Below are 56,925 nucleotides of genomic sequence, written 5' to 3' on the forward strand. Positions count from 1 at the left end.
GGTGACCTTGATGTCAAGCCCATATCGCTTAGCCGGTGAAGCTGATGATTTAATTCATTATCAAGGCTTATTTTGGCGCCGACCGGTATTAACTGCTGTCATGACCATTATGATGCTGTCATTAGCCGGCGTTCCGCTAACCGCAGGATTTATCACCAAGTTATTTGCAATTTTAGCAGCGGTTCAAGGGACCAACTGGTTTTTAGCGGCGATGATTATCTTGGGAAGTGCGATTGGTCTATTTTACTACCTTCGCGTGATGCTCACCTTGTTTAAACGTCCAAAAGAGTTTATTGAGTTTGACGTTGCAGGTCAGTGGGGCATTAAGACCGGTGGGATTATGGTCATTGCGGTTATGGTGGCAATTATCTTCTTTGGGGTGTTGCCAAATACCTTGATTGAATGGTCGAGCCTTGCCCGCATTTGGTAAATAAGGCTAAGCTGACGGATGCACCAAGTTATGCTAAGCTTGGTGCATCTTTTTTTTGGGCGAAAAATAAGGGCAAATCATGAGTGAGTCAAACATTGCGATGGTTAACGTGTTAAGTAAAACGACGTGGACGCCCAATTTGTTCAGCTTCACGGTCAGCCGTCCTGACAGCTTTAAATTTACCGCCGGTCAATTTGTTCGCCTTGGAGTTAACCCAAGTAAGCTTGGTTATCATATTGAAACCGGAAACGCCGCGCCGGATGAGGATATTTTTCGGGCGTACTCGATTGTGTCATCACCTTTTGATGAGGTTCTTGAGTTCTTTTCCATCGTCATTCCTGATGGCGCGTTTACCTCCGAGCTGCAGCATTTACAAGTTGGCGATACGCTACTTTTAAACACCACGCCATTTGGGTTTTTAACGTTGGCGCGCTATCAAGCGCCGACGCCAAAAGATTTATGGCTACTGGCTACCGGAACAGGGCTTGCGCCATTTTTATCCATGCTGCAAGACCTGCAAACTTGGCAAGATTACGAGCATATTATTTTAGCTTACAGCGCCAGAACCCAAGATGAGCTGGCTTATTTAGATAAAATTAAATCACTTCAAGATGACTTTGGCAGTTTGGTTGATAACCCTGCCAAGCTGATTTTTATTCCCATTGTCACTCGTGAAAAAATGGCAGGGGCGCTCAATGCAAGACTACCAGAACTATTATTAAACGGTAGCCTTGCTAAAGCTGCGGGTGTTGATTTAGAGACTGATTCTGCGCATATCATGCTTTGCGGTAATCCTGATATGGTTGAGGATACCAAAGAAACCCTTAAATCGATGGGGTTTGTCATGAATCGGCGCGGCGAGGGCAATATTGCCGTTGAAAACTATTGGTAGCGGGCTTTACTCTTAGTTTTTACTCTTCGGCAGGTTCAGTGGCATCAGCAAGCGGATTGATAGGACCTTGCATCAATTCAGGGTCTGGCTCGTCTTTATCACTAATGATGTCCTCGCCGGTGCTGCCGCCAAGTAGGTCGCGATAATTGACCTGCGTTTTTAAAATTAGCTGGTCTTCAGCGACCTCGCCATCATTAACTTGAACCTTATGCAGCGCACTCATAATCTTATCGTTCTTTTTCAGCCAGCGGTGAATGTCAAGATAAATGATGTCCTGCTTGGCGCGGGCAATGTTGATATAGCTTAAAATCACCCCAAGCGGGTCTTTTTTCAAAACGCTATGATAAAACCAAATGGCAAGCTTAATGCCTTGACGTTTGACGAACGACTCGCAGCGCAAATTTAGTACGTCCGTATAAGTCAGCTGACCAAAGACAAAGCGCTGAACATTGCGGTCTACTTGAACGTGAACAAGGCGAAAATTACTGGCAACTTCGGTGTAAATCCCTGCCACATTGATGGTGGCAAACAGCCGAAACCAATCATCGTGAAGCTCAACGCGCAATTCCAAAATTGATTTGACATTGTCGGTGACATATTTTTGCAAAGCGTCATTGACGTACTTTTGGGCAACCGGCAAGTGCAGCTCATCGTCCATTTTGTCCGCCGTTTTTTGATAAAGCTGCCTTAAATGCAGGCTTAAACTGTCAAAGCTGTCCGTCAGGGCGTCGCTGATGCGCTGACCAATCGTCTCAAGGGTGTCCTCAACGTTTTCAAAATCGCTCAAAGTGTGGTCCTTATTATTCAATCTAACTTGTGGCAAGGATTTTTAGGTTTTATAAACTATAAAAAAGAGTATATAACAAAATCGGCAGCCGACAACCATCCGCGCTGCTTTGTAGCAAATCTCCTAAAGAAGATAACGCGATTGGTGGTAGACTTAACCTCGCTATTTTTTATAAAAATGGTTAAGGTAATAATCACGAAATTAATGGGAAATAAACCAAAGAGTGGGTATGAAAGTTTTAGGATTTGATTGGGATTTGGCGGTTCTTGCCGACAACGCTGTGATGATTGGTATAAAAATCATCGTCGCCTTGCTTATCTTCTTTATCGGTCGCTGGCTTGCCAAAAAAGTGGTTGGCTTTGCTAATAAAGTTATGACGCGAAGCAAAATGGAAGATACGGTGGCAAGCTTTTTAAGTCGTCTGCTTTATGGCGTATTGCTTGTTGTGGTGGTTTTATCGGCGCTCAATCATGTTGGCATTCATACCACCTCGGTTGCGGCGATTTTAGGCGGCGCGGCAGTTGCCATTGGCTTGTCATTAAAAGACCAGTTGTCAAACTTTGCCGCGGGCATCATGATTATCACCTTTAGACCATTTGTTTGCGGGGATTATGTTCAAATTAACAGCTTTACCGGAACGATTTCACAAATTACCCTGATTAATACCCATTTAACGACGATTAACAATCATGATGTCATCATTCCAAACGGCACGATTACCACCAACGCGGTAACCAATTTTACCGCGCTTCCCAATCGCCGCGTCGATATCACCATAAAAGTGGGCTTTGATAAAAACCTAAAAGCCGCCAAAGCCATTATGCTCAAGCTTGCAAATGATAATGATAAAGCCCTTAAAACGCCTGAGCCTACGGTTCAAGTCACCAGTTTAGGCGACAGCTCGGTGGAGCTGACCTTAAATGTCTGGTCAACCAATAAGGATTGGTGGGAAATGCAATGTGAGCTGCTTGAAGCGTTGACATATGCGCTCAAAGAACCTACTTAAATGTATGGCTATTGATAAGGGTTGGCAATGCCAAGTCGCGCTAAAATAGCAATTTCAAAGCTTTCCATTTCCTCTTGCTCGGCATTGCCTAATTCATGGTCAAAGCCAAGTAGATGCAAAATACCGTGAACCAGTAAATGCTGAATATGGTCATGGGTCTTTTTGCCTTGCTCGGCAGCTTCGCGCGTCATGACGTCATGGCAAATGATTAACTCACCCAATGGCAGCGCCGGTAAAAGCGCCAGCATGCTTTCGGACAAATCGCTTGGGTACGATAAAATATTGGTCGCGTAATCTTTGCCGCGAGCCTCCAGATTTAACTGCTGACCTTCCTTAAGATCGGTGATATAAATATCAAGCAGTTTGGGCGCTGCTAACCAATCCTCACTATCTGCAAAATAGGGCAGCGTTAATTCGTCTTTTAGCCGCGTGGATATGTCATCAAGGGCGGTTTTTACGACTATTGCTAACTTATCTTCGTTATAATAATTTTCTAAAACTGCCTCATCAATATTATCATTAGCGCTTATGGTTAATTCGCAAGAATCATTATTCATAATTGTCCTAAAATTCAAATGTTAAATGAATCACAATCAGTAAAAAACCGGAAAAGCCTTTGCCCTCCGGTTTTTGTTCGACTTAGCTAATAAAGCCGTTTATGCTTCCAAGTTCGCCAATCGCGATTGTTCTTGTTCAGCCAAGCGCTCTTGTTTGCGTTTTTCTTTGATGCGCTCTTGCTCGTCGTCAAACTCGTCATAAGCTTCAACGATTTTTTGAACTAAATGATGGCGAACCACGTCTTTTGAGTCAAATTTGGTGATATGAATCTCATCGATATCGCTTAAGATCTCCATCGCTTGCGCCAATCCCGATTTGGTGCCACGCGGTAAATCCACTTGCGAGATGTCACCAGTAATCACCGCCCGCGAGCCAAATCCCAACCGCGTTAGAAACATTTTCATCTGCTCAGGGGTGGTGTTTTGCGCTTCATCCAAAATCACAAACGAGTTGTTCAGCGTCCGACCGCGCATATAGGCAAGCGGGGCAATTTCAATTTCTTGGCGCTCAATCATTTTACCGACTTTTTCAAAGCCAATCATTTCATAAAGCGCGTCATAAAGTGGTCGTAAATACGGGTCGATTTTTTGAGTTAAATCGCCGGGTAAAAAGCCTAATTTTTCACCAGCTTCTACCGCAGGTCGAACCAGCAAAATACGCTCAATTTCGTTGCGCTCAATCATATCAACGGCGCAGGCAACGGCAAGATACGTTTTGCCCGTTCCGGCAGGACCAATACCAAAGCTGATATCCGAGGTTAAAATGTTTTTGACATAGCGCTGCTGATTGCCGCCGCGCGGGATGATTTTGCCTTTTCGCGTCCGCAAGGTAATTGGCGTAAAGTCCTTTGGGTCGTCAAAGTCAGCGCTGTTATTGTCATCGTTTTTTGCGGTTGGGGTATTGTCAATCACCTCGTCCTCATCGCGGGCAAGGCTTGATTGAATGATTAAGTGCAGCTCTTGCGGGCTGATGTCTTTTGAATTTTGCGCTTCATCGGCAAGCTTATATAAAATGCGCTCACCAAGCTCAACGCCGCCTAAATCGCCACTTAAGGTAAAATCGCCATTGCGCTGGCTGATTTTAATATCAAGGCGCTCTTGAAGGTATTTTAAATGGTTGTTAAATTCGCCCAAGATGGTTTTTAGATGCTCTTGGGTCAAATGCTCAAAGGTGACATGGCGGCTTATGGTATCAGTCAAGCGATTATCCTTCTAATGGTCAAAAATTATAAAAAGCCCTGACTTCATTATGGTTGATAGAATTTAAAATTCAAGCCAAATCCCACGCCAAAGTACGCCGTTTTTGTATGTTGATTGCAACCGCGCGGCGCAGATTTTTGCTTAGTTTTAGCCGTTTGGATAAAAACGAATTTGATAGATTGCGCCTGAGGAGTTAAGCAATCACGACACAGGTAAACGCAAAATATTATAAGATAGTCAAAGTTTGATTGCCCTTTTTTTGATGGGGTTTTGCCACTTTTTATTAAATAATGAATTGAATAATGATAAGGATAACTTTATGCCAAATGTCAAAAGCTCAACCGCAGCCATTACTGATGAGCACGTGTTAATCGTTGGCGGCGGTCATGTGGGGTTGTCGTTTGCGTTAATGCTTGCTCATCAAGGGATTAAAAGCACCTTGCTTGAAAAAAACCGCTTTCCAAAATTAAGTCCTAATGATGACGGCTTTCAAACGCATTATTTGGACAGCCGAAACACGGCGCTATCACGGCGAACGGTGCAAATTTATCAAGAAATTAACCTTTGGGACAGCTTGCAAAGCCACGCTTGCCGGATTGATGGCGTTGAAATCAGCGAGCAGGGCAGTTTTGGCAAGGCGGCGCTTGATAAAGAAGAAGAGCACGTCGAATCGTTTGGTCAGGTGATGGAAAACGCTTGGCTTGGTCGAAAGTTGCTTTTGGCAGCACAAGATAATCCGCTGATTACCTTAATTGATAACGCTCAAGTGACCGATGTGACGCAAGATAGCGACAGTGTAAGCTTAACTTTTAGCTATTTTGAGGAAACTAACGAGCAGCAGTTGCAAGGCAGTATTTTGGTGGCTTGTGATGGTCGCGATTCTACCGTTCGTAATATTTTAGGCATTGATACGACGACATATGATTACGGTCAAACGGCGATTGTTGGCGTGGTCGAAACCGATAAGCCTCATAATCATATCGCCATTGAGCGCTTTAGTCCGGCAGGACCTTTGGCAGTATTGCCGCTGACGGACGCCGACGGCGACGGCAATAATGAGCTGCAAACCGGACATCGGCGCTCGGTGGTTTGGGTTTGCCCAAAAGGTGAAGAAGGCGACTATCTCACCGATGAGGCACATTTTTTACAAACTTTGCAAGAAGCGTTTGGCAATCGCGCCGGCAAGTTTTTAAAAGCCGGTCGCCGCGGCGCTTATCCGCTCACGCGAGTGCTTGCAACAAGCCAAGTTTTGGGGCGCTGCGTGATTATGGGAAATGCCGCTCACACCTTGCATCCGGTGGCAGGTCAGGGCTTTAACTTATGCATGCGTGATGCTCACGTTCTTGCAAAAATGTTAGCAAGACAAGTGCTAAAAGGCGAGGACATCGGCGACAATGCCATGCTCAAACGCTATGAGCGCGCCCGCCTTGTCGATCAAAAGCGCGTCATTCGCTTTTGTGATGCCGTCGTTTATGGCTTTACCCACCCAAACCCTGCGGTGAAATTGGCGCGAAATGTGGCGCTGATAGCCTTTGATAAATTGCCTCGCGTTAAACCATTGGTTGCCAATTACGCAATGGGGCTTAAATCTTAATGGCTCATTTTTTAAAATTTTAAAGCGTCATTTTAAAGTCTAATTTTTAATTCCCAAGATCAATAGCATCGATTTTTATAAGGATAACCCAGTGAGCAAATCATCCAGCCAAACTCTCATCATCGGCGGCGGTATCGTTGGTGCAACCTTAGCGTTAAAGCTTGCGCAACATCAGCATCCAGTCACCTTGATTGATGCGCGACCAAAGTTAAGCGTTGAAGACTGGGATGCCAAACTTGCCCATCGCGATGCAAGAGTTTATGCGCTTAGCCTTGCCAGTATCGAGCTGTTAAAAGCCGTTGGCGCTTGGGACTATATCGTCACATCTGACCGCAAAGCCGATTATACTCAGATGCAAGTTTGGCAACTCAACGGCATGGGCGAGCTGTTATTTAACGATGAGGCGGCAAGCAGTTTACTTGGCAGTATGGTCGAGCCGTTTGTAATTGAGTTTGCACTTTGGCAGCGGCTGCAAGAGGTCGCCGACAGCGGTGATTTAACCTTAATTTCAGGTCAAAAAGTACAGGCGCTTGATTGGCTCGGGGAAAATACTGGTTATCAGGTAACGCTTGATGATCGTCAGCAATTTAGCGCGCCGCTGCTCGTTGGTGCCGATGGTCGCGGCTCGTTTGTGCGCAGGCAAGCTGCCATTAACCTTGATACTTTAGATTATCAGCAAACCGCGATTTGCTGCGCCATTCAAACCCAAAAACCGCACAACGCAACGGCGCGTCAAGCCATGCTTCCTACCGGAACGCTTGCGCTGTTGCCGCTTGCCGATATTACCGATAGCGACAAAGCAAATCCGCAGCATTGGCAATCCATCGTTTGGAGTTTGCCGCGAAATCGGGCGCTTGAACTGCTTGCTGAGCCGCCGCGCGTCCTTGCCGATAAGCTTGCCGCCGCTTGCAACTATGAACTTGGCGCGATTGAGACCATTGAGTCCATCGCCAGCTTTGATTTGACCGCTCAGCACGCCAAAAGCTATATCGCGCCCAATTTGGCATTGATTGGCGATGCCGCCCACGGCGTCCATCCGCTGGCAGGTCAAGGGCTAAATCTAGGAATGCTTGATGTGATCGCTTTGGCAAATCAGCTTGAGCGCGACTTTCAAAGAAGCGGCGGCAACGCTTGGGGCAAATGGCAAACGCTCAGCCGTTATGAGCGCGAGCGCCGACCGCATAACAGTATGATGATGCACAGCTTTTCGGCGATTAATTGGCTGTTTGCCGGTGATTTGGCGCAGCTTCGACCCGTTCAGCAGCTTCGCAATGAAGGTATGTATCGCGTTGGCAAAATCAAACCGTTGATGCGACTGTTTGCGAAAAAGGCGAGTGGGGTTTAACTTAAAAGGAACTTGCTATGAAAAAGGATTTTTATTTGGCAATTATCATTTCTAGCAGCGCTTTGGCGTTGCCCGCGTGTCAAACCGCGCCCCAATCAATAATGGTTAGTCAGCAAACAAATACCGTTGCGACTCCCATTTTGGACTCAGATGGCGATGGCGTTCCAGATAGCATCGACCAATGTCCTGCTACGCCTTGGAATATAGTCATCGATGAAAGAGGCTGTCCTTTAGCGCCTGTAGGGGTAGGTCTAAGAATGGAATACCGTGCCTTTTTTGACAAAGATAGTAGTGAGCTTTTGCCAAAGTATCAAGACGAGCTTAATAAGGTCGGCTTAAAAATGCAAGAGTACAAAGACGCTAACCTATGGATTGAAGGTCATAATTCAAGAACAGAAGTGGTTAGTGCTGACTTGAGCAAACCTAATCCGTTAGCACAAGCTCGAGCCGATAACGTTAAAGATTATTTGATATCAAAGTTTAACATTGCTCCTGATCGTATCAAAGCAATTGAATACGGCGCAAATCGACCGATTGCGCCATCCGATACTGAAGAAGGGAATATGCTTAATCGGCGGGTTTATGCGCTTGCGTTTGAGCCTGACGAATATAGAAAAGGCTTTAATTAAAAAGATTTAGGATAAAAAAAGGGCAAAATAAGTATTAAAAAGGACTTTATCATGACATCAAAAGTTTATTTAGCTATGGGTATTTTTAGCAGCGCTTTAGCCTTACCCGCGTGTCAAACCGCAAAACTAACAGCTGATAGTAAAGTCGCATTGCCAACCGTGAGCGTAAATCTTGATTCTGATGGTGATGGCGTTCCGGATAACATTGACCGTTGTCCAAATACACCAAAAAATGTCATAACGGATGACTATGGTTGTGAAGTTGCTATAAGCATGGACAGAGGACTGAAAATAGAATACCGCGCCTTTTTTGACAAAGACAGCAGCGAGCTTTCGCCAAAATATCAAGCCGAACTTGAAAGGGTAGGTTTGAGAATGCAAGAGCATAAAACCGCAATCATACGGATAGAAGGTCACAGTGCCAAAAGTGAGGTTTATAGCACCGATTTAAACAAACCCAATGCACTGGCGCAAGCTCGAGCCGATAAGGTTAAAAATTATTTAGTTTCGAAGTTCAATATTGCCCCTGAGCGCATCACGACGACTGAGTACGGCGCAAATAGACCGATTGCCCCTTTCGATAGTGAAGAAGGTGATATGTTTAATCGGCGAGTTTATGCGCTTGTGACCGAACCTGAAAAGCAAAAAAGTCATTAACATGAGAGTGATTTAAGGCATAAAATAGCGTCGAGCTGATATATCTAACCCCAATTTTAAAACGCCGAAAACACCACCATCAGCACCGGCGCGACGATATTAATAATAAAGCCAAAGCTAATTGCAAGCGGCACGACCGTCAGACCGCCGGACTGCTGAATGATGGGCAAGGTAAAATCAAGGCTTGTCGCCCCGCCAAGACCTACCGACGCCGACGGGTAATGGCGCATAAACACCGGAATAAAAATCAGCGCAAAAAACTCGCGGATTAAGTCATTAAACAGCGCCACGCTGCCCCAAATCGCGCCGTAAGCATCGGTCATTACAATCGCCGACAGCGAATACCAACCAAATCCTGACGCCAGCGCCAAGCCTTTTGTCCATGATACGTCACTGAAAATCGCCGCAAACATCAAACCGCCAACCAACACCGACAGCGTAAAAATGACGCTCATTTCTACGCCGCGGCGATTGAGTAGCACTTCTTTTAAAGTAATTCCTGAGCCTTTTAGTCCAATGCCAACGAGTAAAATCAAAATCATCAGCAAAACGGTCATGGTTTTTTCAGGCGGCATCAGCGCTTCAGGCAATATAAGCCCAAGCCCAAAGCCGACCACCACGCAAATCACTTGAATGAGGCTGCCGCGAATGCTGACGCGGTGCTGATTGGTTTTTGCAGTTGTTGTTTTGGCATGCCACGGCTTGATGGTATCAAATATTTTGAGCCCAAAAAGCCCCGTGCCGATAGTCAAAACAGAAAGCGCGGTCACATAAAGCGCAATCTCGCCAATCTGACTGCCAAGACCGTGAACTTGCGACAGCTCAATGCCAATGAGCGTTAGGATAATAAATACCAAATACGACAAGCATTTATCAGTAATTAAAGTCAGCTTGGGATTAGAGGGGATGGCAAAGCCAATAAATAGCGGCGTTAATACCAAAATAAGGGTAATGAGGCTTTCCATCGTCCGGCTCGTCAAACGCGTTTCAAACTGGCGATTGTAGCACGATTTACCTTATTCGATAGCTTTTAAAATGACGCGACCGTTAAGCGGCTTTGGGATTAAGCCGCTAGCATTTAAGTAACATTAAGCCGCGCCAACATGAGCAAACAAGTCGCGGTCTTTGACAATATCGCCGCTTGCGGTCACTCGCGATTTTTGCGCTTCGGCAAAATCAAGCATCCGCTGTAAGGGCTTTCTGGCAGCTGCCGCTAGGTCGTCATCAAGCAATACTTCACCGCTAAAATGGGTCAAGCAATTTTCAATCCCTTGCAAGCCGTTCATTGCCATCCACGGACAAAACGCACAGCTTTTGCAGCTTGCGCTTTCACCGGCGGTTGGTGCGGCTAAAAAGCGTTTGGTCGGCGATTTTTTTTGCATTTCATGTAAAATGCCAAGGTCGGTCGCGACAATAAAGGTGTCATCATCCATCTCAAACGTTGCGTTTAACAGCTTACTGGTTGAGCCAACCACATCGGCAAGCGCGACTACACTGTCCGGTGATTCAGGGTGAACGAGGACTTTTGCCGTTGGGTTTTCTGCTTTTAATTGTTCAAGTTCGGTGGCTTTAAACTCATTATGAACCAAGCACGAGCCTTGCCAAAGTAGCATATCCGCGCCGGTTTCGCGAGCGATATAGCTTCCTAAATGGCGGTCAGGACCCCAAATGATTTTTTCGCCGCTTTCATGCAAATGACGGACGATATCAATACCAACCGATGAGGTCACCACCCAATCGGCGCGAGCTTTCACCGCCGCACTGGTATTGGCGTAAACCACCACGGTTCGGTCGGGGTGGGCGTCACAAAATGCGCTAAAATCGGCGCTTGGACAACCCAAATCAAGCGAACATTCGGCTTCTAAATCTGGCATTAACACCGTTTTTTCCATGCTTAAAATCTTTGCCGACTCGCCCATAAAGCGAACGCCAGCGACCACCAAGGTTTTTGCCGGATGCGCTTGCCCAAATCGCGCCATCTCAAGCGAATCGCCAACGCAGCCGCCAGTTGCCAATGCTAAATCCTGAATAAAGGGGTCAACGTAATAATGCGCCACCAAAACGGCATCTTTTTCAATCAAAAGCTGCTTGATTTTCGCCTCAACTTGTTTGCGCTTGTCACGCGGTAAATCCGCCGGAATTTTGGCGCGGGCGTAATCAATGTTTAATTTTTTGGCAAGACTATTGTCAGCGTTCAAAACGGGAGCATCAAAAGGAAATGAGGTAATCATAAGGCAAACCTTTGAGTATCAAGCGATGGCAGATGAGGTTTTTGAATTGAATAAAAGAAAAAGTCATTTTGCTTAATTATGCTCATTTTGAGCATTAATACAAGTGGTTTTTATTAAATATTGATAACAAAAATTTGGTAATGGTAAGCCATTTGGTTTTAGATGATTTTAAACGCTTTCAAAATGCCTATTTATTAGGATTCAAGCTATACTCAATCAATACTAAAGTTACGATAAAAATTAAACAAGGATAATAGTAAAGCAATGACATTGTCTTATTCTCACGCTCACAAATCGGGAAGCGGTACGACCGAAGTGGTGGCGGTTTTGGTTGCCATTATTGAAGGCGTTGCCAAAGTGCTGACGGTCGATGACGGCAAATTATTGCCCAATGGTCCGCTGATGCCGCTGCATCGCTCGTTGCAGGCAGGCGTTCGCCAGTGGGTCGAGGAGCAAACGCAGCAGCCACTTGGCTACATGGAGCAGCTTTATACCTTTGTTGATACCAACCGGCGCAACATTGACGGTCATGCGCTCGTTTACGTCAGCTATTTGGGACTGGTTCAGGAAATGCAAACCATTCGCCGCCAAAGCCAAGCGGTTTGGCGTGATTGGTTTGATTATTTTCCGTGGGAGAACCATTTAAATGGCGCGCCTAACGTGATTACCGAGGTTATCATTCCAGAATTATTTGCTTGGGCGGATGCGGCGGACACAGCTACAGCGCGTCGCCGTCGTCAGCGCATTTGCTTATGTTGGGGCGTAAATGGCTTTGAGGATTTAAAAAACTTAGAAAACGGCGACAGCTATTTGCAAAATATCGGCGTCAATTGGGTTGCCGAACACGTGCTTTTGCGCTATGAGATGCTTTATGAAGCAGGTCTCATTCCAGAATCGCCGGATTATCAACCCAATAAACTGCCAAGTGATTGGGCGTTAATTATTGGCGCGCCGATGTATTATGACCACCGCCGCGTCATTGCGACCGCCATTTCACGGATTCGCGCCAAGATTGAATATCAACCGCTGATTTTTGGTTTAATGCCAAATGAGTTTACCTTATCACAGTTGCAGCAAAGCGTTGAGGCATTATCAGGCGTGCCACTTCATAAGCAAAACTTTCGCCGCTTGCTTGAGTCGCAAAATTTGGTGATGCCTACGGGAAAAAGCAGCACCCATCAGCGTGGTCGCCCTGCCAAGCTTTACCGCTTTTGCCATGACATTGAATTGCAAAGCTTACTCATGGACAGCAAATTACCCAAACGCAAATAAAGTTACGGCTTTTTTATTGCCATTAAAATTATTTTCCGCTATATTTATGCTCATTTTGAGATTAATTCAAGATATTAATTTAGATTTAAGCCAATATAAGATAAGGATATCCCATGAGCCAATTGCCAAATTCTGTCACCGAATCCGCCCTTGCCAATCTGGTTATCAAGCCTTGGGTCGAGGCGGCGCTTGTTGAAGATTTGGGTAGGCGCGGCGATGTGACTTCGCAAGCGACGATTCCGGCTGGCATGCAGGCAAAGCTTGAAATTCGCGCTCGCCAATCCGGCGTGATTTGTGGGATGGATTTGGCAAAAATGGCGTTTGCGTTGGTGGATGATGACATTGATTTTGTTGCCAATATTACCGATGGCGAAAAAGTTGCCGCAGGAAGCGTTCTGGCAACCGTTCAAGGTAACGCCCGCAATTTATTAACCGCTGAGCGAACGGCGCTGAATTTTTTGACCCATTTAAGCGGCATTGCTACCGCCACCCGCCAAATCGTCGATAGCGTTGCTGAGTTTCCGGCGCAAATTACCTGTACGCGCAAAACCATTCCGGGGCTGCGGGTATTGCAAAAATATGCCGTTCGCTGCGGCGGCGGTCGCAATCACCGCTTGGGGCTTGATGATGCCATTTTAATTAAAGACAATCATATCGCCATTTCAGGCGATATCACCACCGCAATTGCGCAGGCAAAAACGCTAGCCGGTCATCTCATTCCGATTGAAGTTGAAGTCGATAATTTGGAGCAATTAGCAGAAGCGCTTGATGCGGGTGTGAATTTGGTGCTGCTGGATAATATGTCGCCATCAATGCTGACCAAAGCTGTTGCCATGTGCCAAGGTCGCGCGCAAACTGAGGCATCAGGCGGCATCACGCCGGACTCCGTCGTTGCCGTTGCCAAAACCGGCGTTGATTTTATCGCCATGGGCTATTTAACGCACAGCACCACCGCGCTTGATATTGGTCTTGATTTTAGCAGCGAAGCATAAAGCCTTTATTATTAACAAGCATTAATCGCTAAAACTAAAAAAGCCCTTATATTAGATAAGGGCTTTTTTTATGCGTTTTATAAAATATGCTTTTTGAAAAACGATAAAAACTAACGCAAAACTACTTTAAGCGCCATGCTTTTCTTTATAAGCATCAAACGGCTCTTTGCTGCTGGCGTCAGGGCAGTTAACGACTTCGATACCTTGCTGACCTAAGTCTTTTTTCAATTTGTCATATAGCGGCTGAGTTCCCCAACCGTAAGCGTCGCCAAGCTCTTCATCAGCGCCATAAACCACGCGGTCAATGCCAACTTGAAGCATCGCTGCCATACACATTCCGCAAGGTTTGCCGCTTGCATAAACGGTGATGCCTTCGTGCGGCTGACGCAGCGTTTTGCCGGCTTGGCGCAGCGCTTGCATTTCAGCATGAGCGGTTGGGTCGTCGTGGAGATAGGCTTCGTTGACCGCTTCGGTTAGCACGTCTTCACCGCGAGTGAGCACCGCGCCAAACGGTTCGCCGCCTTTAGCGACGTTTTCGGTAGCAAGCTCGATGGAGCGCTTAATCATTTTTTTATCAAAATCGGTCAGTTGGTCTGCCATAACATCATCCTTTATCATTATGATTGGGGTTAAAAAAGCCCGTTAAAGCTGCGCGCCTGATTTTAGCTAGCCCATAACAAGGCAACACGTCTTGCGCGCAGGATTTGAAAAATAGCCAAAAAGCGTAAATAAAAAAGGTAAAAAGAAGGGTAGCCGTGAGAGTTGATATTGCAATGCAATAATCAAATCCTGAGCAGAGTATCGCCACCGCCGCTATTAAAGTCAAGCTTAAAGCCGCTAAAAGCATTTTTACTGATTTTGAAGAAATTTTTATCTTGATGACCCATAACCAAAGTTTTCATCACAAATAACAATATGTTAGAATAACGAATATTGCCCATGCCATCGTAATAACCTTGCGATGGCTTTGTTTTTTGCAGCAACCCCAAATGCGAGCTTGCGGCTATGAATACCGAAATTATCAAAATTATCCTTGCGTTTATGGTGCTCATCAACCCTTTTGGCGCATTGACCCTGTTTTTAGATTTGACCCGCGGTTATACCATGGCAAACCGCCGCAAAGTGGCGCGGATTGCTTGCTTGACCATTTTTATTACCATTGCATTTTTCACTTTGGCAGGGGAGTCGCTGCTCAAGGGGCTTGGGATTTCGATTGGCTCATTTCAGATGGCAGGTGGGATTTTGGTGTTTTTAATCGCCATCAATATGATGAATGGGGAAGGCAATCCGGTCAAGCCCGATCAAGACAATTTTGATATTGATCACGTTCAAGATACGCTGCCATCAACTGCCTCAGCCGTTGTGCCGCTTGCAATCCCAATGATGATAGGTCCTGGGGGGATTTCAACCGTCATTATTTATTCCTCGCAGATTTCAGGATTACTGCAAATGTCAGCGGTGATAATTGCCGGACTTTTTATCAGTATTTTTTGTTATTTGGCATTGATGGCAGCAGGACGCATTAGCCGAGTTTTAGGCGATGCTGGACTTAATATTATGAGCCGAATCATGGGGATGCTGCTAGCGGCAGTTGCCATTGAAATTATTGTTAATGGTTTGCGAACGCTGTTTCCAGATTTATTATAAAAAAATGGCATTTTAATTCAAAGCTTCACTCAAAAATAGCTAACTTTTGATGACTAAGCAAGCATTATCAAGATATGTTATGATGGTGCTTCATTTCAGTGAACAGGAGTAAGTTTTGAGTAAGGCAAAGATTGCTATTTTGGGGGCAGGGCCTAGTGGGCTTGCGCAACTGCGAGCGTTTGAAACGGCTCGTTTAGCCGGAGCAACTGACCTCCCTGAGATAGTTTGTTATGAAAAACAAAACGATATTGGCGGGATGTGGAACTACAATTGGCGAACTGGTCTTGATAAACACGGTGAGCCGGTTCATGGCAGTATGTACCGTTATCTATGGTCAAATGGTCCAAAAGAGTGCTTAGAGTTTGCTGATTATTCCTTTGAAGCGCATTTTGGCGAGCCGATTCCCTCTTATCCGCCGCGCGAAGTGTTAAAAGATTACATCATGGGGCGAATTGATAAGCACGATATCAAAAAATATATCCGCTTTGAATGTCCGGTGCGCTGGGTGACCTTTGATGACGACACGCAAAAATTTACCGTGACCGTCATGAACCATAAAACTGGCGAGCAAGAAACCGACGAGTTTGATTTTGTTGTCGTAGCCACCGGTCATTTTTCGACACCAAACATGCCTTATTTTGAAGGTCTTGAGCAGTTTCCCGGGCGTGTACTTCATGCTCACGATTTCCGCGATGCCCTTGAATTTAAAGACAAAGAGGTGCTACTCGTTGGTAGCAGCTATTCTGCTGAAGACATTGGCACTCAGTGCTACAAGTACGGCACAAAATCGGTCACTATCAGTTATCGTAGTCAGCCATTAGGCTATGAGTGGCCCGAAGGCATTAGCGAAGTGCCCTTATTAACTCATTTTGAAGATGATATTGCGCACTTTGCCGATGGCACAAGTCAGCGCTTTGATGCGGTCATTATGTGCACAGGCTATTTGTTTCATTTCCGCTTTTTACCTGATGAGCTGCGACTGCAAACGCATAACTGCTTGTATCCGGCAAACCTTTATAAAGGTATTTTTTGGCAGCCAAACCCAAAGCTTATCTACCTTGGTATGCAAGACCAATACTTTACCTTTAACATGTTTGATGCCCAAGCTTGGTTTGCGCGCGATGTGATGCTTGGCAAGATTGAGTTACCAGAGCTTGAAGCTCGTCAAAAGGACGAAGCCGATTGGCTTGAGCGTCATGATGCTTTAAACGGCTGCAACGAGTCGATCGACTTTCAAGCAAGCTACATTCGCGATTTGACCAATGCCACGGATTATCCTGAGTTTGCGGTCGAAGAGCAGGGCGAGATTTTTAAACAGTGGCAACAAGATAAAGCCGCTGACATCATGGGATTTCGCGAAAAAGCCTATCGCTCAACTTTGACCGGAACGCTTGCGCCCAAGCTTCCTGAGCCTTGGCTTGAGGTGCTTGATGACTCGCTTGAGCACTTTTTGGACTTGGTTGGCGTGACTGAAGGCATGACTGAAAGTAGCGAAAATGACAGCGCACCCACTGTAAAATCTCAGACGGTAAATAAAGTCACGGAAAATAAAACCGCTTCTAAAAAATCAGCCAATGAAGCCGAAGCTAAAGCATCGTAATTTTAGATTGGATTGAATTAAATTTGCCAAACTTGAACGTCAGGTTTGGCTTTTTGTTTTTAAAATTAAAAAGTTAATTAAATGCTAATTGCCAAGCCAAATACAGCATCAACAAACCAACCAAACCATCAAGAATATTCCAAGCTTTGGGTTTGGCAAATATCGGTGCTAGCAACCGCGCGCCAAAGCCTAAACTAAAGAAAAATAAAAACGATGCCGTTACCGCGCCCATGGCAAATAGTTTGGCATTTTCCGCGCCCGTTGACACCATGCCAACCAACACCAAAGTGTCCAAATAAACGTGTGGATTAAGCCAAGTAAAGCCAAAACAAAGCAGCAGCGCTTTTTTAAGACTTGTGGTCAAATGCGCGCTGGCATGAAGGGCAGATTGATTGGTGATGCTTGCGCGTAGATTTTGCAGTCCATAAGCCAATAAAAACAGCGCCCCGAGCCATTTAGCTATGGTCACCACTTGCGGAAACTTTGCGGTGACCGTCCCAAATCCGGCAACCCCCGCGACGATTAATAACGCATCGCTTACCGCGCAAAACAGGCAAACCCAAAACACATGCTCGCGCTTGATGCCTTGCTTTAAAATAAACGCATTTTGTGAGCCAATCGCCACAATAAGCGACAGCCCAAGCAGCAATCCTGAACTAAAATCTGCATTAATTAGCGCTGTCATTTGCTAAAATTCATCATAAAACCTGCTACACTACCTAAAGTACGAGGAGTAAAAATAAAAAAATTGCCCAAAATAAAATGATCCTGAACGAGGTAATAACAAAGGAATCAAGCAAATTATGGTCGTAAGCTTAACACGAATGCTAAAATCCTTTGGTCAGCCATCAACTGAGACGGCGCAAAAAAACGCATCTGAAACACCAGCGCCAAAAAGTGCCGATTATAGCAGCCCTAATCAATCAGCGACTCAAAATAATAGTGAAAACAATAAAATCAGTAATAAAGATTTGTCAAATAATAGTACCCTTACCGAGCGCTACCTTGCCAATAAATTGCGTTATCAGCGATGTGGTCGACCACCGTTTGATATGGCGTCGCGATGGCAGCTGCGCCATGGACATTGCCCGATGATGACTGAACTGATAGACGTGGTTGACCCTGATACTTTAAACGCCATGCCGATTGAAGCGGTTGCTGTTCTTGATCGGATTAACGGTAAGCTTTCGCGCTACCGTGAGTGGAGCGCCCAAATTGATGACAATCATCGTCATGATGAGCGCAAATTTGTCATTGATAAACTCATTCAAGAAAGCATCCCTGAAGCCATTCATCATTATCAGCAGTTGCAGCGCTTTAGCCCGCATCGAACCAAAAATAGCGTCGTTCAAAGTAACATGACCGCAGGTGACTTACTGACCGATTTGTTTTTGCAAATTGATTACGAACTTGATGAGCTTCTTGATGAATTGCACCAAACCGTGGTCAATCGCTTGGCGTCCACCCACCGCTACGTCAAAAACCGAACCAAGCATTCATGAATTGTGACGCCATCAATGTAACCCGCGTTAGCGACCATTAACGATAAAGATATGGTCACAGGTCACAATGTTTTGTTTAATAGACCTCTTGCAAAAGTTAAAGCGCATTCTCAAAGTTGACAATGCCTGTGAATAACTTCATCCGAAGATCATAGCGTCGTCTTCGGTTGCGATAGCGTTCAGCGACCATCTTGAATAACTTAACCAATCCTATTTTGTGCTCAACTAAAATACGACACTTAGCAAGGTACTGATTGGCGTGTTTGGCCTCACTAATCAAACTGCCCCCTTTAGGCTTTTTGAACGGGGTGAACGTATTGTCATGCAATTTAGCAAGACCTTGATAACCGCCATCTGCCATGATATATGCCGTATCCGGCAGCCAATCTGGTCGAGTGTCTTTGTAGAGCTTGAAGTCGTGAACTGAGCCTTTGCAGGTTTGAACGTCTAATATCGTCCCCGTTTGCCAATGAATGATGAGCTGTGCCTTTAGGGTGTGTCGTTTCTTTTTGCCGCTGTAGTATTGTTTTTGGTTTTTTTTGGACGCTCAATCGGGGTTTCTGTGGCATCGACAATGACCGCTGACCAGTTAATGTCATCGTCTGTTCTGCTTGGCAGTTTTTTCGGTAAGTCAAATTGACCTGACGTGATAAGAATATCTTCAACTTTACGAACGATGCGACATGCTGAAGATTCGTGAACCCCAAAGTCCATGCCAATATGATAAAGTGTTCGATACTCCCGCCAGTAGGTTAGCGCCAGTAAAATTTGTTCTTCCAGACTGAGCTCACTTGGTCTGCCAGATTTTGTCTTCTGAGTCTCATGCGCCTGCATGGCTTTAAGCATGTGCTCAAAGGTCGCTTTTTCTATACCGGTGTAGCGTTTGAAGTTAGCATTGCTTTGGCTAAGGAGTTTGGCGGTATCGGGCATAATATGGTCATTCTTTGTGAGTCAGTTACGGATATCCTAGCAAGTTGGGATACTTTTGCAAGAGGTCTAATAGAGAAAAAGCAATTAAAGGATGCTCAAATGACCCAAGCAACTGCCTTATTTCTTATGTTTTTATTATACGGCGTCTTACCGGCAGCAGGCGTGTATTTGGGTTATCGCGGCTTTAAAAAAATCACTGCGCCTAAAATGCTTGGCTATAAATCAATTCCAAAGCTTGGTTATATTCCTGAAAAAAGCCTTCCTGAACCGGTCAAAGTTGCCCTTAATGAGATTAACCAAAAAGGTGAAAAGTTGCGGCTGATTTATGGCGACAGCAATAACGATGGCAAAATTGATGATTCCGACAGCGTGAATGAAACTTATGTCATGATTCAAAATTTAATGGACAACCACATTCCGCAAGCGGTTCGCGATTATCAAAGGCTTTATGATTTAGAAGGCGCGCGCGCTGATTCGACCAAAATTAAAAATTCCAACGTCACCGCTCAAGGGGCATTATTAGAAGTGTTAAGCACCATTAATAAGCAATTTGATGAGCTTCTTGACGCGTCCTATCATCAAGATGGTCAAAAATTGCTTGCGACCAATCGTTATTTGCAGCAGCGTTTTGATGGCGTAGAAGATACGTTAAGCCTACCAAATGACGATAGGGTATAAGTAGGGCTCTATGATACTAATCGGCGTCGGCGCGGTCACCGCAATCACGATTTATTATTTGGGTAAAAAAAGCTGGCACGCCCTGCACCGTATCGCCGGAATTACGCCAGGTGTTATGGTTTATCAAAACCCAAAAGCGCCGCTAATAATTAATAAACTGCAATGGCAAAAGCTTGAATTAAACCCTGCGCATTTGCAAGGGTTAAATAACGATTTGCTGCGGCAATTGCAAAATATTGACCAAAAATTAGCTCATTTTGAAAGTTATCAGCAGTCGTTAAATGAAAATAATCAAGCGCTTAGCGAAGAAGAATTTATCGCCCATAAATTTATTTATTTCAGACTTCCTGAAATGCTGGCAAGCTATTATCATTTACGGCAGTCCTATCAACAAAAAAACATCAACGCTGAAAAAATGAGTGACGCTGAGCAATTATTAAAAGAATTACTCGATGGTATTGAAGAACGGTTAGATGGGGTATTAAGTAAAATAGAAGCCCAACATTGGCAAGAATTAAAAGTAATGAAGCGTTATTTAGACACTCAGCGCTAATATTACAAAAATTGAAAAATAAAAAAGCAGTAATTAAAGTTACTGCTTTTTTATTATCAAAACGATTTTAAGTTAACAATTACTTTGAACGGCGATTGCGATTGTCTGTTGGGCGCTCGCTACGTTGGCGATTGCCTTTATCATTAGCATTTCTTCGCGAACTTTCTTTATTGTCATTACGTTTACTGTCACGCTGATAATCGCGGCGAGCTTTAAGCGGTTTGTCTTTAATTCGCTCTTGCTTACGTTTTGCCGCACCTTGAAGTCCGGTATCTTGGCGCGGTCGTAAGCTGACCAAATCGGTTAAGCTGTTGATGTCTTTTTTATCAAGCTCTAAAAAGCGACCGGTTCGCAGCTCTTTTGGCAGGCTGATGCTGCCATAGCGCGTTCGAAGCAGGCGGCTAACCTTAAGCCCTTGCGATTCAAACAGTCGGCGAACCTCACGGTTGCGACCTTCTTTTAGTTTAACGTGATACCATTTGTTGACACCTTCACCGCCACCTTCTTTAATATCTTCAAATTGCGCCATGCCATCGTCAAGCATGACACCGGCGGTTAGGTTTTTAGCAATCTCCGGCGTCACTTCGCCCAACACGCGAACGGCGTACTCACGGGTAATCTCGTTTGAGGGGTGCATCAAGCGATGCGCAAGCTCGCCATCGTTCGTGAATAGCAACAGTCCCGTTGAGTTGATATCCAAGCGACCAACCATCACCCAGCGGTCGTGAGTCAGCTTTGGCAAGCGCTCAAATACGGTAGGGCGACCTTCAGGGTCGGTTGCTGAGCAAATCTCCCCTTCCGGCTTATAATAGGCTAACACGCGGCGGCGCTTTTCATTTTCGGCTTTGTAGCGGATTAAGCGACCATCAACTCGGATTTCATCACCGATATTGACCCGATCGCCAATCGTAGCAGGGGCGCTATTGATGGATACGCGACCTGATCTAATGACGTCTTCCATTTGCCGGCGTGAGCCAAGCCCCATTCGGGCAAGCGCTTTTTGCAGTTTTTCGTCTTTCATGATGAATTCCTTGATTCGGTGGCTACATTTCGCAATGTAGAGTTCTATTAAAAGCATTTTAAAGTAAGCTGCTATAACTGCAAGAACTTATTTTAAAATTCCAAAAAATAGTTTTTCTAACTTTTGAAAGACAAAGTGCAAAATTTTGTAACATTAGTTAGTAGATATTAGCTAATTTCAATTTTCTTATGGTATCATGCCGCTTAAATTTGCTACATTAGTTAAGTTTTGTAAATTAATGATGGGTTACGGTTTATTAAGTAAAGAAGTGGAGCGGCTATGAAGCGATTAACCAAAATATCTGGGATTTCAGCGCTTTTAAGCATAAGCCTTTTAGCGGGGTGCGCCACTCACAGTACGATTACTTCAGGGTTTAAGTCTGGTGATTTACCGCCTTATGGCGCGTTTAAAGCTGAAAATGGCATTGAGTTTGTCGTTCAACCATTGACTTTGGCGACCTTGCCGCTAAAGCAAATTGCGACTCCTAATGCCAGCCTTGCTCAATTAATTCGATCTTCAGGACGAGTAGATTATAAGATCACGTCAGGGGATATCTTAAGTATTGTGTTATCAGGATATCCTGATATTGCACCGCCGACCGCATTAAATAGTAGTAATCCCTACGCTGCAGGATTTCCAGTGGATCAACAAGGCTTTGTCCAGTTTCCTTTAATTGGGCGAATTAAAGCAGCTGGTCTTAGTGTTCCGCAATTTACCGCTAATCTGCAGCGACAGCTGCAGCGCTATTTAAAGTACTCAGATCCACAAGTTAAAATCATTGATTATCGTGGTAATAAGTTTTTTATTGATGGTGAGGTTAAGCAGCCGGGTGAATTTAATATGACTGATGCGCCTGTAACGCTTTATGGCGCAATATCAATGGCAGGCGGGGCAATGCCGACAGGGGATTCGGATAACATTGTCCTCAACCGCAATGGCGTTAATTATAATTTAGGGCTGCAGTCACTTCGCCAAATGGGATCATCTGCCAATCAAATTTATATTAAAAATGGCGATTCTATTCATGTGAACAGCCAAAGCCGAAACAAAGTTTATGTGTTAGGTGAGTTTGGTAAAGTTGAGCCCGTTCCAATTTTAGAGCAGGGATTAAGTTTAGCTCATGTCCTAGGAGAATCAAGCGGTCTTAATTCTAATACTGCTAATGCTGCAAAAATTTATGTGGTTCGTGATAATCCAAATTATCCTCAGACCAATATCTACTATGTTGATATGCAAAATATCACAAGCTTTGCGTTAGCGAACCGTTTTGAGATGCAGCCTAATGATATCGTTTATGTTGATCCGACAGGGCTCACTCGTTGGAACCGTGTGATCAGTGCTCTGCTGCCATCAACATCAGCTATTTCTATTTTATCAAGATTATAGTAGGCGATATCATGAGCTTTAATAATATTTTAGTCGTTTGTGTCGGCAATATCTGCCGAAGTCCTATTGCCGAGGCGTTATTAAAGAAACAATTTCCCAATAAACATATCGATTCTGCAGGGCTGTCAGCAGTAGTAGGTCATGGCGCAGATGATCAAGCTATGGCAGTAATGAGCGCTGACGCTAATATTGATATGAGTGATCATATCGCTAAGCAAATTAATGAAGATTTGGTTAAACAAGCTGATTTGATTTTTACGATGTCAGAAAATCAAGTCCGCTGGATTGAGTCGCAGTGGCCGCATTGTCGGGGTAAGACATATCGGCTTGGACACTGGATTGATAAAGACATTGCTGATCCTTATGGTCACGATGATAATGCATTTATTACAGCCAAAAAAGACATTATAAAAAGTCTAGATTCCTGGTTTGATAAGATTTAAGTGGCAATGAGTTATGAGTACAACTGCAAAAAGCACGCCTGCGCAAGCTAAAGCAATGGACGATGATGAAATTGATTTGGTAGCGCTGCTATTAAGCCTGCTTCGAGGTTGGAAGACGTTACTGCTGTGCGCCATTCTTGGACTGATAATTGGTGTTTTATACAGTCGCTATGTTGCACCAACTTTTAAATCCGAAGCTTTGCTTCAAATCGATGATAAATCATCGGGGATTTCAGCTTTAGGTGCTAATATCTCTGAATTGGTATCGCCTGATGTCAGTCCTGCGCAGACTGAAGCTGAGTTGATCAAATCGCGAATGATTTTAGAACCAGTAATTAATGCGCTACATCTACGCATTCGTTTAAGCGACCCTGAAATTAGCGTTATTAAAAAAATAAAAAATAATCGCAATCATACGCAGGTTAACTCCTCTGAAGGTGTCTCGTTAGTCACTGAAGATGGTCGTGTTCAAATCAGCCAGTTAAACGTCTCACAAGGCTACTTAAATCAGCCAATGACGCTTACCCGCCGCGGTGATAGTTTTTTATTAACCAATGGTTTTGATGACTTTAAAGGTCAGCTTGGTCAACCTCATCAGTTTCAAGGGTCGGATGGCGTCATTCAGATTACGGTCAATGACTTACCGATAAATGAACACCCTATTACGGTTATTAAGCAATCACTTCAAACGGCAACGAATAACATTAATAGCGCGCTGTCGGTCGTTGAACGTGGCAAGCAAACCGGAATCATTCAGTTGTCAATGACGGGGAATAATCAGCAGCAAGTCAGCTTAATTTTAAAAGAAATTGTTTTGTCATATATTGATCAAAACCAATCACGTGGTACGGAAGAAACGACTAAAACGCTTGATTTTATGGAAACGCAGATTCCAAAGCTTAAGCAAAAATTGGAAGAATCCGAGTCTGCGTTTAATAATTTTCGTGAAAAATACGGCACCATTGATGTCAGTAAAGAAGCCGAGTTATTAATCACAGAAAATGGTCAAATTGACTCACAAATCAATGAGTTAAATCTCAAAAAAGCCGATTTAACCACCTATTATACGGATGAGCATCCTTTAGTTGTTCAAATCAATGATCAGTTAAAAGTACTCAACGATAGAAAACAAGAAATTAAAGGAACGGTAAGTAAGCTTCCTGAGATTCAGCGCGAGTTTTTAAAGTTGTCAGAAGATGTTGGTATTAACCGCGAAATTTATCTGACCATGCTCAAAAACTATGAGCAGCTAAAAATCGTAAAAGCTGGTCAGATTGGCTTTGCGCGTATTATTGATTTGCCAATCAGCACCTTTAAAGCGATTGCCCCAAAAAAAGCGTTAATCATGCTACTGGCTACACTTTTAGGTCTGATGCTTGGAACGGTGCTGGTCTTAATTAAAAATATGCTCAGAAGCCCTGTAAAAGATCCTGAGCGATTGGAAGCAAAAACAGGCGTTCCTGTTATTGCTACGGTTCCTCATTCAAATACATTAGCCAAACTTGCAAAAAATAAGAAAATTAATAATAGCCTATTGACCAATATTGATTCTGATAGCTTAAGTTACGAAGCGATCAAAAGCTTAAGAACGCATTTAATGTTTGGTATGCCCAATCAAAGTAAATCCAACCAGCGTGCCCGAATCATTCTAGTGACTGGCGAAAGCCCAGCCATTGGTAAATCTTTTATCTCCGCCAACCTAACGGAAGTTTTTGGTCAGCTAGATAAAAAGGTATTGATTATCGATGCGGATATGCGCCTTGGTCGACTTCATGAAATGTTTAATATGACTCCGGACAATGGTCTTTCCGACTACTTTGCTCAAGACAATAGTGAGTTGTCAGAAATCGTTCATCCGACCATGCTTGAGCATGTTGATTTCATACCTAGAGGTAGAATGCCCAAAAATCCGACCTCTTTACTTGCCAGTGATCGTTTTGAAAAGCTCATGCAACAGCTAGGTGAGTATTATGACTATATTGTTATTGACTCAGCGCCGGTTTTAGCAGCGTCAGACGCTATCATTTTAGCGCGTTATGCTGATAAAGTGCTCATGGTCACCCGCTATAATAAATCTATTGAAGGTCAGGTTGTCTATGCTGTTAAGCAAATGGAAAAAGCCAATGTCCAAGTTGATGGTCTAGTACTTAATGACATGCAGCAAGGATTACTAAGCAAATACAGCTATCACTATAATTATGCCTACGGCAAAAATAAATAATGACTCAGGTATTGGTAACGGTTGGAAGTTTTTAACATGGCAGTGGATTTTAATTCCTATTCTAGTCAAGCAAAAGGTGCTAATGACGGTTGGCTAAATAAGCTTTCTAATCAATTATTGAAGCTGCCAAGACCTATCAAACGAGGCGTATTAATCTTCGCTGATTTTGTTATGGCAGCGGTCTGTCTATTTTTAGCCATTTCTTTGCGTTACGGCAAGCTTGACAATCACATTGGTATGCTTGCTTTGTGTTTATATGCTGCCATTCCTATTTTAGGACTTTATCTTATTGGTTTTTATAAAGGCGTCGCTCGCGCCTTTTTTGAAGGGCTGATGGGGCGTGTGCTACAACTATTTCTTGTGCTCATTATTATTTATAAAGGGCTGTTATCGCTTGATTATATGCCTGATATGCCAAGATCGGCGCCAATTATATTTTTGTTCTTGTTTTTTATCTGGCTTTGGAATAGCCGGCTGACCATCAAAGAGCTGCTTATGCGCGGTCAAGGCAAAAGCTTAAAGTTAGGTAAAGACTATTCTGGCTACGATAATGTCTTGATTTATGGTGCCGGCGAGGCAGGTCGTGAATTGCTAGAGGGTCTTAAAAACTCGCATAAATACTATGTCAGCGCCTTTATTGATGATGACCCTCAGTTAACTGGAGCTTACGTTTTTGGTAAGCGTATTTATGCGGCTCGTGAGCTTATTGATGTGGTCAATAAGCTTGAAATTGCCCAAATCTTTTTAGCCATGCCTTCTATCAGCCGCAACCGCCGCCGTGAAATTATTGATAGCTTAGCAGATATCTCAATTAAAATTAAAGCGCTGCCAAGCTTGCAAGAAATTGCTGATGATCAAGTAACGGTCAGTACAATGCGCAAAATTGACATCTTAGACGTGCTAGATCGGCAAACGGTTGAACCCGTCCAATCACTCTTACAAAAAAATATCACAGGTAAATCTGTCTTAGTTACCGGCGCCGGCGGCTCTATTGGTAGCGAGCTTTGCCGCCAAATATTAAAAAATAAGCCTAAAGCTTTGGTACTTTATGAATTGTCTGAATTTGCGCTTTATAGCATTCACCAAGAGCTATTATTAAAACAAAGTAATAACCCTAACTATAAAGATATTGAGATTACTGCAATTTTGGGTAATGTGGTCAACGAAGAGCACTTAATTAAGATTTTCAAGCAGCATCAAATCCAAACCGTTTACCATGCCGCCGCCTATAAGCATGTCCCTATTGTTGAACACAATCCTTTTGAAGGTGCTATTAATAATAGCAAGGGTACCTATCACTGTGCTCGTGCCGCAATTAAAGCAGGTGTTGCCACTTTTGTGCTTATCTCAACCGATAAAGCCGTTCGCCCAACCAATATTATGGGCGCATCAAAGCGCTTGGCTGAGCTTGTCTGTCAGGGCTTGAGCCAATCACAATCTACCACCTGTATTAGCATGGTGCGCTTTGGTAATGTTTTGGGCTCCTCTGGTTCTGTCGTTCCGGTATTCACTAAGCAAATTGAACAAGGTCGACCAATTACTGTCACTCACCCTGATGTTACCCGTTATTTTATGACCATTCCGGAAGCTGCGAACCTTGTCATTCAAGCAGGAGCTATGGCAAAGGGCGGAGAGGTTTTCGTTCTTAACATGGGCGAGCCCGTCAAGATTGTTGATTTAGCGCGGCGGATGATTTTCTTAAGTGGCTGTATTCCAAAAGATGCTGCCCATCCAGATGGTGATATTGAGATTAAGTTTACCGGACTGCGACCTGGCGAAAAGCTTTATGAAGAGCTGATCATCGGTGATGATAATGTTGAAGCAACGCATCATCCGCTGATCATGCAAGCGATGGAACACAGTTTTGCGCTGAGCGAAGTTGAAGAAACGCTTGCCGACTTGCCACAAAAAGCACGCGATGAAGATATCGACTGGCTCAAGCAGCGCTTTGAGTATTTTGTAGATGGCTATAAAGCGCAGTCTGCCGCTTAAAATAAATTTAACATAGTAAAACTGAGGATAATAGATGCTAACACTCAATGATATAAAAATCGCCGTTATCGGTCTTGGCTATGTCGGATTGCCACTAGCGGTTGAATTTGGCAAACATCGCCCCGTTGTAGGCTTTGATATCAATACTCAGCGTATTGATGAGCTTAAATCTGGAACTGATCATACCTTAGAGGTCAGCGATGACGAGCTTAAACAAGCAGCCCAGCTTAGCTTTAGCTCAGATTTAGCGGATCTTAAAGACTGTAACTTTTTTATTGTTACGGTACCCACACCTATTGATGATTTTAAACAGCCTGATTTAACGCCGCTGATTAAAGCTTCGCAAGCACTTGGTAGTATCTTGAAACAAGATGATATCGTCGTCTATGAGTCCACCGTCTACCCTGGGGCTACTGAAGAGGTCTGCGTTCCTGAATTAGAAAAGGCATCTCATCTTAAATTTAATACTGATTTTTATGTTGGCTATAGTCCAGAGCGAATCAATCCAGGCGATAAAGAGCACCGAGTTACTAATATTTTAAAGGTAACTGCCGGATCTACGCCTGAGATTGCAAATCTTGTTGATGATGTTTATAACTTGGTAATTACTGCTGGAACTCACAAAGCAGCTTCTATTAAAGTTGCTGAAGCGGCAAAGGTGATTGAAAATACCCAAAGAGATGTCAACATTGCTCTTATTAATGAGCTTGCTGTTATCTTTAATAAAATGGGTATTGATACCGAAGCTGTGCTCAAAGCTGCCGGAACAAAATGGAACTTTTTACCATTTCGCCCAGGTCTTGTCGGCGGTCACTGTATTGGCGTTGATCCGTACTATTTAACTCATAAAGCCCAAGCCATCGGCTATAATCCTGAAATCATTTTGGCAGGTCGCCGCCTAAATGACGGCATGGGTGAATATGTTGCCACCCAGCTAGTCAAAACCATGATTAAAAAGCGCATTCAGGTAGAAGGCGCAAAGGTTCTTGTTTTAGGATTTAGCTTTAAAGAAAACTGTCCTGATGTTCGCAATACAAAGGTTATCGATATTATTAAAGAGCTTCGCGATTATAATATTGACGTTGATGTCTATGATCCTTGGATTGATGCTAGTGAAGCTGAGCACGAATATCAAATTATGCCTATTAATGCGCCAAAATCTAACTACTATGATGGGGTTATATTAGCGGTTGCCCATCAACAGTTTGTTGATATGGGCACTGATACTATTCGTGATTTTGGTAAAGATCAGCATGTGCTTTATGATCTTAAATATCTATTTGATAAAAATTCGTCAGATATTCGTTTATAATTATTAAAAAAGAGCAGCTATTATGTCGCAGTACGAAGCTATACAAAAAAGCCTAATTGATACTCCTAAAGTTTGGTTAGTCACGGGGGTTGCCGGATTTATCGGCTCAAACTTGCTTGAGACGTTATTAAAGCTTAATCAAGCTGTGGTTGGGCTTGATAACTTTGCTACAGGGTTTCAGCATAACCTTGATGAAGTCCAAAGCTTAGTGAGCCCTGAGCAGTGGGCGCGATTTCGCTTTATTGAAGGTGATATCCGTAATCTTGAGGATTGCCAAAAAGCTTGTCTCGGTATTGACTATGTGCTGCACCAAGCTGCCCTTGGGTCAGTACCACGATCGATAGCAGACCCGATCAATACCAATAGCACTAATATCGATGGCTTTTTAAATATGCTGGTGGCAGCGCGTGATGCGAAAGTTAGCAGCTTTACTTATGCTGCCAGTAGCTCAACCTATGGCGACCACCCGGCACTGCCTAAAGTTGAAGATACCATCGGCAATCCGTTGTCGCCTTACGCAGTCACCAAATATGTCAATGAGCTGTATGCCGATGTGTTTGCGCGAACATATGGCTTTCATACTATTGGGCTGCGCTATTTCAACATTTTTGGTAAGCGCCAAACGCCTGATGGTGCTTATGCTGCCGTCATTCCAAAATGGACAGCAGCTATGATTAAAGGCGAGGATGTTTATATCAATGGTGATGGCGATACCAGTCGCGACTTTAACTTTATTGAAAACGCCGTTCAAGCCAATATCCTAGCCGCCACTGCCAATGACGAGTCTAAAAACCAAGTGTATAACGTCGCTGTCGGTGGTCGAACGACACTCAAAACGCTGTTTGACGCGTTAAAGGAGCATTTGGCAAATAATGGCATTGAGTATGCCAAAGCGCCTGTCTATCGCGACTTTAGAGCAGGAGATGTACGCCACAGTCAGGCTGATATTAGCAAAATTAAAAATAAGCTGGGCTATGAGCCAAAGTTTAATATTATTCAAGGTATTGAAAAAGCGATGCCTTGGTATGTGAAGTTTTTAGCTTAGTATGATAAATAAGATAAAGACCTCTTTTAAGCGAGTTAGCAAAAGTAAAGATGGAAAGGTAGTGGCGAGCAATTTTGGCTATTTGATGCTTTTACAAATTGCTGGCTACATATTTCCGTTGATTACGATTCCATATCTAGCTCGTGTCATAGGTGTAGACGGTTTTGGCAAAATTGCATTTGCTGGCGGGGTAGTAATTTGGCTAAAAACTATATCTGATTGGGGGTTTAATTATACAGCTACGAGAGATGTGGCTTTAAATAAGGATAACTTAGAGAGGGTGTCAGAGATATTCAGCAATGTTCTGTGGGCAAGAATATTTTTAATGCTTATCTCATTTTTGATATTATTGGGAGCTATAGCAATAATTCCTTACTTTAAAGAGAACCAAGCTATACTGCTAGTAAGCTTTTTATTAGTACCAGGAGGGATATTTTTTCCAGACTGGTTCTTCCAAGCTATGGAGCGCATGAAGTTTATCACTATTTTTAGCTTGCTAAGTAAGACGATATTTACTTTGTTGATATTTTTATTTGTTAAGAGTAAAGAAGACTATATTCTTCAGCCATTATTTATAAGTTTAGGGTTCGTAGTATGCGGCATTTTTGCTATGTATGTGATATTGTTCAGATGGAAAATAAAGCTTTATGCTCCTAATCCTAGTCAAATAATGTTAACCATAAAAAGAAGCTCTGACGTTTTCATAAACAATATTGTTCCAAACTTATATAATAGCTTTTCTATTGTGCTTTTAGGTTTCTTCTCAGGAAGCGTTGCTAATGGGCTACTAGATGCTGGAAGTAAGTTTACAAATATAATTCAGCAGTTTTTGTCTATCGTTTCAAGAGTTTTTTTTCCTTTACTGTCTAGAAAAATAGATTCTCACCAACTTTATGCTAAGCTAAATATAATATTATCAATTATTGCTTCGGTAGTATTATTTTTATCTGCGCCTTATATTATAAAACTATTTTATACAGAAGAATTTTCGCCTGCTATCTTAGTATTAAGGATAATGTCACTTTCTATTGTCTTTTCTGCTTTAATAAGTACTTTCGGCACTAACTTTATGATAATAAAGGGCTATGAAAAAAGCTTAAGAAATACAACGATAGTCTGTTCTGTCATCGGTTTCTTGATTTCATTTCCTTTAATTTACATTTATTCCTTTATTGGTGCCGCAATTACTATAACGCTGACAAGAGCTATTTTGGGCATGAGCATTATGTACAAAGCAAAAATCATCAAAAATAAAGAGTTAGCCATATGAAAATAGCCATTCATCATCGTAAAGGTAGTTTTTCTGAGCGCTGGATTACCTATTGTGAAAAAAACGCCATAGACTACAAAATAGTTAACGCTTTTGACAGTGATATTATCCAACAAGTTAAAGGTTGCGATGCTTTTATGTGGCATCATCATCACGGTCATTTCAAGGACGTAATCGCTGCTAAGAAAATTCTATTTTCGTTAGAGCAAGCAGGTATCAAAGTTTTCCCTGATTTTAATACTGGTTGGCATTTTGATGATAAAGTAGCCCAAAAGTATTTATTGGAAGCAATTGATGCGCCTTTAGTTCCGAGCTATGTTTTTTATGATAAAAAGGAAGCAATGACTTGGGCTCAACAAACTTCTTATCCAAAGGTTTTTAAGCTTAAGGGTGGAGCAGGAGCGACAAACGTTAAGCTTGTCAAAAATAAAAAGGATGCTGAAAAATTAATTAATCAAGCCTTTGGAAAAGGCTTTAGCCAGTTTGACCGCTTAAATAATTTAAAAGAGAAATGTTCTAAATACAAAAATGGCAAAGAGTCGTTGTTAGGAGTCGCCAAAGGCGTAGGTCGTTTAGTCGTTTCATCAGACTTTGATAGACAACAAGCACCGGAACGAGGCTATATTTATTTTCAAGACTTTATACCGAATGAAGGTTTTGATATAAGAGTTGTAGTCATTGAAAATAAAGCAGTAGCATTAAAAAGAGTAACAAGAAAGAACGATTTTAGGGCCTCTGGAAGTGGAAATTTGGTATTTGAAAACGAGCATATAGATAAAAGGTATATTAAGATAGCTTTCGATTTGAGTAAAAAACTGAAAACTTCTTCATTAGCTATAGATTTAATCCATAGTAAGCAAGATGCGATATACGTTGTTGAGATTAGCTATGGTTTTCCTATGCTAAATTTCTTAGATTGTGCGTCAGGCTATTGGGATAATATGTTAAATTGGCATCAAAGTTATTTTAACCTTCAAGAGTGGATAATAGGTTCATCTTTAAAGGATATAAAAGATAGAGATTAATCTATGTCTATATTACATGATTTAAGCTATTTTATTCTAGCTTTTATATCTATTGTTGCAGTAATAATTACTTTAAGAAGAACCTTTATAGGTTACATCTCTGCCTATACTTTTGTCATCCCTGTATTAATTGTCTTTTATATCATGCCGCCTTATTTAGATATTATAATGGATGATAAGTTTACAGGCCCTTTATATAGTTTTACTATTTATTATGCGCTTCAGGATAATGTTACAGCGACGATATATAATTATTATTTATCATGTTTGATGCTACTATTTACTTATTCTTCGACTAGATATAATAAAACAAAGACTTTAAGTTATAATATTAGTGTGCAACAGTTTTTGGATTATTTTTATAAATGGCGGTGGATAGGATATTTAGCTTTGGTTGCACCGATTATTGTAGCCGTGTTGTCTAATGACCCATCGTTTTATATGAAGTATGCAGATAGACCAAGGCTAGAGTCTAATGCACTGCAGATTCTAGCTTCAAAACTAGTTTCGATATTTTTACCTATTTTCGTTTTGCTGATTGTTACTCAGATTCGAAAACTCAAAAACAGTAATTATAATATCTCATACTTATTGATGATAATCATTACATTATTGCTAGTTGCTATTGATATATATATCCATGGTAAGCGAAGCGTTGTCCTTTTATTTACAGTTTTATTGTTATTGGTACTGTTGTTAACAAATGTAGTGGGTAAAAAGACCATAGCTTACTTAGGGCTGTTACTATTTACTCTGTTTTATTTCTACCTTCAGTTCTATGGTAAAAATATAGAAGAGGCAGAGGGGTTTTTCTCCGTCTATAAAGGTCTTAGAATCGATTTTAGCAGAGATTATAGTTTAAAGTTTGTTATCTTTCATGAAATTCTTAATGATAGTTATGTTCTTCCCTATAAAGGTGCCTCTTATCTATTCTTAGCAAGCTTTTTTATACCAAGAAGCTTATGGCCAGATAAGCCATATCCATACGCTGTATACTTTACAAACTCAGCTTTCGGTGATTTCGGTGGTAGTTATCTTTACGGTTGGGGATTGACAACTTCATTTGTAATGGAGGCCATCTCGAATTTTGGAGTTTTTGGTTTAGTATTCTTTCCTGTTTTTTATATTATTATTATTCATAGGGTTGAAAAGTTAGAAAATATGTTTTTGAAAATAATAGCTTATTTAATCTTAATGCTGCTGTTAGTTTTACATCCAATGTCTTCAGTACTACTAATAATTATATTTTTTACATATAAGCTTTTAATAAGGATTAAAGTTCCTAAATTTAGGTCTTATAAGTTTTAATTTATTGCTAAACTTCGATTCTCTTTTATATCTATAGTTTTTATATGTAATAATAAGAAGTTTTTCAGAATCTCGTTAAGTGATTTATTGTTTATAATACAACGAAGAAAATTTAAAAAATTATGGATTTTGTACATTAGAGTTAATGCTTTATAGAGATTGTATTCAATATGCTGAGTAAAAAAACTATATGTTTAATAATTCCTTCTTTAGAAAGAGGGGGGATGGAAAGGGTGGTCTCACTAATTTCTAATTATTGTGCGGAAGAAAAGCACAATGTTTATATTATCTGTCTATTAAGAGATAATAGAGCTTATAGAATTAATGACGATATAGTTGTGATAGCGCCTAAGCAGCTTTATAGGGGAGGGGTCATTGCAAAGCTAAAGATTGCAATTAAGCTAATTAGTGATTTGAAACAAATAAATCCTGCAGCAGTAATTGCTTTTAGTGAAGTCTTCAACCCTCTATCTATAGTCTGTTGTAAGATAGCAAACGTTCCTGTATATATATCGGATAGAAGCAATCCAAAGGCTAAATTTAGTTTTTTAACAGAAAAGCTCCGTAAGTTAACTTACCCCATAGCTGATGGAATTGTTGCTCAGACAGAAATTTCAAAAGAAATAGCTTTAAAAAAGAAATTTAATAACAATATTACAGTAATAGCAAACCCATTAAAAGATTTTTCAGAAAAATCAAATAAAGAAAAAGAAAAGATAATTGTTTCTGTAGGGAGATTGATTAAAAGTAAAAATTTTAGCGAATTAATAGATATCTTTCTAAAGGCTGATTCTGAAAAAGAATGGAAATTATTGATTTTAGGTGAAGGTCCAGAGAGGGAGTTTCTGCAACAGAAAATCAATAGTAATAAGGCCACAAATCGTATAGAGCTGATGGGAGCAGTAGAAAATGTCGATGATTATCTGTCTAAAGCATCAATTTTCGCATTTACTTCTACTTCTGAAGGTTTTCCCAATGCTCTGAGTGAAGCTATTGGTTATCCCCTTCCTTGCATAGCCTATGACTGTTACGCTGGTCCGTCTGATTTAATAAAAGATAATGAGAATGGTTTTTTAATACCCCTAAATAATAGTGATATTTTTGAAAAGAAATTAAAAAAGTTAATGATAAACCCTTCATTACGTCACAGTTTAACAAAGGATTATAAAGACCATCGCAAGAAATATCATTGCAATACAATATCTAAAAATTATTTATCCTTTGTTTTGTCTGAAGATTAGAAATATTCCTATTTGAAATCTAAATAGTATTAGCATGAATATAAAGTTTTCTTCATGATGTTTACATAGTTGAAAATTCTGAGAGGTTTAAATGGAAGATAGCTGCCCTGTAAGTATTTGTATTCCATTCTATAATGCTGAATCTACATTGCTAAATGCAATTCGTTCTGTATTTGCTCAAACTCACAAAAATTGGGAACTTATCCTTATCGATGATGGCTCAAATGATAAGTCCCTTGAGATTGCAAACTCTATTAAAGATTCAAGGGTTACTGTTTATTCTGATGGTCAAAATCGCCGTTTAGCAGCCAGACTGAATGAATTAACTAAACTGGCTAAGTATGATTTTATAGCTCGTATGGATGCCGATGATATGATGTCGCCTACGAGGATAGAAAAACAGATTGAAATATTAAAACATAATCCAAGCGTCGATTTGGTATCGACAGGACTTTGTTCATTGAGCGATAAAAATGAAATAAAGTCAGTTCGGTGTGTCAGTGATAATCATTTAATAACTAATAAGAAGCTACTATCTGGAGGCTCAGGCATAGTTCATGCTTCTTTATTAGGGCGACGTGCATGGTTTGAGCGCAATCCTTATAAAGAGTCTATGATTAAATCACAAGATACAAACTTATGGGTACGGTCATTCTCTAAAAACGATTTAAATATAGTCTTTATTTCAGAACCGCTTTACTTCTATCGTGAAGATAGCAATGTTACACAAAAACAGTTATTACTTGCTTATGCAATGGGACGCCATACTATACTTACCGATGCAAAAAGTAATTTTGGACTAAGAATTAAGTCAAAAGCTTTAGCTAATAATATAGCAAAGACACTGTTAGTAAGACTCTTTCCTAGCTTAGGTGTTAAGGCCGCTCGTAATCGCCGTAATGCTACATCGGCTTCTGCGTTGGAGAAAAAGCATATTGAAGATGAAATTAATCATATATTAAGCACTGAGCTGCCTATGGTTAGTTTTAAGGGAGATAGTAAAATTGACTAAAAAAATATGCTTCATAGTGACTGATGCCATTTCATTCAATGTGCTATGTCGTGGTCAGCTTGAGTTTATTAGAGATAATTCAGATTTTGATATTACGCTGATTTGTGGAGGTGACCAAACTCAGTTTGATATACTGAGGAAGCGCAATGTGGGTAGAGTAATTAACGCTGGGTTTATGCGTAACCCGTCCTTATTAAAAGATATGAAGTCTCTAGCTTTTTTAATAAAGTATTTGACGCTCAATCGTTTTGATATTGTGGTTTACTCGACTCCAAAAGCATTATTACTAGGAAGTGTGTCTTCATTTCTTACTTTGCATGAACACCGAGTTGCTATAGTGCGTGGTCGTGTCTATGAGAATTTCTTTGGAAAGAAGCGACTATTTTTTCATATGTTGGATAAAATAGCATTATCGACCTCGACCAAAGTAGTTTTTATCTCTGATTCGCTACGTCAAGCCTACCTCGATGATGGCTTGCTCAAGCTTAGCAAAGGAACAGTGCTAGGAAGCGGGTCTTCAAATGGAGTTGATACGGTAAAGTATAACCCTGCTACTATAAACGCTGACCAAGATAGAACAACGGAGAATAATATCTTTACGGTTCTAAGCGTTGGGAGGATTTGTGATGATAAAGGACTTCGTGATCTAGCAGAGGTCATTGACGAGACCAAAAGCGCTAATTTAAGGTTTCTTTTAGTAGGTAAGATTGAAGATAATAAATCGGAAATTTTCCTGAATGAATTGCTCAGTACTCACCCAAATGTTAAGCATGTGCCTCATACGGACAATGACAATGTTGCTTCATACTTTCAAGATGCAGATATTCATCTATTTTTGAGCCACCGTGAAGGTTTTGGTAATGTAGCTATTGAAGCAGCAAGTTGTGGTGTTCCAACTTTTGCTTATGATGTGGTTGGTATCAAAGATAGTGTAAAAGACGGTGTTAGTGGACAGCGCTTTAAGTTTAAAGACACTAAAGCTATTGCTAAAGCTATTGATTTAGCAGCAGAGGATAAAAATTTTACCAGTAAATATTCTGATGCGAGAAATTGGGCAGTAGAAAATTTTGAACAGAAAAAGGTCTGGCAAAACTATTTAGACTTTTATGTAAATCAAATACAAGATGAGAAATAAATGATCAAACGCCTTTTTGACATCACCGCCGCAACAGCAGCTTTAGTAGCGTTGGCTCCTGTTTATGCAATTACCGCTCATAAGGTCAAAAAAAACCTTGGCTCGCCAGTGTTATTTCGGCAGACTCGTCCTGGGATGAATGGTAAGCCGTTTGAGATGATTAAGTTTCGAACGATGCGTGACGCAGTAGATAGTGAAGGCAATCCACTTCCTGACAGTGAGCGCTTGACGCCGTTTGGGCAGATGCTGCGTAGCTCAAGCTTGGATGAGTTGCCAGAGCTTATTAACGTTATCAAAGGTGACATGAGCCTTGTAGGACCACGGCCTCTATTGATGGAATATCTGCCGCTGTATAATACCGAGCAGGCGCGCCGCCATGAGGTCAGACCCGGCATTACCGGCTGGGCGCAAGTTAATGGTCGCAATGCTATTAGCTGGGATGAAAAGTTTGCATTGGACACGTGGTATGTGGACAATCAATCGCTTTGGCTCGATATTAAGATATTATTAAAAACGGTTAAAAAAGTGGTGATTAAAGACGGCATTAGCGCCGATGGTGAGGCAACGATGAGTAAGTTTGCAGGAAATAATCCTCAAGCTTTGCAAGATGTGGTAGCATCATGACTGCCTTATTTGCCGTCTATGGCGCGTCCGGCTGTGGTCGCAGCCTAATGCCAATTGCCGCAAGCCAAGTAAAGCGAACTGCGCCTGACGCAAAACTGGTATTTATCGATGATGCGCTGACGTCAGAGTCGGAAGTCAACGGCTACCAAGCGATGAATTACGAGCGTTTTAAAAGTTTGCCAGCATCGCAAAAATCGGTGCTCATTGCGATTGCTAATAGCAGCATCCGGCAGAAAATTGCTGAAAAACTAATTACTGACAATATAAAGCTTTGGCACGTTCAAGCTGCCTCGACCATTATTATGGATGGTGTGGCGATTGCTGAAGGTGCTGCATTAAGTCCGTTCGTGACCATCGGTGCAAACGTAACCATTGGGAAATGCTTTCATGCCAATCTTTATAGTTACGTTGAGCATGACTGCATGATTGGCAATTTTGTCACCTTTGCCCCGCGAGTGAGCTGTAATGGCAACATCCATATTGAAGATCATGCTTATATTGGCGCGGGTGCTGTGATTAAACAAGGCACGCCGGATAAGCCATTAGTGATTGGCAAGGGCGCGATTGTTGGCATGGGCGCAGTAGTTACTAAAGATGTTCCGGCAGGAGCAGTGGTGGTGGGTAATCCAGCAAGACCACTGATAAAGCCATAACATTGTAAATTTAAGGCAAGCAATGGCATTTACCATATCACATTTGGCAGCCGCCATTCCTTTTTACCGCTCAAAATGGCTTAATTTTGAAGCGTTAATGATAGGGACGATGCTGCCTGATTTGCCTTATGTGTTAGGAAGCTACTCTAAGCTGTCGCAAAAATCGCATGATTGGTCAGGGATTATCAGTTATTGTTTGCCAAGCGGTCTCGTTGTTTTTTCAGTTTGGCACTGGCTAGTACGGCCGGCAGTTAAAGCGTTGATTGTACCTTGGCTTATTAGGGGTGACTATAAAGCTTTAGAAGAACATAAAGCTTATCTTGTTAAAGACAGGCTTGTATTTTGGCTAAAGGTTTCACTTGGGCTTATGTTAGGTGCGGCGACGCATTTGGTTTGGGATGGTACGACGCATAGTGATGGCTTTATTGCCAAACAGTTTGTATGGTTGCAGTCAGAGGTTAAGCCGCCTTATTTGGAAGCCATGAGCGGCGCTAGAGTGCTGCAATACTTAACTTCCATTATTGCGCTGGCGTGGCTGGCTCGATTTGGTTTTCAGCGTTTACAAGAATTTAAGCGCACTTTAAACTTACATTCTTTAATCAAAGACAGCGATAAAAAGTCAAAGCGGTATTTAAGTTTGCTGGTCGTGTCAGCAGTTGCATCAAGCAGCATTGCAGGTGGTACTTTTGCAGGACTTGGTTCTGGTCAGCTATATGCAAGTGATAGTTACGGCTTTATGGCAAAAGTCTTGGTAGGAACTATGCAAGGTGCTATGCTGAGCGTGCTAGGTTACGCTATAATTTTTCAGTTTTGTTCGCGATTGAAGCGATTATAATCTCTTTTAATTATCCTTTTAAAATTAACTACTGTTAAGGCGGCAATATGCTCAACACCAAGTTTTCACCGTGGCCAAGTTTCACTCAAGCTGAAGCCGACGCCGTAAGCCAAGTGCTTCTGTCTAATAAAGTTAACTATTGGACAGGAGAGGAGTGCCGAAAGTTTGAAAAAGAGTTTGCCGATTGGGCAGACAGCCGCTTTGCCATTGCGCTTGGTAACGGTACGCTTGCTCTTGATGTCGCCTTGCAAGCTTTGAACATCGGCGAAGATGATGAGGTCATCGTGACGCCGCGAACTTTCATTGCCAGTATTTCTTGCGTGGTGAATGCTGGAGCAACGCCTGTTTTTGCTGAGATTGATGAAAATACGGGCAATATTACCCCTGATACCATTCGCGCGGTAATGACTGATAAAACGCGCGCTATTATTTGTGTTCATTTAGCCGGTTGGCCGTGTGATATGGATAGCATTATGGCGCTAGCTGATGAGCATGATTTATTTGTCATTGAAGATTGCGCTCAAGCTCATGGTGCGCGCTATAAAGGCAAAAGCGTTGGTAGCATTGGTCATATTGGCGCTTGGAGCTTTTGTCAGGACAAAATCATGACCACAGGCGGTGAGGGCGGTATGGTCACCACCAATGATGAGGCGCTTTGGCGCAAAATGTGGGCGTTTAAAGACCACGGCAAAAGCTACAAGGCGGTTTATGAGACCGAGCACCCACCAGGCTACCGCTGGCTTCATGAAAGCTTTGGCACCAACTGGCGCATGATGGAAATGCAAGCGGTCATTGGACGAATTCAGCTTGATCGAATGAGCGATTGGACAGCAAAACGTACCAAGAACGCGCAAGCTATTTTGAGCGCTTGCAAAACTTGGGAAGACAAAGGTTATTTATCTGTACCAACGCTTGAGACGTCGGCGGAGTTTGCCGATTGCACTCATGCTTATTATAAGCTTTATATTTATGTCAATCCGAATAACCTACCTGCCAAGTGGTCACGCGACCGAATTATCAATGAAATCAACGCGATTGGCGTTCCGTGTTATTCAGGGTCAGCGTCTGAAGTCTATTTAGAAAAAGCCTTTGATGATACAGGTTTGCGACCAAAGTCGCGCTTGCCAGTAGCCAAGCAGTTAGGAGAAACGAGCCTGATGTTTTTGGTGCATCCAACGCTGACTGACAGCGAGATTGCAGCAACCGTTCAAGCAATAAATACCGTATTTAGCCAAATTGAAGCCGATTCAGCAGCGTAAAACTGTCTGCTTTTATTAACTGATTCAAAAGTGATGACTATGTATAAACAAATCAGCTTATTGCTTGGCGCAGGATTGCTTTCAACCTTAGTATCTGCGCAAAACTTGTATATGAATGATATGAAACTTAAGTCTGATTTAGACTGGCTCAACGCTCAAGGCGTCATTCAAATCAGCACCAGTACGTGGCCGCTCACAAGTAACGAAATAAAACGTGCTCTGGCGACCGCAACTATTGCTAATCAAACTCAGCAGCAAGTCGTGGCGTCGGTTCAATCAACACTAAATGATTACGGTAGAGATGGCGTTACAGCCACGGTTGATGCTTATGTGCAAACCGACCGTGAAGCCCTGCCGCAAAATTTTGCTGATGATAAAATGGCAGGTCAAGAGGTGATATTAGGACTCGGACTGAGTGAGCAAGATTGGGAGTTTAATCTTAAAGCTCGCGTTAAAAATGATGATTTGATTGATGACAGCACCGTTGATTTTGATGGCTCATACCTAGCAGGGACAGCGTTTAATCAGTGGTTGATCGCTGGCAAAATCCCTGCTTGGTGGGGACCAGGTCACGAAGGCAGCTTGATTCGTGGCGATGCTACCCGTCCGGTAACCGGCTTTACCATGCAGCGTGATGAGCAAACCGCGCCAACCTCAAAATATTTGTCTTGGGTCGGACCTTGGCAGTATCAGCTGTTTGCAGGTCAACTTGAGGATTACACCTCAGCACCTGATGCCAACCTTTTTGGCATGCGCTTAACCGCCAATCCTTGGCCTTGGCTTGAAGCCAGCGCGTCGCGAACTTTTATTTGGGGCGGTGAGGGTCAGCCAAGAAGTCTAGATTCATTTGTTGATGCGCTTACTGGACTTCGGGATAATGGCGATACCGGCAAAGAAGACCCCGCCAACCAACTTGCTGGTTTTGATTTAAAAGCTAATCTGGCATCGCTTATCAATAAACCTATCGGAGTTTATGCTACCTATGTCGGAGAAGATGAAGCGGGCGGACTGCCATCCAAAAAAATGTATTTGGCGGGCGCAGATTATGCCTCACAAATTAATAATATGCCGTATCAGCTGTATGCTGAATATGCCGATACACGAACTAATGGCCGTGTTCGCAATATTTCTTACAACCACTCAATTTATAAAGATGGCTATTATCAGCAAGGTTATCCGTTAGGTCACCCGCTTGGCGGGGATGCTGAAAGCGTTTCCGTTGGTGGTAAGCTTTGGGTGAGTCCTGAAGATTTTGTGACTGCAAAATTGCAATACGCTAAAGTAAACCAAGCCGACAACGATATTAACCAAGCCTTTCCAACGACGGATAAGCTTAAAGTCGTTGATGTGACGTGGTCGCACCAATGGCAGCCGCAAGCGTTGATTAACACACGACTTTGGGCGGTGGATTCTGATGTAAACTCGACCGATATCGGTGCCGGTGTTGGACTTGAATTGACTTACCGTTAACACTAAATTTAAAATTGCTGTTTCAAACAAGGCGCATTAATAAAAACTGCGCCTTTTTTAATGATTAAACTCTGCTAAAGCTTGAACATCAGGAAGCTCTGGCAACTCATCTAAATGGCTCAGCCCAAAGGCATCTAAAAATAACGGCGTGGTATGCAGTAGGGCGGGTCTGCCAAGCGTGTCTTTAAATCCTGACTCTTTAATCCAGCCTTTATCAAACAGTTGCCGCAAGATTTGACTTGAAAGGCTTACGCCGCGAATTTGCTCAATATCACCGCGAGTCACCGGCTGCTTATAAGCAATGATGCTTAAGGTTTCAAGAAACGCTTGGCTTAAGCGTTCTTGACGCTGCGGGAATACGCGCTGAATAAGTGGGCTAAAGTGGTCGGCAATTTGTAATCGGTAGCCGCTTGCCGTTTTATTTAGCGTTAAGCTGCCTTGGCTTAAGCGCTCCTGCAAGATGCTCAGCGCTTGCTCAAGTTGTAAAGCCGTTATTGAGAGTTGCTTTTTAAAAAAAGCTTCTGCTAACGGCGCATCCGAAGCATGAAGTAGCGCTTCAATTTGCCGGCTCGTAAGTTGAAGGTTTTGTTGATTTTGTAAAAATGCCGAGGTCGATTTGGGCGGGTTGTTAGGATTTTCAGTCATAGTTTAAAACAGTAATTATGATTTATAGTGCCATTCAAGGCACAGTTTGGACAGCGGCATATCAGAATCTGGTAAAACTTGAGGCGTTATTAACGAAACAGCTTGGCGCTTGATCAACTCCAAAACCGCAACAAAACTGACCACTACGCCCATGCTGCCTTGAGATTTATCAAGAAGCTCAAAAAATGATGTGCTGCCGGCGTGTTGTAATTGACGGCTGATGCTCCTAATACGTTCAGCAAGCGGAACGGCATCGACTTTGACCGAATGCAACTGATAATCAGGGCGCTGCTGCATTAAAAGCAGGCTTGCCGTTAACAAATCAGGGGAAAGTTTTGGCAGACAAGCATTAATTGCCTCTTGGTTTGGTGGGCTTGCAAGCGCTAAGAACACATCGCGCTCAAGTCGAGCTAAATTATCAAGGCGGCTACTTGCAGTTTTAATCTGCGCGTAAGCTTCTAGCCGTTCAATCAATTCCGCTTTTGGGTCATGGTCATCATTGGCAACTTGTGGTTTGGGCAACAGTAGCGCCGTTTTTATCGCTATCAGTGTTGATGCCATTAATAAATAATCGCCTGCCAATTCAAAATGATGGGTATCAAGCTTATTAATATAAGCCAAATACTGCTCGGTAATTGGCAAAATCGCCATCGTGGTGACATCCATGTTATTTTTTTTGACTAAATACAATAAAAAATCTAATGGTCCTTCAAACTGCTCAAGCCAAATCGCAAAGGCTTGTGGCGGAATGTATAAATCCTCCGGCAGCTTATTGATCGGCGTTTGGTAAATGCGCAGCGCCAAATCAGAATCCGGCTGATTTGGCGCTTTGACGGTTAAATTGGTCATTGGTATTAGCTATTTAAATTTAGCAAGCGGTTTAATGCCAATCGCTCGGCGCGCTTTATCTAGCTGTTTTTTACTATGACGGCGTGCTTTTGCCGCCCCCATTTGCAAGATTTCCTCAAGCTCTTTTGGGTGACTCATAAGGTGCTCATAGCGCTCGCGGTAAGGGGCAATTTCATCATTAATTTTGTTAAATAGCGCCTCTTTAGCATCGCCCCAACCGATTCCAGCTTCAAATTGCGCTCGCATTGCTTTGATTTCATCAGGGGTGGCAAAGGCTTTATAAATCTCAAAAATAGACGAGTCGTCCGGATTTTTAGGCTCATTTGGCAATTGCGAGTTGGTAACAATGCGCATGATGGCTTTTTGCATTTGCTTTTCAGAGCTGACTTGCGGATTAATCTCGCCAAATAACGGAATGGTATTGTGATAACTTTTGCTCATTTTGCGACCATCAAGTCCTGTAAGCAGCGGAATATCATCGTCAACGACCGCGCTTGGCAAGGTAAATAGCGACTTGTATTTATGGTTAAACGTTCCTGCAATGTCGCGTGCCATTTCAATATGCTGAATTTGGTCGCGACCCACCGGAACGTGGGTGGCATTAAACATCAAGATGTCAGCCGCCATCAATACTGGATAGCTAAACAGCCCCATGGTAACGCCGTGGTCGGCATCGACGTCGGTTTTTTCTAAGTTTAAATCAACCGCCGCTTTATAAGCATGGGCGCGATTCATCAGCCCTTTGGCACACGAGCAATTTAAAATCCAAGCAAGCTCCAAGATTTCAGGGATGTCGGATTGGCGATAAAAGGTCACGCGCTCAGGGTCAAGACCGCAAGCAAGCCAAGTGGCAGCAATGGCTTTGGTGGACTCATGAATGATGGCAGGGTCATGACATTTAATAATAGCATGGTAATCTGACAAAAAGAAAAACGCATCGTCATTGCTATTTTTAATGGCGTCAATGGCAGGGCGAATGGCGCCCACATAGTTGCCAAGATGCGGGATTCCGCTTGGCGTAATTCCAGTTAAAATGCGTTTTGGGGCAGCGGTTTTATCGTTGATATTTTGCGCAGATTTTGATTCTAAAGTCATCGGGTGTTCCATCATTATTATTGCAAGATTATGTCGCAAGAGAGGTATTGCAAATCAGTGCTGCAAACGGTTCAATTAAGCTTAAAAAGTCATGCCACAGTATAGCAAAAATTGGCGGTATTGAGCGCCGCCGTTTTGATTATTGATAAATGTCGCTGCGACCATTTTCATTATTTTTAAAGCGCCGATGAAACCACATCCATTGGGTGGGGTCAATGCGAATCAGACTTTCAAGGATTTCATTCACGCGAGTGGCATCAGTCACTTCATCATTACTTGGATAATTATCAAGTGCTTCGGTGATGGTAATATGGTAATGCGGTCGTTTGCCACTTGGAATGTTATCAGGGGTTTGCCGGTAGGTATGCAGCGCCATAACGGCAGGTGGGTTTGCTTTACTGCCGAGTTTTGCAAGGCGTCTTGGCATGGTGATGGTGGCTGCCGGAATGCCAAAAAACGGCGCCATCACCCCTTGCTTTAAGCCGTAATCTTGGTCAGGAGAATACCAAATGACATGACCGTCATTAATAGATTGAACCAAACTTTTCATATCGCGGCTTGAGATTTGCTTACCAAAAATCTTCGTTCGACCATTATAAATAAACCAATCAAGCAGCGCGTTATTTTGTGGTCGGTACATACAATCGGCAGGGAAAAATTGGGTACATAATAAGCCGCCCAAATCCAGCATGGTATAATGAGCGCCTAGTAAAATGACCGCTCGGCCGTCTTTTTGAGCTTGGATTAAATGCTGAAGTCCTGAAATAGTGACGGTTTTGGTAAACAAATTGGGTCGAAACCAAGCGCATAAGGTTTCAAAAAGTCCAATACCTTGATTGACAAAAACCTGCTTTGCCATCAGTTCGCACTCAACTTCTGGCTTTTCAGGAAATGCCAATTTTAAATTAATCAAGGTATCACGGCGGCGCGAGGCGGCTAAATGATAAACCAAAATTCCAAGTTTGCGACCAAGCCAAAATTGAATCCGAAGCGGCAAATACATCATCGGCAAAATCAGCAAAAACGCCAGCCAAATGCCCCAATATTTGGGCAATAAAAACTGCCATTGAAACGGCTGTTTTTTAGCAACTGCGGTTTGCTTGTGGGTTTGTGTTGCTGTTGGCATGCCTTTTGGAAGCACAACCTTATGATTTTGAGCAGGCTTTGGTTGCAGGTTTGCTTGCTGCTGTTTGGGGTCGAATTGTTCAGGCGCTTTCATAAGACTCTGTGATTTATTATTTTAGCTTTATGATGGGGCAGAGCGGTTGTGATTGCAAGGATTTAGCTTAGATTGCTGCGTTTTTGCTTTAGTTTGTCAATAAAAAAACCTTATAAGCCGTAGCCTATAAGGTTTTTCTTATTTTGCCGCTGTAAGGTTATAAAACAAACAACCAAAAGCACAACAAAATAATTAACGTTTTGAGAATTGAGGACGCTTACGAGCTTTGCGAAGTCCCAATTTCTTACGTTCAACTTGACGTGAGTCACGAGTGACAAAGCCAGCAGCTTTTAGTGCAGGTTTGTTAGCATCGTCAAGGTCAATAAGGGCGCGGGTGATTCCGTGACGGATTGCACCGGCTTGACCGCTGATGCCGCCGCCTTTTACCGTGATGTAAAAGTCGTAAGCAGTTGCTGAATCAAGCAATTCTAATGGCTGACGAACGACCATTCGTGAAGTTTCACGGCTGAAGTATTCATCAAGTGGCTTGCCGTTAACAACGATGCTACCAGTACCTTTAGCTAAAAAGACACGAGCGGTAGACGTTTTGCGGCGACCTGTTCCGTAATTGCGTTCCATAAGTGGCTCCTTAGATGTCTAGTTCTTTTGGTTGCTGAGCGGTGTGAGGGTGCTCAGTTCCGGCATACAATTTTAATTTTTTAATCATTGCATAGCCAAGAGGACCTTTTGGCAGCATGCCTTTCACTGCTTTTTGTAGAACATCTTCAGGCTTATGAGCGATAAGCTTGGTGAAGTTGGTCTCTTTGATTCCGCCAGGATAGCCGGTGTGACGGTAGTATTTTTTATCTTGCGCTTTTTTGCCAGTTACCGCGATTTTGTCGGCATTGATAACTACGATGTAGTCGCCAGTGTCAACGTGCGGGGTGTAAGATGGCTTGTGCTTACCGCGAAGACGGAGAGCGATTTGGCTGGCTAGGCGACCTAGCGTTTTGCCGTCAGCGTCGACGACAAACCACTCATGGGTTACGTCAGCTGGTTTTGCACTAAGTGTTTTCATGATAAAACCTTAAAGTAAAAGTCGTTGAGAGTTTGGGAACGGGGCTCTCAAAAAACAGACTGCACATTATAAGCAGTCGCCTTGCTGCTTGCAAGCGGCATTGACGTTATTTTTAGCTTAATATTTTTTTATTAGCGCTTAAAATACAGGGTCATCAAGCCAAATTTGGCAAAGCGCGGCAAGACTTGGGAATTTGGATTAAAACCCGACTATTATGCCGATTTTAAGCAATAAAGTCCAGCGGTAACTTGACCCATTTTGACCTGTTTTTGGCAGATAAATTCCGCACTTAACGGCTCAGAAATACGACTTAACATGGGCGTTAAGTCTTGGTCAGCTTCTAAATAAATCAAGGTGTTGTCATCAATCCACTGGTTTTGAATTAACGCCATTAATACAGGCTGCCAAAGGTTGAGCGCGTAGGGTGGGTCAATAAAGGCAATATCAAAGGGCACGTTTGAATTTGGTTGATTTAAAACCGTTTCGGCAAAACCTTGAATAATTTGTAATTGCTCAGGGTTGATTTTAAGTTTATCAGCGCTGACTTTTAGCTGCTGACTTTGCTCACGATTGGCTTCAATAAAGGTGCAGTTTATCGCGCCGCGAGAGAGCGCTTCAAAGCCAAGAACGCCGCTGCCGGCAAAAGCATCTAACACGCGGGCGCCAAAAATATCGCCCATCAGCCAGTTAAATAAGGTTTCGCGAAGGCGGTCGGGCGTTGGTCGTAAGCCTTCGGCATCGATAAAGCTGACCGTTCGGCGTTTAAACGCGCCGCCAATAATGCGAACGTCGCTGATTGCAGGTTTCGCTGACGAATTATTAATGATAGATTTTTTAAAAGCTGATTTTTTGCTTGTTGATACCGATTGCCGAGTAGGTTTTTTTTGTTTCATAATCTTTAATTGTAAATAAAAAATGCTCAATTGCGCTTTGTTAATAGCAGTTAATATAAGGATTGGGCGGTATTTTAACAAAGTTTGTGATAAATTTTTGCCAAAAAAACTGCTTTTGGTGGCAGTTGGCTAAGATGCTAATAGTGCCAAGGTGTGCTAAAATCAGACAATTTTTTCAATTATCCTAATAGGCTTAAGTGATTTAAACCTATCATCTGCCAATCCGCTGCGTTTTGGCACAATCGTTTTTGTCAAAAGCAATTTTCAAGGGCATCGCAACATGGTCGCAACCTCAATCTGGCAACTGCTGGCTGAGCATCCTGAGTTTCTAGCGATGCTGACCATCCCGCCGGTGACCGCGTTTGTCACTTGGGTTCATGTTTGGATGGCGCTTAAAATGCTGTTTTATCCCATTAAGTTTTGGGGGATTCGCATTCCGCATTTTCCATTTTTTGGGCTGCCGGGGATTGGTTGGCAAGGCATTGTTCCAAGAAAGGCGGGGAAAATCTCCGGCGTTATCGTTGACCAAACGCTGTCAAAACTTGGCTCGCTTGATGAGTTTTTCCAAGCGATGGAGCCTGACCAAATGGCGGAGTTTATCACCGAAACGGTCGATAAAAACCTTGAAGATTTGATTGATGAAATCATGGTTGAGCGCTCAGAGGCGCTTTGGCGCAATCTGCCGTTTGCGGTAAAACGGCGCATTTACGCGCAAGCCCATCAAATGCTACCAAGCATCATGCAGTCGCTCGTGAATGATTTGACTGTTCATGTTGAAGATTTGGTCGATATGCGCCAGATGATTGTCAATAAGATGGAAAGCGACCGGCGCTTGATGGTCAATATGTTTTTAAAGGTTGGTCAAAAAGAGATTGATTTTATTTGGCATATTAGCGCGCTGATTGGGCTGGTGTTTGGCATCGTTCAGATGTTTATTTTCCTGTTTATTCCGCAGCATTGGACGGTGCCATTTTTTGCTGCAATTTGGGGATTGCTTACCAATTGGATTGCCATTTGGATGGTGTTTAATCCGGTTGAGCCACGATTTATTCGTTATTTTAAATTGTTTAGCGTGACAGGCAGTTTTCCATTTATCAAGCTTGAAAAGCCGCATTGGGATAGCTTTCGCTGGCAGGGCGGTTTTATGAAGCGCCAAGATGAAGTGTCAGAAGTGTTTGCTGAAATTGTGGTTCGTGATTTGGTAACGCTTGAGAATATCATGAATGAGATGATGTTTGGGGCGCGGGCGGGGCAAACGCGTGAGCTGATGAAGTCGCATTTGTATGAGATTTTGGACACGCCGGTGGTGAGAACGTCGCTTCGGGTAAGTTTAGGACGGCGCGAGTTTGGTAAACTTAAAAATACCATTATTGATAAGTCGATTTTAGCGACGATGGTGCCGCTTCGTGACCCTGAATTAAATGAAAGCCGCGCCAGTAAAATCTTTGGGTTATTTCGCGACCGCATTCGGGCGCTGTCGCCGCATGAGTTTCAAAATTTGCTCAGACCTGCCTTTCGTGAAGATGAATTAACACTGATTATTTTAGGCGGCTTAACAGGGTTTTTGGCAGGTTGGCTGCATTTGATATTGGTATTTTATCCCATGGCGAATTGATGACGTTAAAGCGGCTGATATGAAGTGAAATCAGCTGATGTTAAAATGATATTGAAAGATAAAGGGTGACGCGGCAAGGGCTTAAAAGGTCGCGGTAATGACCAAATTTACAAGGTTAGGTGTATGTTAATCACAGAATTGGGCTATTTTGCACTGCTTTGCGCACTGGTGTTGGCAGTCTTGCAAGTGGTGCTGCCCACCATTGGCGTGATTCGTGACCAAGTGGCTTGGCAGCGTTTGGCGCCAAGTCTTGCTTGGGCGCAGTTTGCGGCGATGATGGTTTCCTTTGGCGGCTTGATGGCGGGGTTTTATTTTAATGATTTTAGCCTCGTTTATGTGGCTGAGCATTCAAATAGCTTGCTGCCTTGGTATTATAAGCTGTCGGCAACTTGGGGCGGTCATGAAGGCTCGCTACTGCTTTGGATGACCATCATGGCAACGTGGTGTGCGTTGGTATCGTTTTTTAGTCGTGGTCTGCCGCTTGCGATGCGCGCTCGCGTTTTGGTGATTTTGGCTGGTGTTCAGACGATGATGCTGACGATGCTGATTTTCACCTCATCGCCATTCACCAGAACGCTACCAAATCTGCCCGTTGATGGCGCGGATTTGAACCCTGTGCTGCAAGACCCTGGGTTAATCATTCACCCGCCAATGCTTTATATGGGCTATGTGGGCATGGTCGTGCCGTTTGCATTTTGTATGGCGGCACTTTGGGCAGGCAGGCTTGATGCGGTTTGGACGCGCTGGTCACGACCTTGGACGCTGGCTGCTTGGGGCTTTTTGACCGTTGGTATCGCGCTTGGCTCGTGGTGGGCATATTACGAGCTTGGTTGGGGCGGTTGGTGGTTTTGGGACCCCGTTGAAAACGCCTCATTGATGCCTTGGCTTGCCGGAACGGCGCTCTTGCACTCATTAGCGGTGACCGAAAAGCGCGGTGTATTTAAAGCTTGGACGATTATGCTTGCCATTTTTGCCTTTGCGTTAAGTTTGCTTGGCACGTTTTTGGTGCGCTCAGGGGTTATTACCTCAGTGCACTCGTTTGCTGCTGACCCAACGCGCGGGTTGGTGATTTTGATGATTTTAGGGGTGATTGTTGGCGGCGGCTTATTGATGTTTGCCGTTCGTGGTTGGCGCTTGACGGTTGAAAGCCAATATCAGCTGATTTCGCGTGAGTCATTTTTGGTCATTAACAACGTCATTATTTTAATTTCAACGCTTGTCGTTTTGCTTGGAACGCTGTATCCCATCATTGCTGATGCCTTTAAGCTTGGTCAAGTGTCTGTAGGTCCGCCGTACTTTAACGCGCTATTTGTCCCTTTAACTTGGCTGTTGCTGTTAGCCATGGGAATGGGGTCAAATATCCGCTGGAAAAAAGACTCAAGACCATTACTTGGCGCAAGCTTAATTATTGGCGTGAGCAGCTTAGTATTAGGCGCAATCATTGCTTATTTTACCCATCCCTCAAGCATGCTTAATATTGGGGTGAGCGTTGCGCTAAGCCTTTGGGTGCTTGGCTGGATGGTCGTTGATTTTAAAGACAAAACCAAAAATGCCCCTAATTTTGTCAGCGGTCTTGGCAAGCTTCGCTTAAGCTATTGGGGTCAGCAAATTGCGCATTTGGGCGTGATTATGAGCGTGATTGGGGTTGCTTTTACCACCTCATTAAGTATCGAGCGCGACGTGGCAATGGGGCTAAATGACAGCGTTCATGTTCAAGGTTACGATTTTAAAATCGTTGATTTTAATGAAATTAAAGCCAGTAACTTCGATGCCATGCAAGCTCAAGTTGAGGTCAGTAAAGATGGCAAGCCGGTGACTACCTTGTATCCTGATAAGCGAACTTATATTGTCAGCATGATGCCGATGACGGAAGCGGCGATTGATGCCAGCCTTATTCGCGACGTTTATGTGGCGCTTGGCGAGCCGATTGCTGAAGGTAGCGACAAATGGGCAGTTCGAATTTATGTCAAACCCATGATTCGCTGGATTTGGCTTGGCGCTTTGGTGATGACCTTTGGCGCTGCCTTAAGTATGTTTGACCGTCGTTATCGCTTGCAGTCACGACAGCAAAAGCTGTTGTCCGACAGTGTGGTGGTTGAGCATGACAGCTACGATGACTCATATCCTGTGCCCGCCGTTGCTGCAAATACCGATGCAAAGGAGAAGTAAGATGGATACTTCTAATCAAAATAAGCCGGTCACGCCTAAAACCATGAATAAAAAACAAATGAAAATTTGGTTTTTAATTCCGCTGTTGGTGTTTTTAGGCTTTATGGTCATGCTGTATTTGCGGCTAGGTAAGCCAACTGAAATCGTGACCAATACTGCCCTTGAGCGTCCTGTGCCAACCTTTGAGTTGCCGCTCTTGTCCGATACCACGCGCAACATGACCAACAGCAATTTGCCCAAGCAGCCTTTTTTAATCAATATTTGGGGCTCGTGGTGTCCAACGTGCATTATTGAGCATCCATTTTTGATGGACTTAAAAGACCGCGGTGTCAATATCGTGGGTGTCAATTATAAAGATGAAATCGGCAATGCGCTGAGTTACTTAAATCAGCGCGGCGACCCATATTCCATGTCAATTCAGGATTTATCGGGGCAATTTGCCTTAGATTTGGGATTGACCGGCGCTCCTGAAACCTTTGTGGTTGATGGCGATGGCGTGATTCGTCAGCACATCATCGGCGAGGTGAGTGAAGAAAACTGGCAAAGCCGAATTGCGCCGTGTTTGATGCTGTTGAACAATAAACAAGGTCAAGCGCCCGATACCAAATCGCTAAAAGAGGTTTGTCAATGATGATAAATAACAAGCTGCCATTTTTTAGCAAAATCATTGGCGTGATGATAGCCGCGCTATTTAGCATCAGCGTTTTTGCCGCCATTGACGTTTATGAGTTCGACTCGCCGCAGCAAGAAGCCCAGTACCGCGGATTGATTGAAGAGCTTCGTTGCCCAAAATGCCAAAATCAAAATTTGGCGGCAAGTGATGCCCCCATTGCCCAAGACTTAAAGCAAAAAACCTATGATTTGGTGAAAGAAGGTCGTAGCGACAGCGAAATCCGCGATTATATGCAAGAACGCTATGGCGATTTTATCAGCTACAAGCCGCCGGTTCGACCCTCAACTTGGATTTTGTGGTTTTTCCCGCCGCTGTTATTGATTGTGCTGATTGCCGGCTGGTTTTGGCGAACTCATAAACGGCAAAGCCTTTTAAAGTTGCAGCAAAATCAGCAACCGGTGGCGGCGTTAAGTGCAAGTGAGCAAGCCGAGCTTGAGCGAATGCTGTCAGGGCAAAATGATGCTCAAAACTTATCAGCCGAGCGTACCGAAAATCGTACTAAGGATAACTCATGACCTTATCTTCGACAATTGGCTTATTTATCGCCCTGAGTCTATTAACGGCGATTCTTTTGGCACTTATCGTCATTACCCCGTGGCTGCGGGCAAGAAAGCTTGCGGACAATCCGGTGGACAATCAGCTGCTTGATTTAAACATTGCGGTATTTCGAACCAGGCTTGCTGAGTTAAATGACGATAAAGCGGCAGGAACCATTGATGACAGCCATTATCAAAACCAAAAGCTTGAGCTTGAGCGGCAACTGCTTGATGCTAAGCGCCACATTGCGCCTATGGTTGCCCCCGGTATCAAAAGTCGATTAATCGTGACGATTTGGGTGCCGATTTTAGCCGCGCTGGCGTACCTGCTCGTGGACAATAGAACACCGGTATTTGAGCTTTGGCAAGCAGAAGACAGCGTGGGTCAAGTGGCGGATGATTTGCTGACTGCTAAAATTGACCAGCCGCCTGAGTGGGCAATCAAAGATGGCAGAGCATTAATCAGTGCTATGCAAACCAACGTTTATCGCCATGCTGATGACCCCGACCGCTGGATGCGCTTATCTGAGCTGTTTTTATCGCTTGAGGCAACCCCTTCGGCATTAGAGGCGCTATCGCGGGCGTATCGCTTAGCGCCTGATAATGATGAAATTGCCACCACGTATGCGCAGATTAGCTTTTTTTCAAATGGTGGTCAGCTTGATGCCAACAGCCGCCGCGTGCTGATGGACGTTTTAGCCAAGAACCCCAGTCACGAAGGCGCGCAAATGCTGATGGCGATGGGCGAGGCGCGAAGCAATAACTTTGATGAAGCTCAGCGCTGGATTACACAGCTTCGCACAAATATTGCGGCAAAACCGGGCGACCATTCCGGCGCCTTGGCAAGCCTTGATGAATTAAGCGCCAATGTTGAGCAGCAAAAAGCACAGGCAGCAGAAGGTATTGAAGTGACCGTAACTGTTAATTCAAGCTTATTGCCCCTGATTAAAGGCGATGATTCTTTGTTTGTTGCCATTCGTGACGTCAAAGGCGGCGCGCCGTTTGCCGCAAAACGCCTGCCCATTAGCGTCATCAAACAAGGTCAAGCGGTGGTTAGCTTAAGCGATTTGGACGCGATGATGCCTGATCGAACGCTACAAAGCGCTCGCGCCGATAAAATCCAACTGGCGGTCGTTGCAAGAATCAGCCATAGCGGCAATGCCACGGCAGAATCTGGCGACTTATCCGCAAACCCTGTCGTCATTGGCGCTGATAAAAATAAGGTCAATATCGAAATCAATCGGCAAGTACCTTAAGTTAAGATTTAAGTTTTGATTTGGCTTTTAACCGCGTGTTTAACAAATTAGCTGCCTTACTTTGCCTTGAAAAGTTCAAAAAATACTTGAGCTTTTAAGGCAAGCAAGTTAAGGTAATCGGGCAATAATTGAGTAACAATATACCTTTTTAAATATTTTTATATTTTTGACAATTTTTTTAGATATTGGCAGCCGCCAATCATTGGAGAGTGATTTATGATGCGAATCATCTTGCTTGGTCCCCCAGGTGCGGGCAAAGGCACCCAAGCTCAGTTTATTTCCCAAGAATTTGACATTCCGCAAATCTCGACCGGCGACATGCTGCGAGCAGCGATTAAAGAGGGCAGTGAGCTTGGTCGCCAAGCAGAAGGCATCATGAATTCAGGTGGCTTGGTATCTGATGATTTGATTATCAACTTGGTGAAAGAGCGTATTGCAAAACCTGATTGCGCCAATGGCTGCATTTTTGACGGTTTTCCGCGAACCATTCCGCAAGCGCAAGCGCTAAGTGATGCCGGCGTTACCATCAATAACGTTGTTGAAATCAGCGTCCCTGATGATGACATCGTTAACCGTTTGTCTGGTCGCCGTCAGCATCCTGCCTCCGGTCGCGTTTATCACATTGCTCACAACCCACCAAAGGTTGACGGTATTGATGATGTGACGGGCGAGCCCCTGATTCAGCGTGACGATGACAAAGAAGATACCATTCGTGAGCGCTTAGCCACATATCAAAAGCAAACTTCCGCGCTGGTTGGTTTTTATCAAGACCAAGCAAAAGCAGGCGAGAACGCGCCAAAATATGATAAATTTGATGGCACCCAGCCCATTCAAGAGGTCAAAGAACAAATTTTAGCCGCTTTAAAAGGCTAATGTGTTTTTAAAACGCGCCATGTTAAAAGTAATAAAAAACCCTGATTGAATATCAGGGTTTTTGTATTTAGCTTTAGAAACTCAAGCTAAATTAAGCGTTACCTTGAGCATCTACTTGAGCTTGCTGCTGGCTTTGCGCGTAAGCTTGGTCGAAGTTGACTGGCGCAAGTAGCAGTTGCGGGAAGCTGCCACGAGTGACGATATCGCTGATGACCTCGCGAGCATAAGGGAACAAGACATTAGGGCAATACGCGCCTAAGATTTGCCCAAGTTGGTCTTCTGGGATATTTTTTAATAAGAAAATACCGGCTTGGTGAACTTCAGCGATAAATGCCGCTTCTTCTGAGTTATTGGCATTCACGCTGACGGTTAATACCACTTGGTAATGGTCGTCATCAAGCTTTTCAGCTGAACTTGATAAATTGATGTCAAGCTCAGGGTTCCATTCTTTGGTAAATACTTCCGCGCCTGGAACTTCAAGCGACATGTCTTTGACATAGATACGCTCAAGGGCAAGCTGTGGTTGGGCTTGTTCTTCACTCATGGTTATTCCTTAAAGTTGTTAGTTTTTTAAAGATGATTGGTCTTTAAATTTAGTTTTGCCTCAAAAATAAGGGCATTAAAATAAAAAAATGCTTATCCGGCAAGCATTTCATCAAGTTTGCCTTGTTGGTTAAGCTTGTTTAACTCATCAAAACCGCCAACAAAGGTATCGCCAACAAAGATTTGCGGAACGGTGCGGTAGTTATTGGTTTTTTGCATCAACGCTCGGCGCTCATCCATGCTCATGTCATGCATGCCAATCTCCTCATAATCAACGCCTTTAGACGATAATAGCTGCTTGGCATTCGAGCAATAAGGGCAAATTGGCGTGGTATAAACTTTGACAGAAACGCTCATGGGGAATCCTTTTTATTAGCCTAGGTAAATTTTAATTGTAGGTTATCGAGCTTTAGATTATTAAAATAATAATTCTTATCATTAGTGGGGAATGCCAGTACCAATTTCAAGCTAAATGGAAAGTTTTTTTAAAGTTTTAGCTGTTAATTAAATTGAGCAAAAAAAGACACCGATAACGATGCCTTGTTATAAGTAACGGGCTGATGAGGTTATTTTTGAAGCGTCGGTTTGGATTTTTTCGCCGCTTGCGTTTTGTCGCCAACCAACGGCATTCCTGCGGCTTGCCAGCCGCCGATACCACCATCTAAGCGGTAAACATTCTCTTTACCAATCAACTGTACCGCCGCGCCTGCTTGAACGCCCATATCACAAACAATAATGATGGGGGCTTCAATGGCACGAATTTCGTCTAAGCGGTTGGTAAGCTCGGTAAATGGAATATTGCGGCTGCCTTGGATAAAGCCAGTTTCAAATTTCTTTTTCGGGCGGATATCAATCAATTGCGCGTTTTGCGAGTTGACCATCATACCAAGGGTACTTGGGGAGATTTTTTTGCCACTGCGTTTGTTTTCAATGGTGAAAAACAGCACCGCCAATACGGCTAAAATACCAAATAAAAACGGGTGGTTTCCCATAAATTCAAGCGCGCGATCCAAAGCCTTTCTCCCAAATGTTAAGCCAACTTGCTAAGCCCGTCATTATACCGCCAAGCTGACCTGTAGTAAAACGATAAGCCCAAATTCATGAACGATTAATAACTGATTTAATTGATGATAACTTAATACGGTTTGGTGTCCGCCTCCTCTTGTAAAGTCACCAAGTTGTCAACGCGGCGCTTAAGAACACGACCGTCAGCAACGGCTTGCCAAAGCGCGCAGCCTTTGCTGTTTTGGGTATGGCGGCAGTCGCGAAAACGGCAGTCTTTGGCAAGCGGCGCAAGCTCAATGAATCCTGAAATGATGTCCTCAGGGGTCAAATGCCAAATGCCGTACTCGCGAATGCCGGGGGTGTCAACGATGCCGCCTTGGGTTAAATCTTGCGGGTCAAAAGGCAACAGTCGGCTTGTGGTTGTGGTATGTTGACCTAATTGCGAGTTTTCAGAGATGACGTTGACGCTTTGTGCCGATTCTGGAAGTAGCGCGTTAATCAGGCTGCTTTTACCAACGCCCGATTGACCGGCGAAAATGACTAATTTTTTATCAATATAGGATTTTAAATCATCCAAACCGCGATTGGCGTCATTTTTGGCATCAGCTTTTGCAATATTTTCAGGGCAATCCACCGAGGTTAATACACTGTCATAGCCCAATTGCGCATATTCAGCAAGCAGTTTTGCCGTTTCCGCATTGGGCTCATTGGCAAGTAAATCAGATTTGTTGAGTACCAAAAGCGGTCTGACGCCGGCATGATGACAAACGACCAAATAGCGG

Annotated in this window: 58 protein-coding genes and 1 pseudogene (2 of these 59 cut by a window edge); 37 read left to right on the forward strand and 22 right to left on the reverse strand. The window is 43.2% G+C overall.

The genetic code is table 11. The annotated features are described in order from the left end of the window. On the forward strand, positions 1–430 hold the final stretch of the coding sequence (locus tag ACZ5XY_RS08910; protein WP_464740876.1) for an NADH-quinone oxidoreductase subunit N. It extends 1,049 nt beyond the left edge of the window; only the last 430 of its 1,479 coding nucleotides appear in the window; the start codon falls outside the window, past its left edge; it ends in the stop codon at positions 428–430. A 79-nt stretch (positions 431–509) separates the two neighbouring features. Beyond that, positions 510–1,322: a ferredoxin--NADP reductase gene (locus ACZ5XY_RS08915; RefSeq protein WP_464740878.1), complete on the forward strand. Its 813-nt coding sequence runs from the start codon at positions 510–512 to the stop codon at positions 1,320–1,322. A gap of 19 nt (positions 1,323–1,341) precedes the next feature. On the opposite strand, the gene ACZ5XY_RS08920 is transcribed toward ACZ5XY_RS08915, so the two are convergent. Further along, on the reverse strand, positions 1,342–2,058 hold the full coding sequence (locus tag ACZ5XY_RS08920) for a hypothetical protein (RefSeq protein WP_464743847.1): 717 nt from the start codon (positions 2,056–2,058) through the stop codon (positions 1,342–1,344). Between the two features lie 280 nt (positions 2,059–2,338). On the opposite strand from ACZ5XY_RS08920, the gene ACZ5XY_RS08925 reads away from it, so the two are divergent. Next, positions 2,339–3,115 (forward strand): mechanosensitive ion channel family protein, encoded by a 777-nt coding sequence (locus tag ACZ5XY_RS08925; RefSeq protein ID WP_464740880.1) that lies wholly within the window; start codon positions 2,339–2,341, stop codon positions 3,113–3,115. 8 nt (positions 3,116–3,123) lie between these two features. Here ACZ5XY_RS08925 and ybeY read toward each other — a convergent pair whose 3' ends face one another. Beyond that, the gene (gene ybeY, locus ACZ5XY_RS08930) at positions 3,124–3,672 is read right to left on the reverse strand and encodes an rRNA maturation RNase YbeY (protein WP_464740882.1); all 549 of its coding nucleotides are present in this window, start codon (positions 3,670–3,672) and stop codon (positions 3,124–3,126) included. Positions 3,673–3,771: 99 nt separating this feature from the next. Further along, on the reverse strand, positions 3,772–4,872 hold the full coding sequence (locus ACZ5XY_RS08935; RefSeq protein ID WP_464740884.1) for a PhoH family protein: 1,101 nt from the start codon (positions 4,870–4,872) through the stop codon (positions 3,772–3,774). Positions 4,873–5,191: 319 nt separating this feature from the next. On the opposite strand from ACZ5XY_RS08935, the gene ACZ5XY_RS08940 reads away from it, so the two are divergent. The 4 genes from ACZ5XY_RS08940 to ACZ5XY_RS08955 all read left to right on the forward strand — a co-directional run bounded on the left by ACZ5XY_RS08940 (position 5,192) and on the right by ACZ5XY_RS08955 (position 9,097). After that, positions 5,192–6,466: an FAD-dependent monooxygenase gene (locus ACZ5XY_RS08940; protein WP_464740886.1), complete on the forward strand. Its 1,275-nt coding sequence runs from the start codon at positions 5,192–5,194 to the stop codon at positions 6,464–6,466. A 91-nt stretch (positions 6,467–6,557) separates the two neighbouring features. Beyond that, the gene (locus ACZ5XY_RS08945) at positions 6,558–7,811 is read left to right on the forward strand and encodes an FAD-dependent oxidoreductase (RefSeq protein ID WP_464740888.1); all 1,254 of its coding nucleotides are present in this window, start codon (positions 6,558–6,560) and stop codon (positions 7,809–7,811) included. Between the two features lie 17 nt (positions 7,812–7,828). Further along, complete coding sequence (locus tag ACZ5XY_RS08950) at positions 7,829–8,440, forward strand: OmpA family protein (RefSeq protein ID WP_464740890.1); 612 nt, start codon at positions 7,829–7,831, stop codon at positions 8,438–8,440. Between the two features lie 51 nt (positions 8,441–8,491). Then, positions 8,492–9,097, forward strand: a complete 606-nt coding sequence (locus tag ACZ5XY_RS08955) for an OmpA family protein (protein WP_464740892.1) — start codon at positions 8,492–8,494, stop codon at positions 9,095–9,097. A gap of 56 nt (positions 9,098–9,153) precedes the next feature. Here ACZ5XY_RS08955 and ACZ5XY_RS08960 read toward each other — a convergent pair whose 3' ends face one another. Both ACZ5XY_RS08960 and nadA read right to left on the reverse strand, forming a co-directional pair. Continuing rightward, positions 9,154–10,062 carry a LysO family transporter gene (locus ACZ5XY_RS08960; RefSeq protein ID WP_464740894.1) on the reverse strand — a complete coding sequence of 303 codons (909 nt, stop codon included), beginning with the start codon at positions 10,060–10,062 and terminating at the stop codon, positions 9,154–9,156. 123 nt (positions 10,063–10,185) lie between these two features. Next, positions 10,186–11,328 (reverse strand): quinolinate synthase NadA, encoded by a 1,143-nt coding sequence (gene nadA, locus ACZ5XY_RS08965; protein WP_464740897.1) that lies wholly within the window; start codon positions 11,326–11,328, stop codon positions 10,186–10,188. A 264-nt stretch (positions 11,329–11,592) separates the two neighbouring features. Here nadA and ACZ5XY_RS08970 point away from each other — a divergent pair, with 264 nt between their 5' ends. Together ACZ5XY_RS08970 and nadC are read left to right on the forward strand one after the other, a co-directional pair. After that, positions 11,593–12,600: an NUDIX hydrolase gene (locus tag ACZ5XY_RS08970; protein ID WP_464740899.1), complete on the forward strand. Its 1,008-nt coding sequence runs from the start codon at positions 11,593–11,595 to the stop codon at positions 12,598–12,600. Positions 12,601–12,713: 113 nt separating this feature from the next. After that, on the forward strand, positions 12,714–13,592 hold the full coding sequence (nadC, locus tag ACZ5XY_RS08975; protein ID WP_464740901.1) for a carboxylating nicotinate-nucleotide diphosphorylase: 879 nt from the start codon (positions 12,714–12,716) through the stop codon (positions 13,590–13,592). Between the two features lie 126 nt (positions 13,593–13,718). Here the strand turns inward: nadC and ACZ5XY_RS08980 are convergent, their stop codons facing one another. Both ACZ5XY_RS08980 and ACZ5XY_RS08985 read right to left on the reverse strand, forming a co-directional pair. Further along, positions 13,719–14,192 carry a nucleoside deaminase gene (locus ACZ5XY_RS08980; protein ID WP_464740903.1) on the reverse strand — a complete coding sequence of 158 codons (474 nt, stop codon included), beginning with the start codon at positions 14,190–14,192 and terminating at the stop codon, positions 13,719–13,721. Between the two features lie 182 nt (positions 14,193–14,374). Continuing rightward, entirely contained in the window at positions 14,375–14,533 is a 159-nt protein-coding gene (locus ACZ5XY_RS08985) for a hypothetical protein (protein ID WP_464740905.1), read from the reverse strand. A 64-nt stretch (positions 14,534–14,597) separates the two neighbouring features. Between ACZ5XY_RS08985 and ACZ5XY_RS08990 the strand changes: the two genes are divergently transcribed. Together ACZ5XY_RS08990 and ACZ5XY_RS08995 are read left to right on the forward strand one after the other, a co-directional pair. After that, on the forward strand, positions 14,598–15,239 hold the full coding sequence (locus tag ACZ5XY_RS08990; protein ID WP_464740907.1) for a MarC family protein: 642 nt from the start codon (positions 14,598–14,600) through the stop codon (positions 15,237–15,239). Between the two features lie 115 nt (positions 15,240–15,354). Then, the gene (locus ACZ5XY_RS08995; protein WP_464740909.1) at positions 15,355–16,839 is read left to right on the forward strand and encodes a flavin-containing monooxygenase; all 1,485 of its coding nucleotides are present in this window, start codon (positions 15,355–15,357) and stop codon (positions 16,837–16,839) included. 73 nt (positions 16,840–16,912) lie between these two features. Here ACZ5XY_RS08995 and ACZ5XY_RS09000 read toward each other — a convergent pair whose 3' ends face one another. Continuing rightward, positions 16,913–17,524 (reverse strand): LysE/ArgO family amino acid transporter, encoded by a 612-nt coding sequence (locus ACZ5XY_RS09000; RefSeq protein WP_464740911.1) that lies wholly within the window; start codon positions 17,522–17,524, stop codon positions 16,913–16,915. Positions 17,525–17,642: 118 nt separating this feature from the next. Between ACZ5XY_RS09000 and ACZ5XY_RS09005 the strand changes: the two genes are divergently transcribed. Next, entirely contained in the window at positions 17,643–18,341 is a 699-nt protein-coding gene (locus ACZ5XY_RS09005; protein ID WP_464740913.1) for a hypothetical protein, read from the forward strand. A gap of 97 nt (positions 18,342–18,438) precedes the next feature. Here the strand turns inward: ACZ5XY_RS09005 and ACZ5XY_RS09010 are convergent. Beyond that, positions 18,439–18,822: pseudogene (locus tag ACZ5XY_RS09010) on the reverse strand (transposase family protein); the annotation flags it as partial. A gap of 8 nt (positions 18,823–18,830) precedes the next feature. Then, positions 18,831–19,271 (reverse strand): transposase family protein, encoded by a 441-nt coding sequence (locus ACZ5XY_RS09015; protein WP_464740915.1) that lies wholly within the window; start codon positions 19,269–19,271, stop codon positions 18,831–18,833. A gap of 99 nt (positions 19,272–19,370) precedes the next feature. Between ACZ5XY_RS09015 and ACZ5XY_RS09020 the strand changes: the two genes are divergently transcribed. Together ACZ5XY_RS09020 and ACZ5XY_RS09025 are read left to right on the forward strand one after the other, a co-directional pair. Then, positions 19,371–19,949: a hypothetical protein gene (locus tag ACZ5XY_RS09020; protein WP_464740917.1), complete on the forward strand. Its 579-nt coding sequence runs from the start codon at positions 19,371–19,373 to the stop codon at positions 19,947–19,949. A gap of 10 nt (positions 19,950–19,959) precedes the next feature. After that, positions 19,960–20,502: a hypothetical protein gene (locus ACZ5XY_RS09025; protein ID WP_464740919.1), complete on the forward strand. Its 543-nt coding sequence runs from the start codon at positions 19,960–19,962 to the stop codon at positions 20,500–20,502. A 79-nt stretch (positions 20,503–20,581) separates the two neighbouring features. Here the strand turns inward: ACZ5XY_RS09025 and rluB are convergent, their stop codons facing one another. Next, complete coding sequence (gene rluB, locus ACZ5XY_RS09030; RefSeq protein WP_464740921.1) at positions 20,582–21,523, reverse strand: 23S rRNA pseudouridine(2605) synthase RluB; 942 nt, start codon at positions 21,521–21,523, stop codon at positions 20,582–20,584. Between the two features lie 279 nt (positions 21,524–21,802). Between rluB and ACZ5XY_RS09035 the strand changes: the two genes are divergently transcribed. The 17 genes from ACZ5XY_RS09035 to ACZ5XY_RS09115 all read left to right on the forward strand — a co-directional run bounded on the left by ACZ5XY_RS09035 (position 21,803) and on the right by ACZ5XY_RS09115 (position 41,754). Continuing rightward, positions 21,803–22,909, forward strand: coding sequence for a polysaccharide biosynthesis/export family protein (locus ACZ5XY_RS09035; protein WP_464740923.1), 1,107 nt, complete (start codon positions 21,803–21,805; stop codon positions 22,907–22,909). Positions 22,910–22,920: 11 nt separating this feature from the next. Next, on the forward strand, positions 22,921–23,352 hold the full coding sequence (locus tag ACZ5XY_RS09040; protein WP_464740925.1) for a low molecular weight protein-tyrosine-phosphatase: 432 nt from the start codon (positions 22,921–22,923) through the stop codon (positions 23,350–23,352). 13 nt (positions 23,353–23,365) lie between these two features. Beyond that, on the forward strand, positions 23,366–25,573 hold the full coding sequence (locus ACZ5XY_RS09045) for a polysaccharide biosynthesis tyrosine autokinase (protein WP_464740927.1): 2,208 nt from the start codon (positions 23,366–23,368) through the stop codon (positions 25,571–25,573). Between the two features lie 171 nt (positions 25,574–25,744). Then, the gene (locus tag ACZ5XY_RS09050) at positions 25,745–27,565 is read left to right on the forward strand and encodes a polysaccharide biosynthesis protein (protein WP_464740929.1); all 1,821 of its coding nucleotides are present in this window, start codon (positions 25,745–25,747) and stop codon (positions 27,563–27,565) included. A gap of 34 nt (positions 27,566–27,599) precedes the next feature. After that, a complete protein-coding gene (gene tviB / locus ACZ5XY_RS09055) occupies positions 27,600–28,877 on the forward strand; it encodes a Vi polysaccharide biosynthesis UDP-N-acetylglucosamine C-6 dehydrogenase TviB (RefSeq protein WP_464740931.1) in 1,278 nt (425 codons plus the stop codon). A 22-nt stretch (positions 28,878–28,899) separates the two neighbouring features. Further along, positions 28,900–29,922 (forward strand): NAD-dependent epimerase/dehydratase family protein, encoded by a 1,023-nt coding sequence (locus ACZ5XY_RS09060; RefSeq protein ID WP_464740933.1) that lies wholly within the window; start codon positions 28,900–28,902, stop codon positions 29,920–29,922. Between the two features lies 1 nt (position 29,923). Beyond that, positions 29,924–31,192 carry a flippase gene (locus ACZ5XY_RS09065; RefSeq protein ID WP_201532936.1) on the forward strand — a complete coding sequence of 423 codons (1,269 nt, stop codon included), beginning with the start codon at positions 29,924–29,926 and terminating at the stop codon, positions 31,190–31,192. Continuing rightward, positions 31,189–32,217, forward strand: coding sequence for an ATP-grasp domain-containing protein (locus ACZ5XY_RS09070; RefSeq protein ID WP_464740935.1), 1,029 nt, complete (start codon positions 31,189–31,191; stop codon positions 32,215–32,217). The genes ACZ5XY_RS09065 and ACZ5XY_RS09070 overlap by 4 nt, the downstream gene beginning before the upstream one ends. Before the next feature lie 3 nt (positions 32,218–32,220). Further along, positions 32,221–33,525: a hypothetical protein gene (locus ACZ5XY_RS09075; RefSeq protein ID WP_464740937.1), complete on the forward strand. Its 1,305-nt coding sequence runs from the start codon at positions 32,221–32,223 to the stop codon at positions 33,523–33,525. Between the two features lie 224 nt (positions 33,526–33,749). Continuing rightward, complete coding sequence (locus tag ACZ5XY_RS09080; RefSeq protein ID WP_464740939.1) at positions 33,750–34,766, forward strand: glycosyltransferase; 1,017 nt, start codon at positions 33,750–33,752, stop codon at positions 34,764–34,766. Positions 34,767–34,857: 91 nt separating this feature from the next. Next, positions 34,858–35,778 (forward strand): glycosyltransferase family 2 protein, encoded by a 921-nt coding sequence (locus ACZ5XY_RS09085; protein ID WP_464740941.1) that lies wholly within the window; start codon positions 34,858–34,860, stop codon positions 35,776–35,778. A 16-nt stretch (positions 35,779–35,794) separates the two neighbouring features. Then, complete coding sequence (locus ACZ5XY_RS09090; protein ID WP_464740943.1) at positions 35,795–36,913, forward strand: glycosyltransferase; 1,119 nt, start codon at positions 35,795–35,797, stop codon at positions 36,911–36,913. Next, a complete protein-coding gene (locus tag ACZ5XY_RS09095; protein ID WP_464740945.1) occupies positions 36,914–37,537 on the forward strand; it encodes a sugar transferase in 624 nt (207 codons plus the stop codon). Beyond that, on the forward strand, positions 37,534–38,190 hold the full coding sequence (locus ACZ5XY_RS09100; RefSeq protein ID WP_464740947.1) for a NeuD/PglB/VioB family sugar acetyltransferase: 657 nt from the start codon (positions 37,534–37,536) through the stop codon (positions 38,188–38,190). Before ACZ5XY_RS09095 ends, ACZ5XY_RS09100 begins: the two co-directional genes overlap by 4 nt. A 22-nt stretch (positions 38,191–38,212) precedes the next feature. Beyond that, entirely contained in the window at positions 38,213–39,025 is an 813-nt protein-coding gene (locus tag ACZ5XY_RS09105; RefSeq protein ID WP_464740949.1) for a DUF4184 family protein, read from the forward strand. 47 nt (positions 39,026–39,072) lie between these two features. Continuing rightward, entirely contained in the window at positions 39,073–40,284 is a 1,212-nt protein-coding gene (locus tag ACZ5XY_RS09110) for a DegT/DnrJ/EryC1/StrS family aminotransferase (protein WP_464740951.1), read from the forward strand. A 39-nt stretch (positions 40,285–40,323) separates the two neighbouring features. After that, the gene (locus ACZ5XY_RS09115) at positions 40,324–41,754 is read left to right on the forward strand and encodes a capsule assembly Wzi family protein (RefSeq protein ID WP_464740953.1); all 1,431 of its coding nucleotides are present in this window, start codon (positions 40,324–40,326) and stop codon (positions 41,752–41,754) included. Between the two features lie 57 nt (positions 41,755–41,811). On the opposite strand, the gene scpB is transcribed toward ACZ5XY_RS09115, so the two are convergent. The 7 genes from scpB to rsmD all read right to left on the reverse strand — a co-directional run bounded on the left by scpB (position 41,812) and on the right by rsmD (position 47,473). Then, positions 41,812–42,399, reverse strand: a complete 588-nt coding sequence (scpB, locus tag ACZ5XY_RS09120) for an SMC-Scp complex subunit ScpB (RefSeq protein ID WP_464740955.1) — start codon at positions 42,397–42,399, stop codon at positions 41,812–41,814. Between the two features lie 15 nt (positions 42,400–42,414). Further along, on the reverse strand, positions 42,415–43,248 hold the full coding sequence (locus ACZ5XY_RS09125) for a segregation and condensation protein A (protein ID WP_464740957.1): 834 nt from the start codon (positions 43,246–43,248) through the stop codon (positions 42,415–42,417). Positions 43,249–43,257: 9 nt separating this feature from the next. Beyond that, positions 43,258–44,343, reverse strand: coding sequence for a tryptophan--tRNA ligase (locus tag ACZ5XY_RS09130; RefSeq protein WP_464740959.1), 1,086 nt, complete (start codon positions 44,341–44,343; stop codon positions 43,258–43,260). A gap of 139 nt (positions 44,344–44,482) precedes the next feature. Continuing rightward, the gene (locus ACZ5XY_RS09135) at positions 44,483–45,469 is read right to left on the reverse strand and encodes an LpxL/LpxP family acyltransferase (protein ID WP_464743849.1); all 987 of its coding nucleotides are present in this window, start codon (positions 45,467–45,469) and stop codon (positions 44,483–44,485) included. Between the two features lie 285 nt (positions 45,470–45,754). Continuing rightward, a complete protein-coding gene (rpsI, locus tag ACZ5XY_RS09140; RefSeq protein WP_169393155.1) occupies positions 45,755–46,141 on the reverse strand; it encodes a 30S ribosomal protein S9 in 387 nt (128 codons plus the stop codon). Positions 46,142–46,151: 10 nt separating this feature from the next. Continuing rightward, positions 46,152–46,580, reverse strand: coding sequence for a 50S ribosomal protein L13 (gene rplM / locus ACZ5XY_RS09145; RefSeq protein ID WP_201532921.1), 429 nt, complete (start codon positions 46,578–46,580; stop codon positions 46,152–46,154). A 212-nt stretch (positions 46,581–46,792) separates the two neighbouring features. Continuing rightward, positions 46,793–47,473 carry a 16S rRNA (guanine(966)-N(2))-methyltransferase RsmD gene (gene rsmD / locus ACZ5XY_RS09150; protein ID WP_464740962.1) on the reverse strand — a complete coding sequence of 227 codons (681 nt, stop codon included), beginning with the start codon at positions 47,471–47,473 and terminating at the stop codon, positions 46,793–46,795. A 280-nt stretch (positions 47,474–47,753) separates the two neighbouring features. Here rsmD and ACZ5XY_RS09155 point away from each other — a divergent pair, with 280 nt between their 5' ends. From ACZ5XY_RS09155 to adk, 6 genes are all read left to right on the forward strand, one after another. Beyond that, positions 47,754–49,088 (forward strand): hypothetical protein, encoded by a 1,335-nt coding sequence (locus ACZ5XY_RS09155; protein WP_464740964.1) that lies wholly within the window; start codon positions 47,754–47,756, stop codon positions 49,086–49,088. Positions 49,089–49,211: 123 nt separating this feature from the next. Then, positions 49,212–51,257 (forward strand): heme lyase CcmF/NrfE family subunit, encoded by a 2,046-nt coding sequence (locus tag ACZ5XY_RS09160; RefSeq protein WP_464740966.1) that lies wholly within the window; start codon positions 49,212–49,214, stop codon positions 51,255–51,257. Between the two features lies 1 nt (position 51,258). Next, the gene (locus ACZ5XY_RS09165) at positions 51,259–51,888 is read left to right on the forward strand and encodes a DsbE family thiol:disulfide interchange protein (protein ID WP_464740968.1); all 630 of its coding nucleotides are present in this window, start codon (positions 51,259–51,261) and stop codon (positions 51,886–51,888) included. Next, positions 51,885–52,445 carry a cytochrome c-type biogenesis protein gene (locus ACZ5XY_RS09170; protein WP_464740970.1) on the forward strand — a complete coding sequence of 187 codons (561 nt, stop codon included), beginning with the start codon at positions 51,885–51,887 and terminating at the stop codon, positions 52,443–52,445. The genes ACZ5XY_RS09165 and ACZ5XY_RS09170 overlap by 4 nt, the downstream gene beginning before the upstream one ends. Next, a complete protein-coding gene (gene ccmI, locus ACZ5XY_RS09175) occupies positions 52,442–53,722 on the forward strand; it encodes a c-type cytochrome biogenesis protein CcmI (RefSeq protein ID WP_464740972.1) in 1,281 nt (426 codons plus the stop codon). Before ACZ5XY_RS09170 ends, ccmI begins: the two co-directional genes overlap by 4 nt. Positions 53,723–53,938: 216 nt before the next feature. Then, positions 53,939–54,595: an adenylate kinase gene (gene adk, locus ACZ5XY_RS09180; protein ID WP_464740974.1), complete on the forward strand. Its 657-nt coding sequence runs from the start codon at positions 53,939–53,941 to the stop codon at positions 54,593–54,595. A 91-nt stretch (positions 54,596–54,686) separates the two neighbouring features. Here the strand turns inward: adk and secB are convergent, their stop codons facing one another. From secB to rsgA, 4 genes are all read right to left on the reverse strand, one after another. Then, on the reverse strand, positions 54,687–55,139 hold the full coding sequence (gene secB / locus ACZ5XY_RS09185; RefSeq protein WP_464740976.1) for a protein-export chaperone SecB: 453 nt from the start codon (positions 55,137–55,139) through the stop codon (positions 54,687–54,689). A 92-nt stretch (positions 55,140–55,231) separates the two neighbouring features. Further along, positions 55,232–55,495, reverse strand: a complete 264-nt coding sequence (gene grxC, locus ACZ5XY_RS09190; RefSeq protein ID WP_464740978.1) for a glutaredoxin 3 — start codon at positions 55,493–55,495, stop codon at positions 55,232–55,234. 209 nt (positions 55,496–55,704) lie between these two features. After that, a complete protein-coding gene (locus tag ACZ5XY_RS09195; protein WP_464740980.1) occupies positions 55,705–56,151 on the reverse strand; it encodes a rhodanese-like domain-containing protein in 447 nt (148 codons plus the stop codon). A 122-nt stretch (positions 56,152–56,273) separates the two neighbouring features. After that, positions 56,274–56,925 carry the 3' portion of a ribosome small subunit-dependent GTPase A gene (gene rsgA / locus ACZ5XY_RS09200; protein WP_464740982.1) on the reverse strand. Its footprint extends 464 nt past the window's final position, so 652 of the gene's 1,116 nt are visible here — the last part of the coding sequence; the start codon falls outside the window, past its right edge — the gene reads right to left on this strand; it ends in the stop codon at positions 56,274–56,276.

This window comes from Psychrobacter sp. GTC18467 (assembly GCF_055397455.1).

Bases quoted from the DNA above. Each gene is read 5' to 3' on its own strand.
- ACZ5XY_RS09115 (WP_464740953.1), top strand. From the start codon at position 40,324: ATGTATAAACAAATCAGCTTATTGCTTGGCGCAGGATTGCTTTCAACC.
- rpsI (WP_169393155.1), bottom strand. From the start codon at position 46,141: ATGGAACGCAATTACGGAACAGGTCGCCGCAAAACGTCTACCGCTCGT.
- ACZ5XY_RS08925 (WP_464740880.1), top strand. From the start codon at position 2,339: ATGAAAGTTTTAGGATTTGATTGGGATTTGGCGGTTCTTGCCGACAAC.
- ACZ5XY_RS08990 (WP_464740907.1), top strand. From the start codon at position 14,598: ATGAATACCGAAATTATCAAAATTATCCTTGCGTTTATGGTGCTCATC.
- nadA (WP_464740897.1), bottom strand. From the start codon at position 11,328: ATGATTACCTCATTTCCTTTTGATGCTCCCGTTTTGAACGCTGACAAT.
- ACZ5XY_RS09165 (WP_464740968.1), top strand. From the start codon at position 51,259: ATGGATACTTCTAATCAAAATAAGCCGGTCACGCCTAAAACCATGAAT.
- ACZ5XY_RS09060 (WP_464740933.1), top strand. From the start codon at position 28,900: ATGTCGCAGTACGAAGCTATACAAAAAAGCCTAATTGATACTCCTAAA.
- ACZ5XY_RS09095 (WP_464740945.1), top strand. From the start codon at position 36,914: ATGATCAAACGCCTTTTTGACATCACCGCCGCAACAGCAGCTTTAGTA.
- adk (WP_464740974.1), top strand. From the start codon at position 53,939: ATGATGCGAATCATCTTGCTTGGTCCCCCAGGTGCGGGCAAAGGCACC.
- ACZ5XY_RS09080 (WP_464740939.1), top strand. From the start codon at position 33,750: ATGGAAAGGGTGGTCTCACTAATTTCTAATTATTGTGCGGAAGAAAAG.
- ACZ5XY_RS09105 (WP_464740949.1), top strand. From the start codon at position 38,213: ATGGCATTTACCATATCACATTTGGCAGCCGCCATTCCTTTTTACCGC.
- ACZ5XY_RS08955 (WP_464740892.1), top strand. From the start codon at position 8,492: ATGACATCAAAAGTTTATTTAGCTATGGGTATTTTTAGCAGCGCTTTA.
- ACZ5XY_RS09070 (WP_464740935.1), top strand. From the start codon at position 31,189: ATGAAAATAGCCATTCATCATCGTAAAGGTAGTTTTTCTGAGCGCTGG.
- ACZ5XY_RS08915 (WP_464740878.1), top strand. From the start codon at position 510: ATGAGTGAGTCAAACATTGCGATGGTTAACGTGTTAAGTAAAACGACG.
- tviB (WP_464740931.1), top strand. From the start codon at position 27,600: ATGCTAACACTCAATGATATAAAAATCGCCGTTATCGGTCTTGGCTAT.
- ACZ5XY_RS09135 (WP_464743849.1), bottom strand. From the start codon at position 45,469: ATGCCAACAGCAACACAAACCCACAAGCAAACCGCAGTTGCTAAAAAA.
- ACZ5XY_RS09170 (WP_464740970.1), top strand. From the start codon at position 51,885: ATGATGATAAATAACAAGCTGCCATTTTTTAGCAAAATCATTGGCGTG.
- ACZ5XY_RS09045 (WP_464740927.1), top strand. From the start codon at position 23,366: ATGAGTACAACTGCAAAAAGCACGCCTGCGCAAGCTAAAGCAATGGAC.
- ACZ5XY_RS09065 (WP_201532936.1), top strand. From the start codon at position 29,924: ATGATAAATAAGATAAAGACCTCTTTTAAGCGAGTTAGCAAAAGTAAA.
- ACZ5XY_RS08950 (WP_464740890.1), top strand. From the start codon at position 7,829: ATGAAAAAGGATTTTTATTTGGCAATTATCATTTCTAGCAGCGCTTTG.
- ACZ5XY_RS09035 (WP_464740923.1), top strand. From the start codon at position 21,803: ATGAAGCGATTAACCAAAATATCTGGGATTTCAGCGCTTTTAAGCATA.
- rluB (WP_464740921.1), bottom strand. From the start codon at position 21,523: ATGAAAGACGAAAAACTGCAAAAAGCGCTTGCCCGAATGGGGCTTGGC.
- ACZ5XY_RS08985 (WP_464740905.1), bottom strand. From the start codon at position 14,533: ATGGGCAATATTCGTTATTCTAACATATTGTTATTTGTGATGAAAACT.
- rsmD (WP_464740962.1), bottom strand. From the start codon at position 47,473: ATGAAACAAAAAAAACCTACTCGGCAATCGGTATCAACAAGCAAAAAA.
- grxC (WP_464740978.1), bottom strand. From the start codon at position 55,495: ATGAGCGTTTCTGTCAAAGTTTATACCACGCCAATTTGCCCTTATTGC.
- ACZ5XY_RS08960 (WP_464740894.1), bottom strand. From the start codon at position 10,062: ATGGAAAGCCTCATTACCCTTATTTTGGTATTAACGCCGCTATTTATT.
- ACZ5XY_RS09015 (WP_464740915.1), bottom strand. From the start codon at position 19,271: ATGCCCGATACCGCCAAACTCCTTAGCCAAAGCAATGCTAACTTCAAA.
- ACZ5XY_RS09125 (WP_464740957.1), bottom strand. From the start codon at position 43,248: ATGACCAATTTAACCGTCAAAGCGCCAAATCAGCCGGATTCTGATTTG.
- secB (WP_464740976.1), bottom strand. From the start codon at position 55,139: ATGAGTGAAGAACAAGCCCAACCACAGCTTGCCCTTGAGCGTATCTAT.
- ACZ5XY_RS09025 (WP_464740919.1), top strand. From the start codon at position 19,960: ATGATACTAATCGGCGTCGGCGCGGTCACCGCAATCACGATTTATTAT.
- ACZ5XY_RS09005 (WP_464740913.1), top strand. From the start codon at position 17,643: ATGGTCGTAAGCTTAACACGAATGCTAAAATCCTTTGGTCAGCCATCA.
- ACZ5XY_RS08970 (WP_464740899.1), top strand. From the start codon at position 11,593: ATGACATTGTCTTATTCTCACGCTCACAAATCGGGAAGCGGTACGACC.
- rplM (WP_201532921.1), bottom strand. From the start codon at position 46,580: ATGAAAACACTTAGTGCAAAACCAGCTGACGTAACCCATGAGTGGTTT.
- ybeY (WP_464740882.1), bottom strand. From the start codon at position 3,672: ATGAATAATGATTCTTGCGAATTAACCATAAGCGCTAATGATAATATT.
- ccmI (WP_464740972.1), top strand. From the start codon at position 52,442: ATGACCTTATCTTCGACAATTGGCTTATTTATCGCCCTGAGTCTATTA.
- ACZ5XY_RS09000 (WP_464740911.1), bottom strand. From the start codon at position 17,524: ATGACAGCGCTAATTAATGCAGATTTTAGTTCAGGATTGCTGCTTGGG.
- ACZ5XY_RS09100 (WP_464740947.1), top strand. From the start codon at position 37,534: ATGACTGCCTTATTTGCCGTCTATGGCGCGTCCGGCTGTGGTCGCAGC.
- ACZ5XY_RS08940 (WP_464740886.1), top strand. From the start codon at position 5,192: ATGCCAAATGTCAAAAGCTCAACCGCAGCCATTACTGATGAGCACGTG.
- ACZ5XY_RS09040 (WP_464740925.1), top strand. From the start codon at position 22,921: ATGAGCTTTAATAATATTTTAGTCGTTTGTGTCGGCAATATCTGCCGA.
- ACZ5XY_RS09085 (WP_464740941.1), top strand. From the start codon at position 34,858: ATGGAAGATAGCTGCCCTGTAAGTATTTGTATTCCATTCTATAATGCT.
- ACZ5XY_RS09160 (WP_464740966.1), top strand. From the start codon at position 49,212: ATGTTAATCACAGAATTGGGCTATTTTGCACTGCTTTGCGCACTGGTG.
- ACZ5XY_RS09050 (WP_464740929.1), top strand. From the start codon at position 25,745: ATGGCAGCGGTCTGTCTATTTTTAGCCATTTCTTTGCGTTACGGCAAG.
- ACZ5XY_RS09075 (WP_464740937.1), top strand. From the start codon at position 32,221: ATGTCTATATTACATGATTTAAGCTATTTTATTCTAGCTTTTATATCT.
- ACZ5XY_RS09110 (WP_464740951.1), top strand. From the start codon at position 39,073: ATGCTCAACACCAAGTTTTCACCGTGGCCAAGTTTCACTCAAGCTGAA.
- ACZ5XY_RS09130 (WP_464740959.1), bottom strand. From the start codon at position 44,343: ATGACTTTAGAATCAAAATCTGCGCAAAATATCAACGATAAAACCGCT.
- ACZ5XY_RS08980 (WP_464740903.1), bottom strand. From the start codon at position 14,192: ATGGCAGACCAACTGACCGATTTTGATAAAAAAATGATTAAGCGCTCC.
- ACZ5XY_RS09155 (WP_464740964.1), top strand. From the start codon at position 47,754: ATGGTCGCAACCTCAATCTGGCAACTGCTGGCTGAGCATCCTGAGTTT.
- scpB (WP_464740955.1), bottom strand. From the start codon at position 42,399: ATGACTGAAAATCCTAACAACCCGCCCAAATCGACCTCGGCATTTTTA.
- ACZ5XY_RS09020 (WP_464740917.1), top strand. From the start codon at position 19,371: ATGACCCAAGCAACTGCCTTATTTCTTATGTTTTTATTATACGGCGTC.
- nadC (WP_464740901.1), top strand. From the start codon at position 12,714: ATGAGCCAATTGCCAAATTCTGTCACCGAATCCGCCCTTGCCAATCTG.